The 56,084-nt window shown below is 69.9% G+C and carries 52 protein-coding genes, 1 tRNA gene, 1 pseudogene and 1 riboswitch (2 of these 55 running past the window's edge); of the genes and pseudogenes, 28 read left to right on the plus strand and 26 right to left on the minus strand.

All coding sequences use genetic code 11. The features are described from left to right. Window positions 1-1,113, minus strand: partial view of a metallophosphoesterase family protein gene (locus LHJ74_RS06135; protein WP_375546666.1) — the 5' portion only. Its footprint begins 567 nt before the window's first position; 1,113 of the gene's 1,680 nt are visible here — the first part of the coding sequence; its start codon is at window positions 1,111-1,113; its stop codon lies off the left edge, out of view. 105 nt (window positions 1,114-1,218) lie between these two features. Here LHJ74_RS06135 and LHJ74_RS06140 point away from each other — a divergent pair, with 105 nt between their 5' ends. The 5 genes from LHJ74_RS06140 (at window position 1,219) to LHJ74_RS06160 (ending at window position 5,307) form a co-directional block, all read left to right on the plus strand. After that, window positions 1,219-1,581 carry a metallopeptidase family protein gene (locus tag LHJ74_RS06140; protein WP_260216472.1) on the plus strand — a complete coding sequence of 121 codons (363 nt, stop codon included), beginning with the start codon at window positions 1,219-1,221 and terminating at the stop codon, window positions 1,579-1,581. Further along, window positions 1,578-2,093 (plus strand): fluoride efflux transporter FluC, encoded by a 516-nt coding sequence (locus LHJ74_RS06145; RefSeq protein WP_260216473.1) that lies wholly within the window; start codon window positions 1,578-1,580, stop codon window positions 2,091-2,093. Before LHJ74_RS06140 ends, LHJ74_RS06145 begins: the two co-directional genes overlap by 4 nt. Further along, a complete protein-coding gene (gene crcB / locus LHJ74_RS06150) occupies window positions 2,090-2,464 on the plus strand; it encodes a fluoride efflux transporter CrcB (protein WP_260216474.1) in 375 nt (124 codons plus the stop codon). The genes LHJ74_RS06145 and crcB overlap by 4 nt, the downstream gene beginning before the upstream one ends. 636 nt (window positions 2,465-3,100) lie before the next feature. Beyond that, window positions 3,101-5,161, plus strand: a complete 2,061-nt coding sequence (locus LHJ74_RS06155; protein WP_260216475.1) for a DEAD/DEAH box helicase — start codon at window positions 3,101-3,103, stop codon at window positions 5,159-5,161. Between the two features lie 73 nt (window positions 5,162-5,234). Further along, window positions 5,235-5,307: transfer RNA gene (locus tag LHJ74_RS06160), tRNA-Lys, on the plus strand. A 147-nt stretch (window positions 5,308-5,454) separates the two neighbouring features. Here the strand turns inward: LHJ74_RS06160 and LHJ74_RS06165 are convergent. Then, the gene (locus LHJ74_RS06165) at window positions 5,455-6,255 is read right to left on the minus strand and encodes a hypothetical protein (RefSeq protein WP_260216476.1); all 801 of its coding nucleotides are present in this window, start codon (window positions 6,253-6,255) and stop codon (window positions 5,455-5,457) included. A 487-nt stretch (window positions 6,256-6,742) separates the two neighbouring features. On the opposite strand from LHJ74_RS06165, the gene LHJ74_RS06170 reads away from it, so the two are divergent. From LHJ74_RS06170 to LHJ74_RS06190, 5 genes are read left to right on the plus strand one after another with little or no spacing between them, the layout of a single operon-like run. Beyond that, entirely contained in the window at window positions 6,743-7,444 is a 702-nt protein-coding gene (locus LHJ74_RS06170; protein ID WP_311203265.1) for an urease subunit gamma, read from the plus strand. 5 nt (window positions 7,445-7,449) lie between these two features. Then, window positions 7,450-9,462 carry an urease subunit alpha gene (locus tag LHJ74_RS06175; protein ID WP_260216569.1) on the plus strand — a complete coding sequence of 671 codons (2,013 nt, stop codon included), beginning with the start codon at window positions 7,450-7,452 and terminating at the stop codon, window positions 9,460-9,462. A gap of 33 nt (window positions 9,463-9,495) precedes the next feature. After that, the gene (locus LHJ74_RS06180) at window positions 9,496-10,170 is read left to right on the plus strand and encodes an urease accessory protein UreF (RefSeq protein ID WP_260216478.1); all 675 of its coding nucleotides are present in this window, start codon (window positions 9,496-9,498) and stop codon (window positions 10,168-10,170) included. Between the two features lie 48 nt (window positions 10,171-10,218). Further along, window positions 10,219-10,917 (plus strand): urease accessory protein UreG, encoded by a 699-nt coding sequence (gene ureG / locus LHJ74_RS06185; RefSeq protein WP_260216479.1) that lies wholly within the window; start codon window positions 10,219-10,221, stop codon window positions 10,915-10,917. Then, window positions 10,914-11,711, plus strand: a complete 798-nt coding sequence (locus LHJ74_RS06190; protein ID WP_260216480.1) for an urease accessory protein UreD — start codon at window positions 10,914-10,916, stop codon at window positions 11,709-11,711. The genes ureG and LHJ74_RS06190 overlap by 4 nt, the downstream gene beginning before the upstream one ends. A 184-nt stretch (window positions 11,712-11,895) precedes the next feature. Here the strand turns inward: LHJ74_RS06190 and LHJ74_RS06195 are convergent, their stop codons facing one another. Then, window positions 11,896-12,330 (minus strand): VOC family protein, encoded by a 435-nt coding sequence (locus LHJ74_RS06195; protein WP_260216481.1) that lies wholly within the window; start codon window positions 12,328-12,330, stop codon window positions 11,896-11,898. 92 nt (window positions 12,331-12,422) lie between these two features. On the opposite strand from LHJ74_RS06195, the gene LHJ74_RS06200 reads away from it, so the two are divergent. Next, window positions 12,423-13,412, plus strand: coding sequence for a helix-turn-helix transcriptional regulator (locus LHJ74_RS06200; protein ID WP_260216482.1), 990 nt, complete (start codon window positions 12,423-12,425; stop codon window positions 13,410-13,412). 130 nt (window positions 13,413-13,542) lie between these two features. Here LHJ74_RS06200 and LHJ74_RS06205 read toward each other — a convergent pair whose 3' ends face one another. After that, a complete protein-coding gene (locus tag LHJ74_RS06205; RefSeq protein WP_260216483.1) occupies window positions 13,543-15,792 on the minus strand; it encodes an MMPL family transporter in 2,250 nt (749 codons plus the stop codon). A 253-nt stretch (window positions 15,793-16,045) separates the two neighbouring features. Between LHJ74_RS06205 and LHJ74_RS06210 the strand changes: the two genes are divergently transcribed. The 6 genes from LHJ74_RS06210 (at window position 16,046) to LHJ74_RS06235 (ending at window position 22,846) form a co-directional block, all read left to right on the plus strand. After that, entirely contained in the window at window positions 16,046-16,804 is a 759-nt protein-coding gene (locus tag LHJ74_RS06210; RefSeq protein WP_260216484.1) for a TetR/AcrR family transcriptional regulator, read from the plus strand. 197 nt (window positions 16,805-17,001) lie between these two features. Further along, window positions 17,002-17,502 (plus strand): hypothetical protein, encoded by a 501-nt coding sequence (locus LHJ74_RS06215; protein ID WP_260216485.1) that lies wholly within the window; start codon window positions 17,002-17,004, stop codon window positions 17,500-17,502. 27 nt (window positions 17,503-17,529) lie between these two features. Beyond that, window positions 17,530-18,036 carry a peptidase inhibitor family I36 protein gene (locus LHJ74_RS06220; protein WP_260216486.1) on the plus strand — a complete coding sequence of 169 codons (507 nt, stop codon included), beginning with the start codon at window positions 17,530-17,532 and terminating at the stop codon, window positions 18,034-18,036. Between the two features lie 763 nt (window positions 18,037-18,799). After that, on the plus strand, window positions 18,800-20,881 hold the full coding sequence (locus LHJ74_RS06225) for an FAD/NAD(P)-binding protein (RefSeq protein ID WP_260216487.1): 2,082 nt from the start codon (window positions 18,800-18,802) through the stop codon (window positions 20,879-20,881). After that, the gene (locus LHJ74_RS06230; protein WP_260216488.1) at window positions 20,878-22,347 is read left to right on the plus strand and encodes a nitrosuccinate lyase; all 1,470 of its coding nucleotides are present in this window, start codon (window positions 20,878-20,880) and stop codon (window positions 22,345-22,347) included. The genes LHJ74_RS06225 and LHJ74_RS06230 overlap by 4 nt, the downstream gene beginning before the upstream one ends. 58 nt (window positions 22,348-22,405) lie before the next feature. After that, a complete protein-coding gene (locus tag LHJ74_RS06235) occupies window positions 22,406-22,846 on the plus strand; it encodes an NUDIX hydrolase (RefSeq protein ID WP_260216489.1) in 441 nt (146 codons plus the stop codon). 42 nt (window positions 22,847-22,888) lie between these two features. On the opposite strand, the gene LHJ74_RS06240 is transcribed toward LHJ74_RS06235, so the two are convergent. Continuing rightward, on the minus strand, window positions 22,889-23,479 hold the full coding sequence (locus LHJ74_RS06240) for a TetR/AcrR family transcriptional regulator (protein WP_260216490.1): 591 nt from the start codon (window positions 23,477-23,479) through the stop codon (window positions 22,889-22,891). A gap of 85 nt (window positions 23,480-23,564) precedes the next feature. Then, window positions 23,565-24,860, minus strand: coding sequence for an MFS transporter (locus LHJ74_RS06245; RefSeq protein ID WP_260216491.1), 1,296 nt, complete (start codon window positions 24,858-24,860; stop codon window positions 23,565-23,567). 279 nt (window positions 24,861-25,139) lie between these two features. On the opposite strand from LHJ74_RS06245, the gene LHJ74_RS06250 reads away from it, so the two are divergent. Then, window positions 25,140-26,510, plus strand: a complete 1,371-nt coding sequence (locus LHJ74_RS06250; protein WP_260216492.1) for an FAD-binding oxidoreductase — start codon at window positions 25,140-25,142, stop codon at window positions 26,508-26,510. Window positions 26,511-26,723: 213 nt separating this feature from the next. On the opposite strand, the pseudogene LHJ74_RS06255 reads toward LHJ74_RS06250, so the two are convergent. Further along, window positions 26,724-27,653, minus strand: a pseudogene (locus LHJ74_RS06255) (glycoside hydrolase family 16 protein); the annotation flags it as partial. A gap of 375 nt (window positions 27,654-28,028) precedes the next feature. Here LHJ74_RS06255 and LHJ74_RS06260 point away from each other — a divergent pair. The 3 genes from LHJ74_RS06260 (at window position 28,029) to LHJ74_RS06270 (ending at window position 31,504) form a co-directional block, all read left to right on the plus strand. Further along, window positions 28,029-28,463: a hypothetical protein gene (locus tag LHJ74_RS06260; protein WP_260216493.1), complete on the plus strand. Its 435-nt coding sequence runs from the start codon at window positions 28,029-28,031 to the stop codon at window positions 28,461-28,463. 151 nt (window positions 28,464-28,614) lie between these two features. Then, the gene (locus tag LHJ74_RS06265; RefSeq protein ID WP_260216570.1) at window positions 28,615-29,913 is read left to right on the plus strand and encodes a PP2C family protein-serine/threonine phosphatase; all 1,299 of its coding nucleotides are present in this window, start codon (window positions 28,615-28,617) and stop codon (window positions 29,911-29,913) included. 277 nt (window positions 29,914-30,190) lie between these two features. Next, window positions 30,191-30,338: riboswitch (cyclic di-AMP (ydaO/yuaA leader) on the plus strand. Between the two features lie 11 nt (window positions 30,339-30,349). Then, entirely contained in the window at window positions 30,350-31,504 is a 1,155-nt protein-coding gene (locus tag LHJ74_RS06270; protein WP_260216494.1) for a M23 family metallopeptidase, read from the plus strand. A gap of 274 nt (window positions 31,505-31,778) precedes the next feature. On the opposite strand, the gene LHJ74_RS06275 is transcribed toward LHJ74_RS06270, so the two are convergent. Beyond that, window positions 31,779-32,216, minus strand: a complete 438-nt coding sequence (locus tag LHJ74_RS06275; RefSeq protein WP_260216571.1) for a PPOX class F420-dependent oxidoreductase — start codon at window positions 32,214-32,216, stop codon at window positions 31,779-31,781. A gap of 161 nt (window positions 32,217-32,377) precedes the next feature. Here LHJ74_RS06275 and LHJ74_RS06280 point away from each other — a divergent pair, with 161 nt between their 5' ends. Beyond that, window positions 32,378-32,710 (plus strand): glyoxalase superfamily protein, encoded by a 333-nt coding sequence (locus LHJ74_RS06280; protein WP_260216572.1) that lies wholly within the window; start codon window positions 32,378-32,380, stop codon window positions 32,708-32,710. A gap of 7 nt (window positions 32,711-32,717) precedes the next feature. Here LHJ74_RS06280 and LHJ74_RS06285 read toward each other — a convergent pair whose 3' ends face one another. Further along, window positions 32,718-33,557 carry an MOSC domain-containing protein gene (locus LHJ74_RS06285; protein ID WP_260216495.1) on the minus strand — a complete coding sequence of 280 codons (840 nt, stop codon included), beginning with the start codon at window positions 33,555-33,557 and terminating at the stop codon, window positions 32,718-32,720. 163 nt (window positions 33,558-33,720) lie between these two features. Between LHJ74_RS06285 and LHJ74_RS06290 the strand changes: the two genes are divergently transcribed. Next, the gene (locus LHJ74_RS06290) at window positions 33,721-34,035 is read left to right on the plus strand and encodes a cupin domain-containing protein (RefSeq protein ID WP_260216496.1); all 315 of its coding nucleotides are present in this window, start codon (window positions 33,721-33,723) and stop codon (window positions 34,033-34,035) included. 102 nt (window positions 34,036-34,137) lie between these two features. Next, window positions 34,138-34,797 (plus strand): DUF4291 domain-containing protein, encoded by a 660-nt coding sequence (locus LHJ74_RS06295; protein WP_260216497.1) that lies wholly within the window; start codon window positions 34,138-34,140, stop codon window positions 34,795-34,797. Between the two features lie 17 nt (window positions 34,798-34,814). Here the strand turns inward: LHJ74_RS06295 and LHJ74_RS06300 are convergent, their stop codons facing one another. Beyond that, window positions 34,815-35,444 (minus strand): TetR/AcrR family transcriptional regulator, encoded by a 630-nt coding sequence (locus tag LHJ74_RS06300; RefSeq protein ID WP_260216498.1) that lies wholly within the window; start codon window positions 35,442-35,444, stop codon window positions 34,815-34,817. Window positions 35,445-35,479: 35 nt separating this feature from the next. Between LHJ74_RS06300 and LHJ74_RS06305 the strand changes: the two genes are divergently transcribed. Next, entirely contained in the window at window positions 35,480-36,262 is a 783-nt protein-coding gene (locus LHJ74_RS06305; RefSeq protein WP_260216499.1) for an SDR family NAD(P)-dependent oxidoreductase, read from the plus strand. A gap of 126 nt (window positions 36,263-36,388) precedes the next feature. Continuing rightward, window positions 36,389-37,081, plus strand: a complete 693-nt coding sequence (locus LHJ74_RS06310) for an NAD(P)-dependent oxidoreductase (protein WP_260216500.1) — start codon at window positions 36,389-36,391, stop codon at window positions 37,079-37,081. Between the two features lie 25 nt (window positions 37,082-37,106). Here LHJ74_RS06310 and LHJ74_RS06315 read toward each other — a convergent pair whose 3' ends face one another. From LHJ74_RS06315 to LHJ74_RS06325, 3 genes are read right to left on the minus strand one after another with little or no spacing between them, the layout of a single operon-like run. Continuing rightward, window positions 37,107-38,156: an alpha/beta hydrolase family protein gene (locus LHJ74_RS06315; protein WP_260216501.1), complete on the minus strand. Its 1,050-nt coding sequence runs from the start codon at window positions 38,154-38,156 to the stop codon at window positions 37,107-37,109. Beyond that, complete coding sequence (locus LHJ74_RS06320) at window positions 38,120-39,484, minus strand: hypothetical protein (protein ID WP_260216502.1); 1,365 nt, start codon at window positions 39,482-39,484, stop codon at window positions 38,120-38,122. The genes LHJ74_RS06315 and LHJ74_RS06320 overlap by 37 nt, the downstream gene beginning before the upstream one ends. Further along, the gene (locus tag LHJ74_RS06325; protein WP_260216503.1) at window positions 39,481-41,286 is read right to left on the minus strand and encodes a serine/threonine-protein kinase; all 1,806 of its coding nucleotides are present in this window, start codon (window positions 41,284-41,286) and stop codon (window positions 39,481-39,483) included. Before LHJ74_RS06325 ends, LHJ74_RS06320 begins: the two co-directional genes overlap by 4 nt. A 237-nt stretch (window positions 41,287-41,523) precedes the next feature. Here LHJ74_RS06325 and LHJ74_RS06330 point away from each other — a divergent pair, with 237 nt between their 5' ends. Further along, on the plus strand, window positions 41,524-43,749 hold the full coding sequence (locus LHJ74_RS06330; protein ID WP_260216504.1) for an MMPL family transporter: 2,226 nt from the start codon (window positions 41,524-41,526) through the stop codon (window positions 43,747-43,749). A gap of 39 nt (window positions 43,750-43,788) precedes the next feature. On the opposite strand, the gene LHJ74_RS06335 is transcribed toward LHJ74_RS06330, so the two are convergent. The 5 genes from LHJ74_RS06335 to LHJ74_RS06350 are packed head-to-tail and all read right to left on the minus strand — an operon-like array spanning window position 43,789 to window position 46,951. After that, a complete protein-coding gene (locus LHJ74_RS06335) occupies window positions 43,789-44,367 on the minus strand; it encodes a putative endonuclease domain-containing protein (protein WP_260216505.1) in 579 nt (192 codons plus the stop codon). A gap of 5 nt (window positions 44,368-44,372) precedes the next feature. After that, window positions 44,373-44,885 carry a type IV toxin-antitoxin system AbiEi family antitoxin domain-containing protein gene (locus LHJ74_RS34360; RefSeq protein WP_375546667.1) on the minus strand — a complete coding sequence of 171 codons (513 nt, stop codon included), beginning with the start codon at window positions 44,883-44,885 and terminating at the stop codon, window positions 44,373-44,375. Between the two features lie 37 nt (window positions 44,886-44,922). Further along, window positions 44,923-45,864, minus strand: a complete 942-nt coding sequence (locus LHJ74_RS06340) for an immunity 49 family protein (RefSeq protein ID WP_260216506.1) — start codon at window positions 45,862-45,864, stop codon at window positions 44,923-44,925. Between the two features lie 53 nt (window positions 45,865-45,917). Next, window positions 45,918-46,106 carry a DUF397 domain-containing protein gene (locus LHJ74_RS06345; RefSeq protein WP_260216507.1) on the minus strand — a complete coding sequence of 63 codons (189 nt, stop codon included), beginning with the start codon at window positions 46,104-46,106 and terminating at the stop codon, window positions 45,918-45,920. Beyond that, window positions 46,103-46,951, minus strand: coding sequence for a helix-turn-helix domain-containing protein (locus LHJ74_RS06350; protein WP_260216508.1), 849 nt, complete (start codon window positions 46,949-46,951; stop codon window positions 46,103-46,105). The genes LHJ74_RS06345 and LHJ74_RS06350 overlap by 4 nt, the downstream gene beginning before the upstream one ends. A gap of 525 nt (window positions 46,952-47,476) precedes the next feature. On the opposite strand from LHJ74_RS06350, the gene LHJ74_RS06355 reads away from it, so the two are divergent. Next, window positions 47,477-47,905, plus strand: coding sequence for a (deoxy)nucleoside triphosphate pyrophosphohydrolase (locus LHJ74_RS06355; RefSeq protein WP_260216509.1), 429 nt, complete (start codon window positions 47,477-47,479; stop codon window positions 47,903-47,905). Here LHJ74_RS06355 and LHJ74_RS06360 read toward each other — a convergent pair. The 8 genes from LHJ74_RS06360 to LHJ74_RS06395 form a co-directional block, all read right to left on the minus strand. Further along, window positions 47,885-51,016: a DEAD/DEAH box helicase gene (locus tag LHJ74_RS06360; RefSeq protein WP_260216510.1), complete on the minus strand. Its 3,132-nt coding sequence runs from the start codon at window positions 51,014-51,016 to the stop codon at window positions 47,885-47,887. The two genes, LHJ74_RS06355 and LHJ74_RS06360, sit on opposite strands and share 21 nt — an antisense overlap. A gap of 118 nt (window positions 51,017-51,134) precedes the next feature. Further along, window positions 51,135-51,986 (minus strand): GNAT family N-acetyltransferase, encoded by an 852-nt coding sequence (locus LHJ74_RS06365; protein WP_260216511.1) that lies wholly within the window; start codon window positions 51,984-51,986, stop codon window positions 51,135-51,137. 286 nt (window positions 51,987-52,272) lie between these two features. Next, window positions 52,273-52,482 carry a hypothetical protein gene (locus tag LHJ74_RS06370; RefSeq protein ID WP_260216512.1) on the minus strand — a complete coding sequence of 70 codons (210 nt, stop codon included), beginning with the start codon at window positions 52,480-52,482 and terminating at the stop codon, window positions 52,273-52,275. A 21-nt stretch (window positions 52,483-52,503) separates the two neighbouring features. Beyond that, window positions 52,504-52,641 (minus strand): hypothetical protein, encoded by a 138-nt coding sequence (locus LHJ74_RS06375; RefSeq protein WP_260216513.1) that lies wholly within the window; start codon window positions 52,639-52,641, stop codon window positions 52,504-52,506. After that, window positions 52,610-52,993, minus strand: a complete 384-nt coding sequence (locus LHJ74_RS06380; RefSeq protein ID WP_260216514.1) for a tetratricopeptide repeat protein — start codon at window positions 52,991-52,993, stop codon at window positions 52,610-52,612. The genes LHJ74_RS06375 and LHJ74_RS06380 overlap by 32 nt, the downstream gene beginning before the upstream one ends. A gap of 185 nt (window positions 52,994-53,178) precedes the next feature. Continuing rightward, window positions 53,179-55,458 (minus strand): MMPL family transporter, encoded by a 2,280-nt coding sequence (locus LHJ74_RS06385; RefSeq protein ID WP_260216515.1) that lies wholly within the window; start codon window positions 55,456-55,458, stop codon window positions 53,179-53,181. Between the two features lie 158 nt (window positions 55,459-55,616). After that, complete coding sequence (locus LHJ74_RS06390) at window positions 55,617-55,886, minus strand: flagellin family protein (RefSeq protein ID WP_260216516.1); 270 nt, start codon at window positions 55,884-55,886, stop codon at window positions 55,617-55,619. Further along, a protein-coding gene (locus LHJ74_RS06395) for an ArsR/SmtB family transcription factor (RefSeq protein WP_260216517.1) crosses the window boundary here: on the minus strand, window positions 55,883-56,084 show its 3' portion. It continues 164 nt past the right edge of the window; 202 of the gene's 366 nt are visible here — the last part of the coding sequence; its start codon lies beyond the right edge, outside the window — the gene reads right to left on this strand; the stop codon is at window positions 55,883-55,885. The genes LHJ74_RS06390 and LHJ74_RS06395 overlap by 4 nt, the downstream gene beginning before the upstream one ends.

Here is a 56,084-nt window from a genome sequence, read left to right on the forward strand (position 1 = left end):
GCCGTCATCGAGGACGTGCACGCCGTCGCCGAGGTCCGCGACCGCCTCCTGCGTGTCGTCGGAGTCGTGGTTTCCGCGCACCCAGACGTACGGGGCGCCGAGATCGGCGATCGGGTCCAGGAAGGTGTTCTCGGGGGCGGTGCCGTGGTCCATCGTGTCGCCCGCGTCGACGATCACATCGATCTTGTACTGGTCCACCAGCGATCTGATGATCCCCCACGCGGCCGGATTCAGATGGATGTCCGAGACGTGCAGGACCCGGGTGGTGCCGGGCGTCGGCTGGAAGGTGGGGAGGGACGCGGTGGTGTTGTACAGCTTGGTGAGGTTGGTCACCAGCCGCGCCAGCTCCTGCTGGTAGACGTCGAACTCGGTGACGATGCTGCGCGCGTCGCCGAACACCGAGGGCGCGCTCGCGAGCAGGCCGGAGAACTTGGGCTCCAGCACCGACTTCGGGTTCCACGTCGCGAAGGCGGTGCCCGCCGAGGCGACCAGCAGGGCCAAAGCCAGGCCGCCCGCCCCGAGGGCGGGCCGCGGGCGCCGGTAGACGGCGAGGCCGAGCGCGGTGGCACCGGAGACCACCGCGACGACCGAACGGACCGCCAGATCCAGAGCGCCCGCCTCGACATCCTGGGACACCTCGTCCCCGAGCCCCTCGAACCGTTCCGGGTGGTCGACCAGGGCGGTGGCGCGGACGGGGTCGAGCTGGTCGACGTCCACATCGAGGCGTACGGGGGCGAGGTGACTGTCCATCCGGAGCGAGCCGAGCGGCGACACGTTGATCTTGGTGCCGCCGACGAGTGACGGCCGCAGCGTCATCGTGGTGTCCATGGGCCCGATCGGAGTACGGACCGCGCCGACGATCAGCAGGCCCAGCCATGCCCCGAGCAGCGTGACCATCGCGAGCCCCAGCGCCGACCGCCAGCGTTGCCCCGGAGTGCGCCCCGTCCGGCCTCCGGGGGCCAGGACAGGCATCGGGACGGGGGCGGCGGAAGAGGCCGGGGACAGCCCGCCGGCCGCCCCCCGGCGCGCGCGGCGCCCGTGCGCCCTGCGCGTCCAGTGGCTCGCCGCGGCGCGGAGCCGCGTGAGCGGGTGCCTGGCATCGCTCTGGGCCATGCCGCCCGGTATGCCCCGTACTGGAATGGTTCATGCTGTCTGGGGTCCGAGTGGCGGATCGGCCGGCACGCGCGCGTCGGCCGCATGGTGGCGGACAATGGCCGGGTGCTGGAAATGACGCGCGAGGAGTTCGAAGAACTGGTGTCCCAGGCGCTCGACCGCATTCCCCCGGAGCTGACGCGGCTCATGGACAATGTGGCCGTCTTCGTCGAGGACGAGCCGCCCGCCACAGACCCCGACCTGCTCGGGCTGTACGAGGGGACGCCGCTGACCGAGCGCGGCGAGTGGTACGCGGGCGTACTGCCGGACCGGATCAGCATCTACATGGGCCCCACCCTGCGCATGGTCGCGGCGGAGGAGGGGGACCGTGAACTGGTCGTGGAGGAGGTCGAGGTGACGGTCGTGCACGAGATCGCCCACCACTTCGGGATGGACGACGAGAGACTGCACGCCCTGGGCTACGGATGACCGACAGGCAGCGCCGGCGACAGCCCGTGCCGGAGGCAGTCGACCCGGACGTCGATCTCCATGTCCCGCAGCAGCGCGCCGAGACCGGCCCAGGGCGTACCGGGCCGGTCCTCGGCGCGATCGCCGCCGGGGGCGCGCTCGGGGCCGCCGCCCGGCATGGGCTGTCGCTGGCGCTGCCCGCCCACGGCGCCGCCTTCCCCTGGGGGACCTTCCTGGTCAACGTGAGCGGCTGCGCGCTCATCGGCGTACTGATGGTGCTGGTGAGCGAAGGCGGCCGGACGGCGCCCCTGCTGGTGCGCCCGTTCCTCGGAGTGGGTGTGCTGGGCGGCTACACCACCTTCTCCACCTACGCGGTGGACGTCTCGCGACTGCTGGACGAGGGCGGGGGCGGCAGCGCGGTCGGCTATCTGTTCGGCACGGTGGCCGGTGCGCTCGTCGCCCTGTGGCTGGCCGTCTCCGTCACCCGTGCGGCGGTTACCCGTGTGGCGGTGCGGCGGGCGGAACGGCCATGACCTGGCTGCTCGTTGTCATCGGCGCGGCCGCGGGTGCGCCGCTGCGGTATCTGGCGGACCGCGCCGTGCAGACGCGGCACGATTCGGTGTTCCCCTGGGGGACCTTTTCCGTCAACGCGGCGGGCAGCCTCGTACTGGGCGTGCTCACGGGAGCGGCGCAGGCCGGAACCGTCGGTTCGGGAACGATGGCGCTGCTCGGCACCGGGCTGTGCGGGGCGCTGACGACGTACTCCACCTTCTCCTACGAGTCGCTGCGGCTTGCCGAGCTGGGCTGGATCTTCCTCGCTGTGGCGAATGTCACGGCCTCGCTGCTGGTGGGGCTCGGCGGGGTGTTCCTGGGCCTGTCGCTCACCCGCGATCTGCTCGGCTGAGGGGCGCGCGCGGCACGCGGCGGAAGTGCTGCCGTGCCGTCCGAGGTCCGCCGGCAGACGGCGCCGTCCGGTGCGTATCCGCCGCCGTACGCCGCCGTTCGCCTCCTGTTTCCGCCGTACGACGGGAGTTGAGGAAGGACGGCGACGCCCCGTCCGTGTGAACCGGACCCCGGCCCCGTGGTGCCCACGGAGGCCGTCGGATACGAGCCCCAGCGCCTCGCCGCACGGGCACGGTGCCGGCCCGACGCACCCCCTGACGCACCTCGGGGGGAGCCGGGTGCAGCAGGTTACCGGTGAGGGCGGTTAGGATGGGAGTGCGCAGGCGGATGTCCCGCCCGCATCCCTCGCCACGGACGGTGACGGTGGTGCGGGGAGCACCGACCATTCGGTGCCCGACTACCGCCCGCGCACTCGTATGAATCGCGCCCGTAGAACCACCTCCACTGAAGCTCGTTTGCGCCTCCGCTACCAGGTGCGTATGCTGGTAGATCGTTTGATCCCATTTGCCCGGCGCCACCACAGAGCGCGCCGTGTGGCGCGTTCTCTTCCAGCCGTGGCCTGATCGCATTGAGGCGATCGTGTGTGCAACACGGAGTTATGGGCGCGTGCCATGACTCCGGAAGGTTTGCATTTCGCATGTCCATTTTTGCCCCTGACGTCGTCCTGCCCGAGGCCGAGGACACCCTCCCCTCGACTCCCGAATCCGTAGAGATCGAAGCAGCCGTAGAGACCGAAGCGACCGAAACGGTCGTGGAGGGTGCAGCGGTCGAAGCGAACGGTGAGACCGAAGCGGCCGACGCCGACGCCGAGACCTCCGAGGAAACCGTCACGTTCGGCACCCTCGGCCTCGCGGACCAGCTCGTCCGCAAGCTCACCCAGAGCGGCGTCATCAAGCCCTTCCCGATCCAGGCCGCGACGATCCCCGACGCCCTGGCGGGCAAGGACATCCTCGGCCGTGGCCGCACCGGCTCCGGCAAGACCCTCTCCTTCGGTCTCCCGCTGCTCTCCCGGCTCATCGGCGGCCGCACCGCCAAGAGGCGCCCGCGCGGTCTGATCCTCACCCCGACCCGCGAGCTGGCGATGCAGGTCTCCGACGCGCTGCAGCCGTACGGTGACACCGTCGGCCTGAAGTTCAAGGTCGTCTGCGGCGGTACCTCGATGAGCAACCAGATGTACGCCCTCGACCGAGGCGTCGACATCCTGGTCGCCACCCCCGGCCGCCTGCGTGACCTGATCAACCGTGGCGCCTGCGCGCTGGACGACATCGAGGTCGCCGTTCTCGACGAGGCCGACCAGATGGCCGACCTGGGCTTCCTGCCCGAGGTCATCGAGCTGCTCGACCTGATCCCCAAGGGCGGCCAGCGGATGCTCTTCTCCGCGACCCTGGAGAACGAGATCGCCACGCTCGTCAAGCGCTACCTGGTCGACCCCGTGAGGCACGAGGTCGACGCGGCGCAGGGCGCGGTCACCACCATGAGCCACCACGTGATGGTCGTGAAGCCGCGCGACAAGGCCCCGGTCACCGCGGCCATCGCGGCGCGCAAGGGCCGCACGCTCATCTTTGTCCGCACCCAGCTCGGTGCCGACCGGGTCGCGGAGCAGCTGCGCGAGTCGGGTGTCCGGGCGGACGCCCTGCACGGCGGCATGACCCAGGGCGCCCGTACGCGGACGCTCGAGGACTTCAAGGGCGGCCAGGTCAACACGCTCGTCGCCACGGACGTCGCCGCGCGCGGCATCCACGTCGACAGCATCGACCTCGTCCTGAACGTCGACCCGGCCGGCGACCACAAGGACTACCTGCACCGCTCCGGGCGTACGGCCCGCGCGGGCGAGTCCGGCACGGTCGTCTCGCTGGCCCTGCCGCACCAGCGGCGGCAGATCTTCCGGCTGATGGAGGACGCGGGCGTCGACGCCTCGCGGCACATCATCGGCCGGGGTGACGTCTTCGACGACGAGGTCGCCCGTATCACCGGCGTGCGCTCGCTCACCGAGGTGCAGGCCGAGTCCACCGCCAACACCGCCCGGCAGGCCGAGCGTGAGGTCAAGGACCTCACCAAGCAGCTCGAACGGGCGCAGCGGAACGCGACCGAACTCCGCGAGGAGGCCGATCGGCTGATCGCCCGTGCCGCCCGTGAGCGCGGCGACGACCCGGACGAGGCGGTGGCCCAGGCCGCCGAGGCCCTGGTCGCCGAGATCGCCGCGGAGGAGGAGGCCGAGGCCGCCGCCGAGCGGCGCCGCGAGGAGCGTCGCGAGCGCAAGCGGGAGGACGGCTCCTTCGAACGCCGCGACAACGACCGTGGCGGGAGTGGCGGCTTCCGCCGCGACGACCGGCGCGGCGGCGGCTCCGACAGCCGTGGCGGCGACCGTGGCGGTTTCCGCCGCGACGACCGGCGCGGCAGCAGCGACGGCCGCCCGGGTGAGAGCCGCCCGTACAACAGGGACAACCGCGAGAGCCGTGACCGTCGTGACAACGACCGCGGCGGGAGCGGCGGTTTCCGCCGCGACGACCGGCGCGGCCCCGGCAGCACCGACAGCCGCCCCTTCAACCGCGACCGGCGCGAGACGGGCACCAGCGACCGCCGCCCGCAGGGCCGCCGCGACGAACACCGGGGAGCGGCCGGCACCGCCAACCGCAACGACGCGGCCCGTACCTCCGACCGCCGCACCGACAAGCCCCGCTGGAAGCGCGACGGCTGACGGATGAAGACCCCGCGCCCCGAAGGTGAATGCCTTCGAGGCGCGGCCCGCAGCCGGGCTATGCTGCGGGGGCGGGCCGTTAGCTCAATTGGCAGAGCAGCGGACTTTTAATCCGTTGGTTGTGGGTTCGAGTCCCACACGGCCTACCGACAGCAGGGCGAGGCACCCCCTCCGACCTGCTACTCAGCGCCCCGACCGGTTTCCACCGGCCGGGGCGCTTCGTCGTTCCCGACTGTCGGGGCGGTGTGCAACACGGCCAAGTCGCCGCACAATGCCCGGCTGACGGCCTGTCGTCAGGGCGCGCAGGGCAGTTGCACCGCTTCGATCCCGGTGTCGTTCAGCAGCGCCTCGATGAGAGCCGGGGGCCCTGCGACCTTGGTGGCCCACAGGTCGTAGTCGGTGCACAGAACCCAGGAGCGGTCCTCGGCCCAGAGGTTGGACGGACTGAAGTCGGCCTCGGGATTGTCGTACAGGATCTCGGCGTCACTGAGGCGGCCTGCACGCACATGGAGGTTCTCGAATTCCGTGGCCCCGAGTGTCATCGGGTTGTAGTAGGCCAGGCATAGGGTGTCCGTGCCCGCGAAGCTGTACTCGGTGAGGATGCCGGTCAGTCGGTTCCAGGTCTCGCGGTCCACGCTCCCCTCGGTGGGCGGCTCGATACCGAGCGGCCAGCTGCCTTTCCTCTTGGCCGAGGGAAAACAGCGGTAGGAGGGCAGCAGCCCGTCGGGCACCACAGGATCGCCGGTCCGCCGGGCGAGTTCCGCCCAGGGCAGCCGCCGCCAACTGGGCCCGGGATGTCCGGCGCGGCCCAGGCCGCCTCCCGTGGCAATGCCCACTGCTGCGAAATCGATGCCCCCAACGATGCGGGGCTGAATGCTTCCCTCCGCCAGACGCTCCTGGTGATACTCGTGGTGCGAGACCTCGGTCGGCCCGTGTTCGTGCTCGTACATGGCGTTGAGTACCCAGGCCGCATCAGGCATGGCAGGCGGCATGAACCCGGTCAGGCCATCGCCGCACAGCTCCAGCAACCAGTCGGTCGTACCGGATGGCGCGAGTGGCCACAGGTCCGACAGCAGGTTCGATTCTTCAGGCATGCGTTCATGATCCCAATGAAGATGCCAAACCCCTGCCAGCGGCCAGCCAAGGGCTCCCAGGGCGCAGGAGACGGGATCGCCCGAGGCGCCGCGCTGCTATCCCTGCCACGGCCTGTTCGGCCTCGGCCGGAGAGTGCCCGGCAAGCACCGACTGTGTACTGTCCCGCGTTCCCGCCCCGCCCGAACTGGCCTCCGCGTCAGCTTCCTCAGCCGGCCGGAACCCTGAGTGCCTCGGTACGCAAGGTCGCGCCGCCCGGTTGTCACTCATCTGAGTGACAACCGGGCGGCGCGCGCTTGCGGCTCGGTCAGCGTGACCATGATTGCCCCACGTCGGGTTGGGGTCGAACGGCCGAAGAGAGCTGCGCTGCGCAGACGGTACGGGCAGATGTCGTGGGGCTCGCCCAGGATGCCGATGGATGCATGGCAAAGCCTCAGCACGCGTGCCCAGAACAGAAGTTCTGGGAAGGGGCGAACGCAGGGAATGGCTGTGCACCTTACTCCGCATGAGCAGGAACGTCTCATGATTCACGTGGCGGCGGATGTCGCCGAAAAGCGGCGGGCCAGGGGGGTGTTGCTGAACTACCCCGAGGCGATGGCCTTGTTGACCGTGCATGTGTATGAGGGGGCCCGGGACGGCAGGACCGTCGCCGAGCTCATGTCGTCCGGGCGGAAGGTGCTGTCCCGGGAGGAGGTGATGGAGGGGGTCCCGGAGATGATCGAGAACGTGCAGGTGGAGGCCACGTTTCCGGACGGCACGAAGCTGGTCACCATCCACGGTCCCTTCCCGGAGGTGGGCAAGGGGGATGAGCCGCTCGTCTGTCCGGGGAAGACGGACTTCTCCCCCTTGGAGGGGGACGAGGCCGTGGTCTTCAACAAGGACCGCAAGGTCACCAAGCTGAAGGTGAAGAATCCGACTGACCGTCCTGTCCAGGTCGGTTCCCATTACCACTTCGCCGAGGCCAACGACGGGCTGGAGTTCGACCGTAAGAAGGCATGGGGCCAGCGTCTGAACGTCCCCGCCGGCAGCTCGATCCGATTCGAGCCAGGAATCGAGGAAAAGGTGGAGCTCGTGCCCATCGAGGGCGAGCGGGTGGTTCACGGTCTGCGCGAGAAGCCGAAAGGCGTGCCCCGGAAGGTCAAGGGATCGCTGGACACCACCAAGGGTTCGTTCGACAAGGAGCAGGTGTGAGTTCCATGGCTGAGTGCCCCGACTGCTCCTGCTGCCAGGAGACGCCGAAGCCTTTTGACCCGTTGCCCCGCGCCGCCTACGCGGACCGGTTCGGCCCGACTGTCCGTGACCGTGTGCGCCTCGCCGACACCGCGCTGCAGATCAGGATCGAAGACGACTGGTCAGGCGGTCCCGGGCGCAGCGGCAATGAGATGGTCTTCGGCGGCGGCAAGGTGATCCGTGAGTCGATGGGGCAGTCCATCGCGCCGCGTGACCCGGGCAGGACCGACAAGGCTGCGGGCAGCACGCCTGTCGAGCCACCCGACACCGTGATCACCGGGGCGGTCGTCCTGGACCACTGGGGCGTCGTCAAGGCCGATGTCGCCATCCGTGACGGCGCCATCGTCGCGCTCGGCAAGGCGTACAACCCCGAGACCATGGACCGTCTGCACGACAAGGCGCGCAGGCACAACGGGATCGGCCCGAAGCCCACCGACTTCGTCATCGGTCCGGACACCGAGGTCATCGCGGGCAAGGACAGGATCCTCACCGCCGGCGGGATCGACACCCACGTCCACTTCATCTGCCCCGACCAGGTCCGTGAGGCTCTGGCCGCGGGCGTCACCACCCTCATCGGCGGCGGTACGGGCCCGGCGGAGGGCAGCACCGCCACCACCGTCACGCCCGGATCCTGGCACCTCGACCGCACCTTCGAGGCGCTGGACGGCTTCCCGGTCAACATCGGGCTGCTCGGCAAGGGCGCCACCATGTCCGAGAAGTCCATGTACGACCAGGTGGACGCGGGCATCATCGGTTTCAAGATCCATGAGGACTGGGGTGCCACTCCGGCCGTCATCGACAAGTGCCTGGAGGTCTGCGAGAAGACCGGTGTCCAGCTCGCGCTGCACGCCGACTCGCTGAACGAGGCGGGCTTCGTCCAGGACACCATCGACGCCGTCAAGGGCCGTTCCATCCACGTCTTCCACGTCGAGGGCGCCGGCGGGGGACACGCCCCCGACATGATCAAAATGGTGCAGGAGGGCAACGTCCTGCCCGCCTCCACCAATCCGACCCGCCCGCTGACCGTCAACACGGTCAAGGAGCACTTCGACATGGTGATGGTCTGCCATCACCTCAACCCGAAGGTCGAGGAGGATCTGGCCTTCGCGGACTCCCGCATCCGGCCCTCCACCATGGCCGCCGAGGACATCCTGCACGACCTCGGCGCCATCTCGATCATGTCCTCGGACGCCCAGGCCATGGGCCGCATCGGCGAGATGATCATGCGCACCTGGCAGACCGCACACGTCATGAAGGTACGCCGCGGCTTCCTGGAGGAGGACCAGCCGAAGGACAAGCCGGAGATCCAGCCGAAAGGCAAGAAGGCGAAGGACAAGGCGGAGCTGGGGGACAAGACACCGGAGCCTGAGCCACCGCTGGCCGACAACAGGCGCGCCCGCCGGTACGTCGCGAAGTACACCATCAACCCGGCCCTCGCCCAGGGCATCGACCAGGTGACCGGGTCGGTGGAGACCGGCAAGCTGGCCGACCTGGTGCTGTGGGAGCCGAAGTTCTTCGGCGTCAAGCCGCACATGGTGATCAAGGGCGGGCAGATCGCGTACGCGCAGGTGGGGGACGCCAACGCTTCCATCCCGACCCCGCAGCCTGTCCTGCCGCGCCCCATGTGGGGGTCCACCGGCCTGGCGCCCGGTGTCATCTCCTACAACTTCGTCACCCAACGCGCCATCGACCACCTCGCTGCCGGGCGAGCCGCCGCCGAGAAGACCGAAGACGCTGGGCGGCCCCAACGACGCAAGCTGAACAAGCAGTTCCGGGCGATCAAGGACACGCGCAAGGTCAAGAAGGCCGACATGAAGGAGAACAACGCCACCCCGAAGGTCGAGATCGACGCCGACACCTACGAGGTCATCGTCGGCGGCGCCAAAGTGACGGACGTGACGACCTATGTCGAGGACCAGATCGTCGACCGGGCGCCCGTCACCGAACTCCCCATGGCGCAGCGTTACTTCCTCTTCTGAGAACCCGAGAGGGCGAAAGGTGACCCCTAAAAGATGAACCGCGCCGCGCTGTTCGTCCTGGCCGACGGCCGGTTCCCCGCCGGAGGGCACGCACACTCCGGCGGAGCCGAACCAGCCGTGGCCGCGGGCCGTATCAAGGATGCGGCCTCGCTGGAGGACTTCTGCCGGGGGCGGCTGCACACCGCGGGCCTGGTCGCGGCCGGGCTGGCCGCCGCATCGGCCGCGGGCCACGACCCGCTGGAGCTGGATGAGGCCGCCGACGCCCGCACCCCGGTACCCGCCTTGCGGACCACCGCCCGCAAACTCGGCCGCCAGATGATGCGGGCCGCCCGCGCCACCTGGCCGTCGGGCGAGCTGGACGCGCTCGCCGCGGCCCGGCCACGAGGCGCGCACCAGCCGGTGGTCTTGGGCCTGGCCGCCCGGTCGGCCGGGCTGGCGCCGCTGGATGCCGCGTACGCGGCGGCGTACGAAACCGTCAGCGGACCGGCCACGGCGACGGTCCGGCTGCTGAGCCTGGACCCGTTCGACGCCACCGCCGTACTCGCCCGCCTGGCTCCCGACCTCGACAAGACCGCCGCCGCAGCCGCCGCAGCCGCCCAGCGCATCCCCGAGGACGGGACCGACGCGCTGCCCGCCGCCTCCGCGCCGCTGCTGGACATCACCGCGCAGCAGCACGCCGCCTGGCCAGTACGCCTTTTCGCCTCCTGACCACACCACGAGACCACGCACACGACGACACGCTGGACAGGGGCCCCTATGCACCTTGATCACGATCTCGACGAGACGTTTCCCGAACGGCACACCTACAGCGCAGCCCCGAAGGGGCCCGACGGAACCCGGCGCGCTCTGCGCATCGGCCTGGGCGGCCCGGTCGGCTCGGGTAAGACCGCCACCGTCGCCGCCCTGTGCCGCGTCCTGCGCGACGAACTGTCCATCGCCGTGGTCACCAACGACATCTACACCCGCGAGGACGCCGAGTTCCTGCTGCGTGAGGCCGTGCTGCCCGCCGAGCGGATCACTGCCGTCGAGACCGGCGCCTGCCCGCACACCGCCATCCGCGACGACATCTCCGCCAACCTCGAAGCCGTCGAAGACCTGGAGGACGCGCTCGGTCCCCTGGACCTGGTCCTGGTGGAATCCGGCGGCGACAACCTCACCGCCACCTTCTCCAAGGGGCTCGTAGACGCCCAGATCTTCGTCATCGACGTGGCCGGCGGCGATGACATCCCGCGCAAGGGCGGCCCCGGCGTCACCACCGCCGACCTCCTCGTCGTCAACAAGACCGACCTCGCCCCGTATGTGGGCTCCGACCTGGAGGGCATGGCGCGCGACGCCAAGGCCCAGCGCGGCGAACTCCCCGTCGCCTTCACCTCCCTCAAGAACGAGGGAGGCGTCAAACCAGTGGCCGACTGGGTACGCGAGCGCCTCACCGGCTGGACTGCGGGCCCCACATGACCCTCGCCGCCCCGCCCACCGTGCCGGCCGCACCGCGGGCTGCCGTAGGCGTACGGGCTACCGCTCGCGTCTCGGCGGCCACCAGCGGCGGCACCACCACGCTGCCCGTCCTCGACGGCGACGGCCCCTTCGAACTGCGGCGCCTGCGCTCACGAGGCACCGAGGCACGGGTGTGCGTCGTCGGCGCCATGAGTGCCCCACTCGGCGGCGACCGGCTGCGCATCGAAGCCACCGCCCAGCAGGGCGCCGCCCTGCACATCACCTCCGCAGCCGCGACCCTCGCCCTGCGGGGCCCGACCACCGAGCCCGCCACCTACGACGTGCAGCTGACCGTGGAAGAGCACGCGGAGCTCCACTGGCTGCCCAAGCCGCTGATCTGCGCGGCCGGCAGCAATCTGCGGCAGACCTGGACCATCCACCTCGCTCCCACCGCACGCCTGGTGCTGCGCGAAGAGCAGATCCTCGGACGCACGGGAGAGCCGCCTGGCCATGTGGCCACGCGGCTCACCGTCCGCCGCGCCGGGCGCACCCTGCTCGACCAGGAAGCCGAGTACGGGCCTGGCGCACCCGGCTGGGACGGCCCAGCCGTCCTCGCCGGCCACCGCGCAACCGGACAACTCCTGGTCGTCGACCCAGCCTTCGAGAACCGCCCTCCTGAAGTCCAACTCCTCGGCGACTCCCCGCAGGACGGCCAGGCCGTACTGACACCACTCGCCGGACCTGCCGCGCTGGCCACCGCCACCGCCCCGGACGCCCTCCGCCTGCGCCACCTCCTTGACACAGCACACACGTGAACAGAGCCCGACCGGGGGGCCGGCGCGCGGCGGACAGCCCTTAGGGCCTGTCCGGCGGATCTTCTCGGGTCCCCGGCACCCGTCCCCTCGGCCCTGCGGGCCCGCGGGAGGCCCCATCTCGCTGCGTTGTCTTCAGTCGCAGCGTCGGCCAGTCGGCCACCCGCGAGGGACCGCTCTGTCGCCGTTATCCAGTGTGATCCGGCTGAGGGTGTAGCGCCGGTACGCGAGTGGACTTCGCGACGGCCGTCGGCGTGACCGGGGTGAAGAAGTTGACGAGGTTCCCGTCGGGGTCGCGGAACAGCAGCGACCGGTTGCCCCAGGGCATCAAGGTGGGCTCGTTGACGAAGTCGGTGACGAAGCCGGTCAGGTTCCCGTGCACGCGGTCCACGTCGTCGACCAGGAACTCGATGATCACGCTGTGGTTGTCCGCCGGGCGGGCGGCCCCGGGTGCGAACAACGGGACGGTACGCGTGCTCGCGATCGCGAGGCCGGCGCTGTGGGTCACAAGTTCGGCGAAGTCCTCGGTGGCCCAGGACGCCTGCACTCCGGTGGCCTTCTCGTAGAACTCGACGAGACGTGCGACGTCGCTGGTGATGATGCGGATCGAAACGAAGTCCATGGTGTTCTCCTCGGCTGTCGGAGTCGCTGTACGCCGCAGGCTAGGACAAATAGTGGACAGAATCGGTCCGGTATCCGCGTTAGGCTCGGAACATGTCTCGACCTGTCGGCCGTGTGCTGACTCTCCTGGAGTTGCTGCAGTCGGGCGGCACGCGGACGGTGGCCGAACTCGCCGACCGGCTGGGCGTCGACGGGCGCACCGTGCGGCGGTATGTGGACCAGCTGATCGACCTCGACGTGCCCGTGCAGTCGGTGCGCGGCCGCTACGGCGGGTACCGGCTCGCCCCCGGGTACCGCTTGCCTCCGCTCATGCTCAGCGACGACGAGGCGCTCGCCGTGCTTCTCGGATTGGTCGTCGGCCGCCGGGCGGGGTTGACGACGACGGCGGAAACGGCAAGCGAGACGGCGGCGGCCAAGATCCGGCGGGTGCTGCCCGAGCGCCTCGCCCGCCGACTCGACGCGGTATTGGAATCCCTCGCCTTCACGGAGCAGCCCGGCGAGTTCGCCACCCCGGACGTGGGGGTCCTGCTCACCCTCGCCGATGCGGTGGGCCACCACCGACCGGTCTCGATCAGGTACACCGACCGCGACGGCCGGCGCAGTGACCGCACGCTGCACGCGTACGGGCTCGTCACCCATGCGGGCCGGTGGTACGTCACGGGCACGGACCCCGAGATCGGCGAGGACCGGACCTTCCGGCTCGATCGCCTCGTGGATGCCAGGGCGCTGCCCGGCTCATTCGAGGCGCCCGCCGGACTCGATCCGGCACAGCGCGTCCTGTCCGGGTTCGCCACCGCTGAGTACCGGTATCAGGTGACCTTGTGGGTCCACGGGACGGTGGAGCAGATCCGCGCCCGCCTTCCCGCCAGCGTGGCGACCGTAAGCGAGCCCGCCCCCGCGGCAGGCGCGGACCCGGCGGCCGAGCGCTGGCTGCGCGTCGAGCTGCGGGCGGAGCAGCTCGACTGGCTGCCTCCCGTACTCGCCTCACTTGACCGGCCGTTCAGCATCGAACGCCCTGATGAACTGCGCGAGCTCGTCATCGCGCTCGCCGACCGCCTCGCGTCCTACGCCGTAGAGGGATGACGCCCCAGATCTGGACGTCAAGACCCAGCGAGGCAGCCTCGCCGGCCACCGTTTGCCGATTCGTGCGGGTGCCCGCCTCCGGTGTGGGTGGAGGCGGGCATCCGCACGGGGTGGTTCAGGTGGGGTCGGGTCAGCTGCGTGTGGCGTTCGCCGCCGCGGGCTCGGGCTCGGGCTCGGGTGTGTGCGCCGGTGTGGGGCCGCCTTCGCTGAGACCGAACCGGTTGTGGAACTTTCGCAGGCTGCGCGGCGCGTACCAGGCCGAGCGGCCCAGCAGGCGCATCGCGGCGGGGACCAGGACGCCGCGGATGGCGACCGCGTCGATGAGGATGGCCAGCCCGGTGCCCAGGCCGAACATCTGCATGAAGCTGAGCTGTGCCGTGCCGAAGGCGAAGAAGCTCACCGCCAGCAGGCAGGCCGCCGCGCTGACGATGCGTCCGGTGTGGCCGAGGCCGTCGGCCACCGCGGTCTCGGTGTCCGCGCCCTGATCGTGGAGTTCCTTGATGCGGCTGGTGACGAACACCTCGTAGTCCATGGAGAGTCCGAAGGCGATGCAGAACAGCAGCACGGTCATCGAGGTGTCCATCGGCTGGGGTGTGAAGCCGAGGAAGGAGGCGAGGTTGCCGTCCTGGAAGATCCACGTCATCACGCCGAGGGCCGCTCCCAGACTGATCATGTTCAGGACCAGGGCGCGCAGGGGCTGCACGATGCTGCCGGTGAACAGGAAGAGGAGGAAGAAGGTGCTCACCGCGACCAGGCCCGCCGCGAGGGGGAGGCGGTCGGCGATGGAGTCCTTGGTGTCGACGAGTTCGGCGTCGCTTCCGCCGACCAGGGTGGGTGACTCGGCCGGCGGTTCGGCCGCGCGCACTTCCTCGACAAGGCTCTGGGCCTCGTCCGATTTGGGCGCGAGGGTGCTGACCACGTTGATCCGCTGAGCGTCGGGGCGGCCGAGGGCGGCTCCGGCAGGACCGGCGGCCTTCGACTGTCCGTCGGTGTAGGTGCCGGTGGAGGCTTCGACGCGGACGACGCCCTCGAGCCCGGACAGCCTGTCCGCGTACGAGGCCAACGGGCCTTCGTTCACGGGCCCGTCGATGACGACGTGGATGGCCGCGGCATCGTTGCCGTCGAAGTTCTCCCGCAGCACCTCCAGGACCTGGCGGCTCTGGGCGTCCTCGGGCAGCCCTCGCTCATCCGCCGTACCGAAGGTGATGCCGAGCAGCGGGCTGGCGGCCACCAGCAGCACCGCGAGCACCGGCAGTGCGGTGAGTGCGGGCCGTCGCATGACGGTGCGGGCCAGCCGTCCCCATACGGACGTAGGGGCCTTCGTCTGTCCGGCCTTCGTCTGTCCGGCCTTGGCCCAGGGGAGGCGGCCGCTGTTGACCCGGTGGCCCAGGACGGCGAAGAGGGCGGGCATCACGAAGAGGGTGCTGACGGCGGCGACGACCACGACGCCGACTCCGGCGTAGGCGAAGGAGCGCAGGAAGTACTGGGGGAAGACCAGGAGTGCGGCGAGGGCGACGGCGACCGTGGCGGCGGAGAAGGCGACGGTGCGGCCGGCGGTGCGCACGGTGTGGCGGACGGCGTCGTCGACCTCCGCTCCGGCGGCGAGTTGTTCGCGGAAGCGGCTGATCATCAGCAGGGCGTAGTCGATGCCCAGGCCCAGGCCCAGGGCTGTGGTGAGGTTGGTGGCGAAGATGGAGACGTCGGTGGCGCCGCCGAGGAGCGCCAGTTCCGCGAAGGTGCCCGCGATCGCGATGGTCCCGATGAGCAGCGGCAGCAGGGCGGCGACGACGCTGCCGAAGACGACCAGGAGCAGGATGAGCGTCAGGGGTATGGCGATCATCTCGGCCAGGAGGAGATCCTCGGGCGTCTGTGTCGACAGGTCGTTGCCGACGGCGGTGCCGCCTCCGGCCTGGATGTCGAGCCCGCCCTCGTACGCACCGGTGTAGGTGTCGATGACGTCCTTCGCGTTCGTCCCCTGCTCGGTCTCGTCGCCCTTCACGTGGGCGAGCACCATGGCTTGGCGGCCGTCCTCGGCGCGGAGGGCTGGGCTGCTCGCGTCCCAGTACGAGATCACGTTCTCAAGGTTCTGTTCCTTCTTGAGATCGGCCACCAGAGCCTGCCCGGCCTGCTTGGTCTGGGGGGTGTCGACGCTGCCTTCGGACGCCTGGACCAGCAGAACCAGGTTGGTCTGCCCGCCGAACTTGTCCTCGATGACTTGTTCGGCTCGGGTGGAGGGTGCGTCCGGGTCGTCGAAGCCGCCGTCGACCAGCTTGCCGAACGCGCCGGCGCCGACGGCACCCATGAGAACTACGGCCAGGGTGGCGACGATGAGTACCAGCCGGGACCGGCGGATCGCCAGTTCGGCTATGCGGTCAAACACGCACGATCTCCTTCATTGCGTTTCCTGCGGTGAATCGGCGTGAAGCAGCCGAGGGAAGCCGACGCGGTGCGCCGCGGATGCCCTACGCCCCGTCAGAGGTGAGGGTGAGGACTTGAGACGGGATGCGGTGCCGCACTCCTCGTCGCCGCTGACGACGTTAGCGAGGTGGAAGAAGTTTTGGCAGTGTTAGTTTTTCTTCACAGAGCACGCCTTTCGGGTGCCGTTCCCCGCTCCGTCGTCGTACGGTCGCCGCATGCCTCCAGACGAAGCCGCAACGGCCAAGCCCTCCCTGCGCCAGCGGCGTCGGGCCGTCGCCGTCCAAGAGATCGTGACCGCCGCCGAGTCCCACATCACCGGGCACGGGGCCGCCGCCCTCTCCCTGCGAGCGGTCGCGCGGGACCTCGGCATGACCGTGCAGGCGCTCTACCACTACTTTCCGAGCCGGGACGACCTCGTCACGGCGCTCATCGCCAAGGCGTACGAGGAGCTGGCCGATGCCGTGCAGGCCGCCGTCGACGCCGGCCCGTACGACACGGCGATGCCGCGCCTGGTGGTCGCCACCGAGGGCTACCGCCGATGGGCGGTCGCCAATCCCGAGCGCTTCCAGCTCCTCTACGGAACGCCGCTGCGCAACTACCAGGCACCCGCCGACGGCCCTACCACCCAGGCAGTCCGCCGGATGAGTGCGATCTTCCAGCGGGAGATGTTCGGTGGGTTCACGGCGGCGCAACTGGACGCGGCCGAGACCCCCGTGCTCTCGCCCGCCTTCAGGGCGCACCTGGAACACCTGCCTCCGGACGGTCTCGGCGACCTGCCGCCTGCCGCGACCGCGCTGCTGCTGAGCGCATGGGGGCACATGCACGGCCTCGTCGCCCTCGAAGTGTTCGGGCACACCGGCTTCCTCGGCGCCGACCACCAGGCCGAGGTCTTCCGCCTGGCGATGCGGAACATGTGGGAGGACATCCACCGGCGGATTCCGGCCGGTATGCCGGAGCAGGATCCACCCTGCTGAGCGCCCACCGGAATGGCTGTCCTCGGCGGCGGGGACGGGCCGGGACCCGGCCCCGGACCGTGTCCCGCTTCCGCCGGCCGTGCTCCTGTGCCTCGGCACGCTGTCCGTCACGGCGCTGTCCGTCACGGCGCTCTCCGTCACGGCGGTGCATGCCACGGCGTCCGCCGCCGCCCACGGCCGGGGCCGCTCGGCGAAGCGTGCGCCGCCGGACAGGGCCGTACCAGCGGCAGTTGGAGCGCTGTCTGAAGCTGTGCGTGGACGGGCGCCAGTCGTCGGCGGACTGCGCCGCAATCCGCGGCTTCCAGCGCGAGCATCGCCTCGAACGCAAGGACGGATACGCGGGGCTGGAGGGCTATCGCCAGACGCAGATCGTGCGGGCGGGCAAGGACCCGAACGCCGACGGCTCCTGCCCGGTGAACGTCGGCACGGTGGTGTGTGTCGACATGACGCCTCAGCTCCTGTGGCTGCGGAGCTGCGAACGGCTGGACTACGGCCCCGTCGCCACACGCACCGGCAGGTGGGGCGAGCAGACCAGGCCGGGCCTGCACAGGATCTCCCGCCGCGTCCGTGAGACCGCAGTCCCCGAGGGGTACGTCCTCCCGAAGCAGCCGGTGACCGGGCCTTACGAGGTGACGTCCGAGGACGGCGTCGTGGTGAAGCTCGGCAGCAAGCGGGGTGAGCCGGGCAAGGGCCGGTAGGCCGCAGCCGTACTCGCTCTCACGACCATGGCTTGGACGCCACAGGTTCAGGCGGCCAGCTCGCCGGAGGGCGGCGCCGTCGCCCGCTACGGGCAGCAGAAGATCAACCTCCAGCAGGACGGCTGGCGCGACGCACGAACCTGCGTGGTCCACTCCGAGGCCGACGTGTGCTGCGTCAAGACCCACGCCGAGGCGGACAGGACACTGGGGTACTCGCGTGCGAGCGACCCGCTGCTGCGCAACGCGAAGGCCGACGCCAAGGCGCTGCCCGCATGTGCCAACGGCTGGCTGTGCCTGTATGAGAACGCAAACGGCGGCGGACGGCGGTTGATCTTCAGCGAGCGCCAGTGGCACAACCTCACCGAGTACGACTTCAATGACAAGACGCCGTCCTGGCGCAACAACCAGACGGATTCGGCGGGATATCTCGCCAGGGACTTGGGCGGGAATGGCGGGTCGATCGCCTTGAGTGCCAAGTCGTACAGCTCCAACCTCGGCAGTTACAACGACTGGGCAGGCTCGGTCGCTGCGTGACGGTCAGCACGTAGCGCGCGCGGTCCGTCAGGCAAATCGACACCCGCACACAGAAGTGCCTTCCGCCGGGGCCGAGGGATTCCTCGGAGAGGTTCACCACCCCCGTCCGGAAGGCACTTTCGCATGCCCGCCCCCACCGCCGTCCGCGCACCCGGCTGAGTGCCGGCCTGGACGTCACAGAACGGGTTCTCGTCGAAAAACTCAGGTGCGAGTGAGGATGGCCCCGGGTATCACATCGGATCAGTGGTCGAGGCCGGAAGCGAGGACTCGCGAGTGAGGCGTTCCAGAGTTTCTCGTATTGATTGTCAGCATTTCCTTCACCGTACAGAAACGGGAATCCGGAAAATGGGAATCCATATTTCCTGGGCTACGTTCGACCGCGGCCTTTCCGCAGTTGCACAGAAGTGGTTCAAGTGTGCAACTTGCCGCCGCTCACCCATGTTGAACAGGGAAGTGTTCAACTGCTCCCATGTTGCACACCATGTCGTCGGCTCTCGGCGGCGTGACGATTCCCTTCCGGATCCCAGGCCGGCACGGATTTCGCGGCCCTCCCGGACAGGGAAATTCCGGAGCATCGACAGAACCGCTTGACGTTCTCCATTCGATGCGCCGAGTATGGAGCGAATCCGTTGACCGGAGTTCGGGAAAACCCTTACCCGTGGCGCTCTTGTCGAGGCCAGCCGCCAGCCGTGGCAGGATTCTGCCTGCATTCCTGCGGTTTCCCGATCTCAGCCCTCGTACTTGTCGCAAGAAAGGTGTTCGCGTGATCGGCAGCAGTCTGGAAGTGTGCCTCGTCGGCGTCGGCCCCCGCGGGCTGTCCGTCCTGGAGAGGCTCTCTGCCCACGAGCGCAAGTCCCCCCAGTGGAGCCACATCACGGTGCATGTCGTCGATCCGGACCCACCGGGGGCGGGCCGCGTCTGGCGCGCCGCCCAGTCCCGTCATCTCCTGATGAACACCGTCGCCTCACAGGTCACCGTCTACACCGACGCGAGTGTGAGCATCACCGGCCCGCTGGAAGAGGGGCCCAGCCTGTACCAGTGGGCCAAGTGCCTGACGCACAGCACGCTTCCGTCCGACGCCGCCGCGGCGTATGACGAGGAGACGCTCGCGGAGGCCAGGGCCCTGGGGCCGGACACCTACCCCACCCGGGTCTTCTACGGGCACTACCTGAGCTGGGCGTTCCGGCAGGTGACCACGCACGCTGCCGAGCACATCGAGGTACGGGTCCACCGGAGCCGCGCGGTGGCTCTGGACGATGCCGGTCCGGATCATGCGGGGCCGGGTGATGGGGGCCCCGAGGGGGCCCAGACCGTGCTGCTGGAGGACGGCACGCGCCTCACCGCTCTGTCGGCAGTCGTGCTGGCCCAGGGCCACGTCGACGCCCTCCCCACCGGTACCGAGAGCGAGTTGACCCACTTCGCCGCGCAGCACCACCTCACCTACCTCCCTCCGGCCAATCCCGCGGACGTCGACCTCGGCTCCGTCGCGCCCGGCGAGACCGTGCTGTTGCGCGGCCTCGGCCTGAACTTCTTCGACTACATGGCGCTGTTGACTCTCGGCCGGGGCGGCTCCTTCGACCGCATGGCCGGCGGACGGCTCATCTACCGGCCGTCCGGGCGCGAACCGAAGATGTACGCGGGCTCGCGACGCGGGGTGCCCTACCAGGCGCGGGGGGAGAACGAAAAGGGTGCGGACGGCCGCTACTTACCCCGCCTGCTCACCGTCGAGCGCATCGCCGCGCTCCGCGAACGCGCCGCCGGAGGAGAGCCGGTCCGCTTCCGCGCCGACCTGTGGCCGCTGATAGCCAAGGAAGTGCAGGGCGTCTACTACGCCGCGCTGCTGACGGCCCGAGGCGCCCCTTTGGGCAGCACGTCCGGCAGCACCGTCGACGGCAGCGCCGTCGCGGAGTTCACCGCCCGCTATCTGGCCGCCGCCCCCGGCCCGGCCGAGGAGCGGCTGCTCGACTCCCTCGGCATCCCCGAAGACCAGCGCTGGGACTGGGAGATGATCGCACGGCCCTACGGGACGCGTGCCTTCGCGAGCCTCGCCGACTTCCGGTCCTGGCTGCGCGAGTACCTCGCCCGCGACGTGCGCGAGGCACGGGCCGGAAACGTCAGCGGGCCCGTCAAGGCGGCGTTCGACGTGCTCCGCGATCTGCGCAACGAGATACGGCTCGCCGTCGACCACGGCGGTCTCGACGGCACTTCGCACCGTGACGAACTGGAGCGCTGGTACACACCGCTCAACGCCTTCCTGTCGATCGGCCCGCCCGTCTCCCGTATAGAGGAGATGGACGCGCTCATCGAGGCGGGAGTCCTCGACGTCACCGGCCCGGGAATGCGCGTCCGTGCCGAGGCGGGGGACGCGGAGGGGGCGTGCTTCGTGGGCACCTCGGCCCAGGTGCCGGGCCTCCGGGTGCGGGCCACCGCGCTCATCGAGGCCCGCCTCCCCGAGGTCGGACTGCGGCGTACCGCCGACCCGTTGATGCGGCACCTGCTGGGTACCGGCCAGTGCCGCCCGTACGTCGTGCGCGGCGTCAACGGTGCGGACTACGAGACCGGCGGCCTCGCCGTCTCCGAGCGTCCCTACCACCTTCTGAACGCCCAAGGGGCCGCGCATCCAAGGCGCTTCGCCTACGGGGTACCCACCGAATCCGTGCACTGGGTCACCGCCGCCGGGATCCGTCCGGGGGTCGGCTCCGTCACCCTGGAGGACTCCGACGCCCTCGCGGGCGCGGTGCTGGCCCTGCCCCCGCTGCCCGCAGCGGTCGCCAGCCACGGGCACCTGCCGGGTCACGGGCACGGGCATGAGCACGCGACGAGTACGGCAGGAGGGGCGGCATGAGCGAGCGCACGCCTGACCCCGTGGGGGAAGCTCCCACGGAGACGGCCGGGGCGGACACCGGGTCGGACGTGGGGCTGCTCTCGCCCGTACGGGTCGGCACCCCGGTCGAGTCGGCGGTCGGCGACCATGCCTGGCTGCAGGCGATGCTCGACGCCGAGGCCGCACTGGCCAGGGCTCAGGCGAGCGTGGGCACCGTCCCCGGCTGGGCGGCGCAGGCGGTCACGGCAGCGGCCCGTGCGGAGCGTCTGGACGTGCGGGCCCTGGCACTTGAGGCGCGGGAGACGGCGAACCCGGTGGTGGGCCTGGTGAAGGCGTTCACCGCCGTGGTGGCCCAGGATTCGCCGAACGCCGCCGAATATGTGCACCGGGGCTCCACCAGCCAGGACATCCTGGACACCGGGGCCATGCTCGTCGCCCGGCGTGCCCTGCTCCTGATCACCGCGGATCTGCGCCGCACGGCCGCCGCCCTGGCCCGTACGGCACAGACGCACCGTGACACGCCGATGGCGGGCCGGACACTCGGCCTGCATGCCGTGCCCACCACCTTCGGCCTCAAGGCCGCGGGCTGGCGGCAGTTGGTGCTGGAGGCGGCCGAGCGCCTGGAGCGGGTGCTGCACGGGGGGCTGCCGGTCTCGCTCGGCGGCGCCGCGGGCACCATGGCGGGGTACCTCCAGTACGCCGGGGACGCACAGTCTTCCGCGCCTCTTCCGGCGCCGTCGCCCTTACCCCCGGCAGGGCCGGCCCGTCTCGTGGACGCCTTCGCCGCAGAGACCGGTCTGGCGCGCCCCGTCCTGCCCTGGCACGCCCTGCGGACTCCGGTCGCCGACCTCGGTGCGGCGCTCGCGCATGCCGCCGGGGCGCTCGGCAAGATCGCCGCGGATGTCCAGGTGCTGACCCGGACGGAGATCGCAGAGGCCGGTGAGCCTGCCGGCACGGGCCGGGGTGCGTCCTCCGCGATGCCGCACAAGCGCAATCCCGTGCTGGCGACACTCATTCGCTCCGCCGCTCTCCAGGTGCCCGCTCTTGCCGCCGTCCTCGTGCAGTGCCTGTCCGGTGAGGACGAACGCTCGGCGGGTGCCTGGCATGCCGAGTGGCAGCCCCTGCGTGAGTGCCTCCGGCTGACCGGCGGTGCCGCGCACACGGCCGTCGAACTGGCGGACGGGCTGGTGGTTCACCCGGAGCAGATGCGGGCCAACCTCGGGCTGACAGGCGGCCTGATCGTCTCCGAGCGCATCGCGGCGGTCCTGGCGCCCCGGCTCGGGAAGGTGGCAGCCAGGGAACTGCTCACCCGCGCCTCGGCGCGTGTGTACGACTCCGGCGAGACCCTGGGCGAGGTGCTGGCGGCGCTGCCCGAACTGCGCGGGGTGGTCGGTGACGAGGAGCTGGCCCGGCTGCTGGATCCCGGTGGCTACACGGGCGCGGCCGGGCCCCTGGTCGACCGGGCACTCGGCGGCGACGCGGGGTGAGGGGCCGGGCGGAGGCCGTAGGGTCCGCGGCGACGAGCCGTCTGACTCCGGAGAGCCCATGCCCCAGCACCCCTACCTCGACGTCATGATCATCCTGGAGCGGGGCGGACGAATCCTGCTCGCCGAACGCGCCAACACCGGTTACTCGGACGGCTGGTTGAACCTGCCCAGCGGCAAGGTCGAAGTGGGCGAGTGCGTCACCGAGGCGGCAGTGAGGGAGGCGCGCGAGGAGGTCGGGGTGCGCATCGCGCCGGACGAACTCCGTGCCGTGCATGTGATGCACTTTCGCAATCCGGAGGGGCAGGAGCGTGTCGGCTGGTTCTTCGCCACCGCCCAGTGGGAGGGCGAGCCCTTCAACGCCGAACCGCACAAGTGCGCGGGCCTGAGCTGGCATCCGGCCGACCGGCTCCCCGCCGGCACCATTTTGTACAACGCGCTGGGGGTCGCCCACTACCTCAAGGGCGACCCCGCCAGCGAACACGGCTGGCAGGGCCGGTAGTTCGGGCGCCGCCAGCCGCCAGCGCCAGTCACCTGCCAGCCGTCAGGTCACCGGCTCGGCGGCGCCCGGTGCCGCCTCGGTGAGCAGCGCCCGCAGCACGGCCTCGAACTGCTCGGCGGTGGGAGGCTGTTCCCGCAGCAGCCCATGCATCAGCATGCCGTCCACCGCGGCCACCACGGTCCGGACCCGGACGGGGTCGCTGGTGTGTCTGCGGGCGAACTCGGCAACCGCCTCCAGCCAGCGGTGTGTCGGCGCCCGCAGCTCCGGCTCGCGCGCGGCGAGCAGGAACAGCTCGAACTCCGCGAGCAGCCGCGTCGGGTCGACGAAGAGCCGGGCGAACTGCTCCGCGAGTGCGGGGAGGGCGTCGGTACCGCTGTCGAAGACCGCAGTGAATTCGCGCATCACCCGTGCGCTCTCGTCCATGCAGCTGGTCAGCGCGGCGGTCAGCAGGTCGTCGATGCTGTCGAAATGGTAAGCGGCGGCGGTGGGGGAGAGGCCCGCCTCGCGGGAGACCGCCCGATGGCTCACCCCCGTCACGCCCTCGCGCGCGACCACGCGCAACGTCGCCTCGATCAGCTCCTGACGGCGGCGCTCTCCCTTGAGTCGACGCCCGTCAGTGTGGGGTTCGCTCAACGTGCACCTCCGGAGACCTGCTGCGGATACAAACGGTACGTGGTGCGACGGCGTCCGGGTGCCCCCGCGCGTGCAGCCCGAGTGGTCATGCGCGCGACGCACAGGGCTGGTCGTCCTGCCCCTCCGCGTCCTGCCCCTCCGCGTCCGGCCCCTCCGTCTCCGGCCCTTCCGCCCGCGGCCGCCCGCCGGCCCGCTCGGTCTCCGCCTTGCGCAGCAGCCCGTGGGCCGGGAGTGCCACCAGGAGTGCCGCGACGCCGCCGCCGACCGCCACCGCGAACCCGCCTTCCGGGCCGAGGCGGTCGACCGCCGCGCCCGAGACGGCTGCGCCGAGTGCGATACCGATGGTCAGGCCGGTGAGTGCCCATGTCATGCCCTCGGTCAGCTTCGACTCCGGGACGGTCTTCTCGATGATGCCCATCACCACGATCATGGTCGGCGCGAAGAACAGGCCGGAGACGAACACCGCCGCCGACAGCGCCACCAGCCCCTCGACCATCAGCAGGGGCACGGTGGTCAGCGCCGTACCGGCCACGCCGGCCAGCAGCAGCCGGGACGGCGCCGCCTTCGGGGCGAGCGCGCCGAAAAGCAGTCCGGCCGCCGCGGACCCGGCGGCGTAGGAGGCGACGACGAGGCCCGCCGCGGCGGGCCGGTCCAGCTCCTCGGCGAAGGCCACGCTGACCACGTCCACGGTGCCGACGATGACGCCGCCCGCCAGCAGCACCAGTACCAGCACCAGCACCACGCCCGAGCGGATCGCCGCCCCACCGTCGGCCGCCGTGTCCACCGGGTGCGTACGCGGTTCCGTGCCGCGCTGTGCGGTGAACAGCAGCACGCCCACCGCCAGCAGTACGACCGCCAGCAGAGGTCCGGCCTCCGGGAAGAGCGCCGTACACAGGGAGACCGACAGCGCCGGGCCGACCATGAAGGTGAGCTCGTCCACTACCGATTCGAGCGAGAAGGCGGTGTGCAGCCGGGGCGAGCCACGGTAGAGCTCGGACCAGCGAGCCCGCACCATGGCCGCCATGCTGGGCATGAATCCGGCGAGCACCGCGCAGACGAAGAGCGTCCACGTCGGCGCCCCGTAGCGGGTGCACAGCAGCAGTGCGCCGAGTGCGGCCACGCTGACGCCGGTGACGGGCAGCAGCACGCGGCCTTGCCCGCGCCGGTCCACCTCGCGGGCTATCCGGGGCCCGAAGAGCGCCATGGACAGCGTGAAGGTGGCGGCCACGGCACCCGCCAGCCCGTAGTCGTCGCGGCTCTGGGACAGCATGGTGATGATGCCGATGCCGGTCATCGACATCGGCATCCGAGCGACGAACCCCGCGGCGGAGAACGCCACGGAGCCTGGGGCGGAGAAGAGTTCGCGATAGGGGCTGGCCATGCCGGGGGACCTCCGGAGCGTTGGGCTGGGTGCCTGGCTGAGCGGCTGGGCTGAGCGGCTGGGCTGCGCCCGGGTGCGTGCAACGGGCGGCAGCGAGAGAAACAAACTGAACAAGCGCTTCAATTGAAACGCTCGCTAGATTATTCCTCCTCGTCCGGCAAAGCGAGAGCCGCCCGTCCGCGTGTGGGGGCGGGCCGCAGAAACCTGACGGCAGGTGTCAGGTTCAGATGCAACGCTCTGTCCGACAGCACAGCGGAGTCGGCAAGAAGGAGCAGAGCGATGAGCGGGCAGGACAGCGAGGCACTGGCCCAGCAGGTGCGAGGTCCGGTTCTTGTACCCGGCGACGAGGAGTACGAGGCGGAGACCGCCGGATTCCAGAGCGGTCTGAGAATCCGTCCGGCCGTCGCGGTCGGCGCCCTCGACGCGGAGGACGTACGGGCTGCCGTGTCCTTCGCCGCCTCCCGCTCGCTTCCCGTCCGCGTGCACTCGACCGGTCATGGCAGGCCGGCGGAGGCCCAGGGCGGGATGCTGATCAGCACCCGCCGGATGAACGAGGTGCGGGTCGACCCTGAGCGGCGGACCGTGTGGACGGGCGCCGGGACGCGCTGGGAGCAGGTGATCGAGGCAGCCGCGCCGTACGGCCTGGCCCCGCTGAACGGCAGCGCGCCGCACAGCGGCGTCATCGGCTACGCCCTCGGCGGGGGCATCGGCCTGCTGGCCCGTACCTACGGATACACCGCCGACCACGTCCGCGCCATCGACCTCGTCACCCCCGACGGCACCCTGCGGCATGTCACCGCCGCCCAGGACGCGGACTTGTTCTGGGCGCTGCGCGGCGGGCGGGACGGCCTCGGGGTGGTGACCGGGCTGGAGACCGATCTCGTACCGGTGCCGCGCCTGTACGGTGGCGCGCTGTTCTACGACGCCGCCGCCGTCAGCGGTGAACTGCTGACCGTCTACCGGGACTGGACGGAGGGGCTGACCGAGGAACTGACCTCCTCGTTGGGCTTCATCGTCCTCCCCGACATCCCGCAGGTTCCCGAACCGCTGCGCGGGCGGCATGTCGCCCAGTTGCGGGTGGCGTTCACGGGTGACGCGGCGGCGGGCGAGCGGCTGGTGGCGCCGATGCGCGCGGTAGGCCCGCCGCTGATCGACACGCTCCGCGAGATGCCGTACACCGAGAGCCCGTCGATCCACAGCGATCCGACCGACGCGCACGCGTACACGGGTACGAATCTGATGCTGGACGGCCTGGAGGTCGACGCGGTGCGGCAATTCGTCGAGCAGGCGGGGCATGAGGCGCCGGTCATGTGTGTGGTGCAGCTGCAGCATCTCGGCGGCGCGCTCTCGCGGGCGCCCGGTGACGGCGTCGGCAACGCGGTGGGCCACCGTGAGGCCCGGTATTCGCTGAGCGTTCTGTCGGGCGGCGAGGAGCTCGACGCGCCCGCCGCCGCCGCGTACCACCACAAGTTGGGGGAGCCGCTGGAGCACCGGAAGGTGGGCCGGTTCCTCAACTTCCTCTTCGGTGAGTCGGACGCGGATGAGCTGCGGGACGCCTACGAGCCGGAGACCAGGCGGCGGCTCACCGAGATCCGGGAGCGGTACGACCCGGACGGCCGCTTCCGCACACCGATCACGTCGCTCCCCTGACGGGCGGCCGGAGCGCTCGTGGTGCGGCGGTGCCGGGGTGCGGCGGCCTGCCCGGGCGGACTTCCGGTCTGCCCCGGGCAGGGCCGCGTGGGGGGCTCCCGTCCGGGGAAAGGCGACAACCGGATCACCGGACGAGTCTGGGGCGGGGCCGCGACGAGCGCGCGCAGCGCACGCGCACGCCGGTGACCCGCGAGGTCGTTACCGCTGGTCTGCCGTGCTGACCCGGACGTAGTCCACGACGAGCTCCTGCGGGAACGTCGTGGAGCCGTCCGGATCGCCGGGCCAGTAGCCGCCGACGGCGAGGTTGAGGATCAGGAAGAACGGCTTGTCGAACACCCATTCACGGCCGCCGAGATCGGCCGGTGTACGGGTCTGGTAGACGTTCCCGTCCACCGACCAGGTGATCGAGCCGGGTGACCAGTCGACGGCGAAGGTGTGGAAACCGTCGGCGAACTTCTCGCCGTTCGGCAGCGTGTAGCTCCCGCCGATGCTGTCCGCGCCCGAGTAACCGGGACCGTGCAGGGTGCCGTGCACGGTCCCGGGCTCGAAGCCGACGTTCTCCATGACGTCGATCTCGCCGCTCTCGGGCCAGCCGACCTGGCCGATGTCCTGGCCCAGCATCCAGAAGGCGGGCCACATCCCCTGGCCCCGGGGGAGCTTCATCCGGGCCTCGGCATGGCCGTACTGCTGGGTGAACCTGCCCGAGGTGTTCAGCCGCGCCGAGGTGTACTCGCAGCGGCCGTACCAGCACTGGTAGTTCCCCGGGTTCTCCTTGCGCGCGGTGATGACGAGATTGCCCTGCCCGTCGAGAGCGGCGTTGTCGCTGCCGCCCGTATACCACTGGCGCTCGTGGTTGTTGACGTTGTCGCCCGTCTCGATCAGCCATTTGCTGCCGTCGACCGCCGATCCGGCGGGGCCGTCGAAGCCGTCCTCGAAGGTGACGGCCGCCGCCGACGCGTCCTTGGGGGCGGGGGAGGGGGCGGGGGCCGAAGCGGCCGGGCCGACCGTCGACCAGCTCAGCGTGGCGGCCAGGGCGACGGCCACCAGCGCCGTCGTACGGGGCAGCCGCAGGCGGCGCCGCTGCAAGGGGCCGTCGCCTGCCGGGCTCTGGGGTCTGGGCTGCTGCTGAAGGTTCGACGACATGGAACTCACCTCATCGGTGCGGTGGGGGACGCTGTGGGGGAAGGTGATGCGGTCGGCGCGAGCCGGTACCGTCAGTGACTTACTTCAGGTCGTGAGTTAACTCTCTTGACATGGATTGGTCAAGAGTTGCCGCATGCCGTCAACTCTTTTACGCGCACGCGGGTTGGCCGCGCACACAATCATGTACGGACAGCAGGGCTCTGGGCCGGGCGCGGCCATACGGGTGACGTCGCTGATCCGGCCGGGTGACCCGGACCGGTGAGGGTCGTTGGTTACGTCATGGCAGTGATGCTGAGGCAGTTGAAGCGCTGGACGGCAGCGCCCTGTGAGTACGAAGAAACGGTTCCGCACAGCCCGGTGCCCCCTGTGCGCCCGATGAGCCCGGCCAGCTCCTTCGGGTCGCCGATCTATGAGGAGCTGCTGCACGAGTGGTCGCTCGCCGGGCGCAGCCTGCCGGGCGAGCCCGGTACCCCGCACGGCTACGGTGCCGAGCGAGCCCGCACACGCGGGGCGTACGGCCCGTGCGGCGCGAGTGGCCCGCCCGGCGCGTACGGCGCGTACGGCCCGCCCGGCGCGTACGGCCCGGAGGCACCTCGCCCGTACGACCGTCACGCCGCCCCCGGCGACGGGCCCCCGGGCCGGGGTGCGGCGGGCCACCAGTGCGGCGAGCAGGCCGCCACGCCCCTGCCGCCGCCGGATGAGGCGGGTCAGGCGGGCCAGGCGCGGCAGGTGCGGCAGATCAGCCCCGTCGGCCCCACCGTGCCCGTCAGTCCGCAGGAACCTGCCTGGGAGCGCATCGGCACGCTCTGACCCGCACGCTCTGTTCCGCACGCTCTGACCGGCACGCGCGCCGTACGCCGGATCGCTGCCATGTCCGTGTACCCCCGAAGCCGTCGCCCAGGGCAATCATGGGTGAGTCCGAGTCGCCGTCCCGCGGGTCAGCAGGCAGATTGGGACGGTGATGGACGATACGGGCAGGGACGGCACTGACGATCCGGGTGGTGGCGTTGGCAGCGGTGTCCCCGGCGGTCACCCGGCCTCCACCCCCGGGTCCACCCACGCGGCGTTCGACGCCGTCCCGAGGCCCGTCACCCACGCGGCACCGCGCAGGCCGGCTACGGGCGACCGCGTCGTGCTGCGCCGTTACGGCCGCCTGCTGCCCCCTCTGCTGATCGCCACCGGTGCGGCCGTCGACATCTCGACGCCGCCCGCGTACACCCCCGCCGCGCTGTTCGCCGCCGCCCCGGTGGTGGCCGCGCCCCTGCTGTCCGCGCGGGCGACCGCCGCGTGCGGGGCGCTGGCCCTGCTCGTCCTCCTCGTGCTGCTCTTCACCACCGGGACGGCCTCCACCGGCGACGCCGCGATGCATACGACCACGATGGCGACGGTCGCCTTGCTCGCGCTCGGCATCAACCGCCTCCTCCGGCGCAGCGAGCAGCAGTTGGCCTCCGCCCGGGGCATTGCCGAGGCCGCCCAGCTCGCCGTACTGCCGGTGCCCCCCGCGCGGATCGGAGGGCTGGACGTGGCGGCGCGCTACAAGGCGGCGCAGTCCGACGCCCGGATCGGCGGCGATCTCTACGCCGTGCAGGAGACGCCGTACGGCACCCGGCTGATCGTGGGGGACGTACGCGGCAAGGGGCTGGGTTCGGTGGAGGCCGTGGCGGTGGTCATCGGAGCGTTCCGGGAGTCCGCCGAGGTGGAGCCGACTCTGGAGGGCGTCGCGGAGCGGCTGGAGCGCGCGCTCCAGCGGGAGGGCGCCAGACGGCACGGCCTGGACGAGGTGGAGGGCTTCACCACCGCCGCGCTCGCGGAGGTGCCCGCGGGCACTCCGGGGCGGCTGCGGATCGTGAACCGGGGCCATCCCGCCCCGCTGCTGCTGCTGGAGGACGGCAAGGCCCGCTATCTGGAACCGGTCGTCCCCGCGCTGCCGCTGGGCATGACCGAACTCGGCCGCTGGCCCGACCGTGCGGACGAGGCCCGGCTGCCGCCCGGCGCGCTTCTGCTCTTCTACACGGACGGGCTGTCGGAGTCCCGCAATCGGGCGGGTGAGTTCTACGACCCGGCCCTCCATCTCTCCGGCCGCCGCTTCGCCCATCCCGAGGCGCTGCTGGAGGCGCTCGTCGCGGATGTGGGGATGTATACGGGGGGTCAGACATCGGACGATATGGCACTGCTGGCGGTGGGCCGTTGTCCCGGGGCGACGGGTGGTTCGCGGGGGGCGGCGGAGAGCAGTTCCGGGCGGCTGACTCCGGGCGGCTGACTCCGGGCTGGCGGATGCCGGGTGCCGGGCGCGGAAACGGCCGGATCGACAGGCATGAAGTGGGTGACGGTGGTGACAAGGCCAACGTGGCGGGTAGCGGCTTGCCCCAATTGCCCAACACTGACAGCTAAGTCCAGGCCAATGGACAGTCAAAAACCACGGAACGACTTGGATTCTCGGCCGCAAGTCTATTAACGTTCGATAACGCAGCGCGGTCGTCACTGCCGTCACGAGAGGCGGCACCGTGCGCCGTCGCCTAATCCCGCAAGTGCGGCATCGGGAATGACAGCTCGATACCGCACCGAGGGAGCCGGGGAACCATCACTTGGGGTGAATCGGACACGTCCCGCCCATGGACGCGCCCGTAGGAGACCTTCCTGCTCCGAACCCGTCAGCTAACCCGGTAGGCGAGAAGGAAGGAAAGGAGAGCGCCCGAGTGGCGTCCAAGACGCATGCCCCCGAGACCTCGTACGATCCGTACTACGAGGTCGACGACCGCGGTTACCGCTCCAGCGAGAACCACGGTGTATACGGCACGCAAACGCTCTCCGCGGCATACGGCCCGGAACGTGACGACTCTTTCGACGAGTGGAACCCCACCGAGGACTCCATCCGCCCCGTGCGCGGCCGCCATCGCGTGGCCAAGCAGCGCGGCAGCATGGCGCGCAGTGGAGCGGTGCTCGGCGTCGGCGTGATCGCAGCCGTCGGCGCGGGAGGCGTGGCCTCGGCCAGCGACAAGTCCTCCGCCCCCGTCTCCATGCCGGACCTGGCCTCGATGGCGAGCAGCGTCACCGACCAACTGCCCGCCGCCAAGGACCTGCCCGGCGTCGGCAGCCTGATGTCCGACGACTCCGACGAGGAGAGCGGCGAGGACGGCACCACCAACGCCGCCGCGCAGGCCCCCCTCAGCTACGCCGCGCTCAGCACCACCGACGCCCAGGCGGGCCAGTCGGACCCGGGCGAGGCACTGCGCGCCCGAATCCTCGCCCAGGCCGAAACGCAGCAGGCCGAGGCAGACCGGACCGCCCGCGAGGACGCGGCGGCCGCAGCCGCCAAGAAGGCGGCGGACGAGGCCGAGGCCAAGGCCACCGCCGAGGCCAAGGCAGAGGCGGCGAAGAAGGCGGCGGCCAAGAAGAAGGCCGAAGCCGAGGCCGCCCGCAAGGCGGAGGCCGAGCGCCTCGCCAAGCTGGCCCGCAGCTGGGCGCTGCCGACCTCCAACTACCAGCTCACCTCCGGCTACGGCGCCGCGGGCGGCATGTGGCAGAACGACCACACCGGTCAGGACTTCGCCGCCCCGACCGGCACGCCGGTCAACGCCGTCCACAGCGGTACCGTCAAGGAGGCCGGCTGGGCCGGTTCCTACGGCTACCGGATCGTGCTGGAGCTGGATGACGGCACGGAGGTGTGGTACTGCCACCTCTCCTCCATGCAGGTGTCCGCCGGTGCCGAGGTCAGCACCAAGGACGTCATCGGCAACGTCGGCTCCACCGGCAACTCGACCGGCCCGCACCTCCACCTGGAGGTCCGTCCGGGCGGTGCCGACCCGGTCGACCCGCTGTCCTGGCTGCGTGGCAAGGGCCTCAGCATCTGATCCGATCCGACCCCCCACATCCCGTTCCGGGACCGAGCCGCCGCCCCGCTCACCGACCGTGCACTGTGCCCCCCACCTCAGTGCCGGTGAGCAGGAGGGGACGGGGCGGCGGCCACGGGGGGACCTTCAGTACGGGTACGGCGGCGGCTACCGCTCCGTGTCCGCGAACCGCGCGCTTCCGCGCTCCCTTACCCCGGCGGCCCTGGTGCTCTACCCCCCGACACCAGGGCCGTCGGCCTGCGCGTACGGCTCGGCCCCGCCGCCCGGATCACGGTCAGTCCCGCGGCTTCCCGTACGCCCGTTCGACACGGAGTCGTACGACGCACCGCCGGTCGGCGACCATCGCGGCACGGTATTCGTCCCAGTCGGAATGCTCGCCCCTGAGCGCGCGGAAGACGTCGATCAGTTCCTCGACCGTCGCGTCGTACGGGTCCGCCGCGACCGGCGACAGCTCGGCGGTCCCCTCGGCCACCGTCCACGCCCAGCCGTCCTCGCTGGTCACGTGGTAGCTCGCGCGCGGATCACGCTCCAGATTGCGGGTCTTGGCGCGGTCGGCGGTGACGGAGACCCGAAGCAGGCCGGTGCCCGGGTCGTAGGTGTGGTTGACGTTCGACAGCTGCGGGCGTCCGTCTCGCTTCAGGGTGACCAGCACCCCCCTGTCGTACGCGGTGAGCAAGGCGAGCAGCGCGTCCTGTGACTCCGTCACGGTCACTTTCGTCCTCTCCACGAAGGCGGATTCCTCTCCGGCCGTGCTTCTGCGGTCCTGCGGTTCTACGGTCCTGCGGTCCTGCGGTCCTGCGGTTCTACGTTCCCATGCCCGGGACGGGCGTCCGAGGGGACCGCAGGCGCTGCCAGAATGGCCGCATGGACGAAATGGACGAAGAGGTCATCCCCATCCTTCACGTCACGGACGCTACGGCGTCGGTCCGTTGGTACGGACGCCTCGGTTTCGGCAAGCAGTGGCAGCACCGCTTCGAACCCGGCTTCCCGGCGTTCGTCGAGATCGCCCGGGGCCAGGTCCGGCTGTTCCTGTCCGAGCACGAGGGCGACGCGCGGCCGGGCACGCTGGTGTACCTGAGAGTCCGCGATGTGGAGGCTCTCGCGGCGGAGTTCGGGCTGGAGCCCGAAACGGCGCCGTGGGCCCGGGAGATCGAGCTGACCGACCCGGACGGCAACCGCCTGCGGATCGGCACCCCGATCGGGTGAGCACCGGCTAGAACTCGGACGGACCCCACGCGGTCACCGCCGCCTCGTCGCCGACCGAGACCTTGCCGGGCCGCAGCACCGAGAACTTCGCACCGAACGCCACACCGCCCTCCGCCGCCCGCCGGTACTCCGCGAGCGTACGCAGCGGCTCCGGCCCCGCGCGGAGGCCGGACCGCTGCTCGACGGTGGTCACCGCACAGCGGATGGCGAGCTTCGCGTAGCCGAATTCGGCGCTGCCCGCCTCGATCCGACGCGCCCGGTCCTCGGCATGCGGCTCGAGTCCGTCGGCGCCCCACCCGTCCACCACGATGTTGGGACGGAAGCGCGCACTCGGCAGCGGCGCACTGCCTCGCGCGGCGAGCCGCTCGTTGAGCAGGCCCATGGTCGGCAGCGACAGCAGATGCATCGCACTGCTGTCGGCGAAGCCGGAGGTGCCCGGCGTCTGCCCGGCGGTCACCCGGCCGTGCTCCGGCGGCACCCGCACCAGCCTGCTCGGCTCCCCCAGCACAGTCGACAGCCACTCCGCGACCGCCTCGCCCTGGTCGATCGCCCGGTAGGGCACGCGGAACATCTCGACGTCGCGGCGGGGCCCTTCGCGGTCCACCTCGATCCGCAGCGGCTCCGTGTCCGGCGCACGGAGGGTGAGTGACTCGCCCGCCGGGTCGATCTCGGGCCGGACCACGGCCAGCAGGGGGCTGCGCCGCTGGCTGCGGAAGACGCCGTCCTCCGCGACGACGAGGAAGCTGCGGTCGTGCGCGAGCCCCGCCGGGGTGACGGGTGAGTCCCGCACCGAGATTCCGGCGCATCCCTTGACCGGATACGTGATCAGCTCGGTGATGGTGGCCATGCCCGCAGCCTAAGGGGTGTACCCGTGATGGCACGGCCCACCGATCCTTTGCCCAACGGTCAACCCACCGGCCACGGGCCCCGCGTAGCGTCTTCGGCATCCAGCGACCACACACGTCGGCAACGCGGCCCCTGTCCGCGTCGCCGCGCGGGAGAGGCATGTCATGACACCAGCCGACGTCACCACCACCGCCGCAGCCCTGCCACGGGCGTGGGACTCCCACGAGCTGGCGCAGGTGGGGCCCGCGCGGGTGAAGGTGCTGCGGATGAACGAACTGCCGCTGGCGCCCGAAGCGCACCATACGGACGAAACGCTGCTGGTCATGGCGGGCGAGATGCGGCTCACCCTGGACGGACGGGCGGTGACCATGCGGGCGGGCGAACTGTGCGTGATTCCGGCCGGGACCACACACGCGGTCGAGTCCGGGAGCCACGGCACCCTGCTGCTCGTGGAGATCCCGGACGAAGGGGACGGCTGACCGCTCCGCGTCGGCAACTCCGTCCCCGCAACTCCGCGCTGGCAAAGCCGCCCCGGAAAATTCGCTGGCCGGAGCGACGTCCCCACCTGCACTCTCTTCCCCATGAACTCCCCAGCCCCGGAGCCCGGATACCGCATCCGCGCGGCCCACACCGCTGACACGGTCACGGTCTACCAGGCGTACGCACCCCGGATCGGCGTCCCCGCCGCCCGTACGGGCCGCTTCCCTGCGGCCTGGAAGCGGGACCGCATGACGTGGGTCAAGCCGTCGTTCCTGTGGATGATGTACCGCTGCGGCTGGGGTGCGAAGGAGGACCAGGAGACGGTGCTCGCGGTCGAGATCACCCGTTCGGGCTTCGAGTGGGCGCTGCATCACGCCTGCCTCTCCCACTTCGACGCGGACGTCCACCCCGAACGGGCCGACTGGACTGCCGCGTTGAAGGGGGCCCCGGCGCGCGTCCAGTGGGATCCGGAACGCGATCTGCAGCTCCGTCCCCTGCCGCACCGCTCCCTGCAACTCGGTCTCTCGGGCGAGGCCGCGCGCCGTTACGCGGACGAGTGGACGGTCGGCATCACCGACGTGTCGGCGCTCGCGCACGGCATCCATGCCCTCGTACGCGACCGGAGGTACGAGGACGCGGCCCGGCTGCTGCCCGAGGAGCGCCCGTACCCGGCGCCCGCCTGCCCCTCGATCCGGCTCCCGGCGTTCCCGGCGGCCCCGCTGGATCAGCCTCCCATGGCCCCGGGCTCGTCCCTGCCCTGACGGCTGGCACGGTCGCCTCAGTCACTCCGGCCGGTGGCGGCGACATCACCGAAGGACGCGGCGAGTGCCCGTGCGATCAGTTCGGGCAGTTCCGTCTGCCCGTCCTCCTCGGCCCAGCGGGTCAGCGCCGTGTGCATCGCGGCCAGGCATGCGCTGGTCGCCGCTCGGGCGCGGAACGCGGCGTCGGGAGTGGTCGCGTCGTCTCCGAGGGCGTCGACGATGGCTTGTTGCAGCGCGTACTGGCTGTCCAGGTGCCTGGCCCGCAGGGCGGGCGTCGAGACCATGAGCCGGAGGCAGTCCAGCAGGAACCGTTCGTTCACCGCCGCTTCGTCCCCGTCTCCGCCGGTCAACGCGGTGGCCGCCTCGACGAGTGCGCCGCCGACGCGGCGTACCAGGGGATGCGTAGCGGGCGACGCGGCGACCCGCTCGGCGATGAGCCGGGCGGGCTGGTCGATGAGGACGAGGTCCTCCTTGGTCGGGAAGTGCCGGTACACGGTCATCGCCGAGACTCCGGCAGCCTCGGCGACCTCGGTCACCGTCACCGCCTCATAGCCGCGGTCGGTGAACAGCCGCACCGCGTGCGCCTGGATCATGCGCCGTGTCTCGGATCGCTGTCGCTCCCGCAGGGTCGGTTTCCGTTGAATCATGTGATAGACACTACCCCACTGTTAGTGACTAACGTATGAGTGGGGTGGACGGCGTGAGCGGTCAGGTCGGCAGGACAGCTCTGGTGACGGGTGCGTCGCGTGGCATCGGGCAGGCGATCGCAGCCCGGCTCGCGGCCGAAGGGGCCATGGTCATCGTGCACTTCGGCACGGACGAGAGCGGGGCGGCGGCGACGGTCGAGGCGATAGAACGCGCCGGTGGCACCGCCCTCGCCGTCCGGGCTGAACTGGGCGTGGGCGGCGACGTCGAGACGCTCCTCGCCGGTGTCGAGGCCGGCCTGGCCGGTCTGCCGCTCGACATCCTCGTCAACAACGCCGCGGCCGCGCCGACCGGCCCGCTCGGCGCAACGACCCGGGCGGAGTTCGACCACCTGTTCGCGGTCAACGTACGAGCGCCGTACTTCCTCATCGAGCAGGCGCTGCCCCTGCTGCGCGACGGCGGCCGGATCATCACGCTCTCGTCGGTGGCGACACGGATGGCCAACCCGGCCCAGACGGCCTTCGCCATGACGAAGGCCGCGGTCGAGACGATGAGCAGGACCCTGGCCAGCCAACTCGGGCCCCGAGGTATCACGGTGAACGCGGTCGCCCCCGGAGCGACCAGGACGGCTGCCAACGGAGCCGTTTTCGACGTGCCGGGCCTCGTCGAACAGATCGCCGGCATGACGGCGCTCGACCGGCTGGGCGGGCCCGGCGACGTCGCCGACGTGGTCGCCTTCCTGGCCTCCGACGCCGCCCGCTGGATCACCGGCCAGGTAGTCGACGCGAGTGGCGGCCTGTTCCTCGGCCCGCGCGTCTGACTGGCGAGGGTGGGGCGCCAGCACTCCATGAGGTACTCTCGGCCGTGGCTTAACTGAACGGTGTGTAGTAGTTATACATCGTGTGGACCGTGTCGGTGCACAGGGACTGCGGAGGGACAACCACTCATGGACATCGGAGTGTTCGGCGCAACGGGCGTCATCGGCAGAGCAGTCGTGGCGGAGGCGGGGCAACGGGGGCACCGTGTCACGGCGTTCACCCGCAACCCCGCCCGGATACCGGCCGCCGACGAGGGGGAGACGCGCTGGAAGGTCGTCGACCTCACCGACACCGAGAGCGCGGCACAGGCGCTGACCGGACTCGACGTGGCGGTCAACGCGATCAACTCCGGGGACGACATCCCCGGCCAGATCGCCCACGCGGACGCGCTGCCCGCCACCGCCCGCGTCCTTCTCAAGGCCCTGGAGTGCACGCCCGCCACCCGCCTGCTCGTCGTCGGAGGCGGCGGCAGCCTGGAGATCGCGCCGGGCGTACGGCTCATCGACGACGAGCAACTACTCGACACCACCATGACGGACGTGCTCGGCGTACCGCGCGAATACCGTACGGTCGTCCGCGCCCACTCCGCAGTGCTGGACCTGTGCCGCCTCTCGAACCGGTACTGGACCTACCTCAGCCCCTCCGCCGGCCGCATCGACTCCGGTGCGCGCACCGGCCGTTACCGTACGGGCGGAGACGCGATGCTGCCGCCGGGGGACGACCCCCGGGACATCTCCGCCGAGGATCTCGCCGTCGCCCTGCTCGACGAGGCCGAGATCCCCCGGCACATCCAGCGCCGCTTCACGGTGGCCCGGGCCTGAGCGACCGGCCGTCCCGCGACTCGTGTCAGCGGGCGAGGTCGGCGAGTGACAGCAGCAGGTGAGCCGACTCCGGGTAGCAGTAGTCGGAGTGGGCGCCGACCGGATTCCACAGCCGCCCGCGCCGGAAGCGCCGACCGGCGTCCACGTTCACGATCCGGTGGTCCAGCTCAGCCCGCCCGTACGGTGAGTCTGGCCGCCGCAGCGGCACCGCCCCGATGTGCCCGGGCGGCCGGTCCGCCCCCGCGTACCCGATCCCGGCGGTACCCTCCGCGAGCCGGTGCCACAGACCCGTCGCCCGGTCCGCACGTGAACGGGTCAGCACGATCGGCCCGTTGACCGGCGCGTCGTGGAGGAGGCGCGGGAAGCGGTCGGCGAAGACGCCCGGCGAGGCGGCCATCTGGAAGACGAGCAGCGAGTCGACCGCGTACGGGTAGCGGGCATCGGCGCGGCTCCAACCCAGCACCGGGGGAGGCGAGTCGGCGGCGGCCTGCACCGCCTCGGACAGGAAGCGTCCGCCGAAGGAGTGCCCGACGCAGTGCAGATACTGGCCCCCGGCGGTGCGCAGCGTCGGTGCGGCGTTCGGCAGCCTGCGCTGCTCGTTGAGGTAGCCGAGCAGCTGGGCGAGGACCTGGGAGGCACGGCCCCGCGTCGTCATCGCGTGTGCCCGGTCGCGGATGCGCCGGTAGCCCCGGAGCAGCGGATCGCTCATCGACGGCCACCGCACCACGACATAGTGCCCGCGCCAGCCCTGGAGCGCCGGGTACGCGCCGGGGCGGCGCGCGTACTCGGTCTCCACCAGGCCGAACAGACGCCGTGCCGAACCGAGCGCGCCGACAGGGGTGTTGCGCCAGCCGTGGACGAACACCACGATGTCGGTCGCGTCCTCGGGCACGCGCAGGCGGTCGGCGAGGAAGCTGCGCACGGCGGCGGGTGGCACGGGCGTACCGGAGCCCGCCCTCGGGCGGCCGGGGTCGCCGTCGTGGAGCTCTCCGTCCGAGGTGAGGTCGAGTACGGCCGGCGGCCGCAGCGGTAGTGCCGTCAGTGTGCTGCCCCCGACTCCTCGTTGGGTGACCACAGGTGCACGTCCATGCCCCGGTGCAGGGAGAAGATCAACCCGAGCGGATTGCCGTGCTCCCGGGCGAAGTCCCGTGCCAGCGCCTGCGTGATGTCCCCGATTCTGCCGCCCTTGTCCAGGAACGAGGTGAAGAACCGCGCCGTGTACTCCCGCGCGAAGGCCCTCGGCAGATCGATCTGCGGGCCGACCAGGCAGCGGGCCCCCATGTCCAGCAACTGCCTCCCGAAGGAGGGGTAGAAGTCGGACGACAGCTGTCCGCCCTGACACGCGGCGACGAACACCAGCGGGCTGGAGGCCAGTTGGTCCACCGGGCGCCAGCCCATCAGGTCGGAGACGTAGATGCGCTCGTCGTCACCCAGCACGAAGTACGGCTGCGTGGCCCCGTACCCGGCCGCCCCGGACCCGCGTCCGTATCCCGTGGAGCCCACCTCCGCGTGGCAGCCGAAGTAGCTGATGTGGTCACCGAAGTCGGGGCTGCTCAACGCCCGCGCCAACTCCCACTTCGCACCCCGCACCTCCACCCGGGACCGCCGGTCGCAGCCCTCGAAGATGCCGGGCAGCGCCCCGACGAACTCCGTACGCGGATACTCCTCGTCCACTCTGCCGTCCACGTTCAACCCCACCGCGACCCGCCCGTCGTCGGGGAGGGCGATCCGGCTGTCGAAGCCCGGCATCCGGGAGAAGTTGTGCTCCACGACATGCCGGTAGCCCCAGAAGCCGTCCAGCGACCACGCGTCGTCGGCAGGGTCGCTGGACTGGTCGCGCAGCAGGTCGTCGGAGTCGAGCGGGGGCGTGTACAGCATGCCCCAGGGCACATACAGATCGTCCGACTCCATCGTCAGCACGCAGGGCCCGGCGCGCAGCGCCTGCGTGAGCTGCGCGGTGATCTCCGCGAGTGCCGCGTCCGGCCCGTGGAAGAGCATCCGGAACAGACTGTGCCCGGAGCGCGCCAGGCTCAGCCACACCCGCCGCAGTACCGCCTGCGGGACGCTCGCACCCGTACGCCAGTCGTCCACGAAGGGCCGGACGGTGCGCCCGGTCTCCGGATCGGCCCAGCCGCGCTCGATGACCTCGCGCTGCCACTCCTCGCGCAGCTTGGCGATGCCGCCCTGGATCCTGTCGGCCTCGGCGGCCAGTCGTGCCTGATACCCGCCGCCGCCGGTCTCCGCGAAGGCCGGGCCCCACGCCTGCACGGTGTAGTACCGCTCGTCCCGGTCCCTGGTGAAGCGCAGATGCGCCGTACGCGCCCGGTTGTACGAGGGGCCCCAGGCGGTCTGCATCCGCTGGGCGGGGTCCTGGGTGACGACATGCCTCAGCTGCCCGCTCATTCGCGCGATCCCCACTGCCCGGCGGGCACCCCGACGTCACCGGTCACATCCAGTTCCGCCTGCACCTCCATCAGCAGTTCGCTGTCCACATCCCGGTAGATCCGGAAGGTCAGTCCGAGCTCCCCGGCTTCGGCGGGCACCACATCGAAGTCGACAACCTCCGTCGTACGGTCGGCCCGCAGCTCCACCAGCCGCGTCACGGGCCAAGTGACGGCCGCCCCCCGCGCATCGAGAAGCACCCGCAGCTTCACGGCCTCGGGCAAAGGCTCGGGAGCATCGCTCAACTCGCCCACGGCAGGGGCGACCAGCGCGAACGCCACGGTGGCGGGCACCCCCACTCGGGCGGGCTCGTCTCCGAGGCGCTGGATGTACGGCTCCGTGTGGAACGGCCGGTCGGGGACGGCCAGTTCGGGGGGTTGGCGGGGCAGGCCCAGCCGCCAGGAGGGGAAGGACTCGGAGTACGTGAGGGCAGGGGGAGCCCACTGGACGCTCGCTTCCCCCCATATGCTCCCCACCCCCTGCCGAAAGTTCACCGAGGGCGGAGCGGGCATGGCCACCCGGCTCGGGGTGCTGTCGAGGTCGAGGACAGCGTCGCCCAGTACGTCCATCCCCGCGTCCTCGAACGGCGCGTCACCGCGCCGGCTGGTTGTGGGGTGCTGCGGTTCCGTCGCGGCGCCGGACCGTGCTGTGGAGGTCCCCTTCACCCGGACCACACCCCGCACCGGGTCGATGATGTCCACCACATGGCGCAGCAGGCGCGGCACCGCACGGTCCTCCAGGGCGCTCGCGAGCGCCACCGCCCGGCCCCACTCCCTCGCCGCCCGCACCGGCCGCCTCGCGTCGTAGGCCGTGCTGCCCGCCTCGACGGCCTCCTCCAACGCGGCACGCGTCGGCTCCGTGTAGCTGCGCTGTTCGGACAGCAGGTGCTCAAGCGCACGGCTGAGGTGCTGGCTCATCTCCTCGGCCAGGGCATACCGCTTCACATAGCTGGCAGTTGCACGGTTGAGGACGTGGTGCAGCGCACGCAGCACGCCGTCTCCCTCGTCGCCGTGGCCTTCCCCCTCCGTGCGGCTGGCCTCGACCAGCTCGCGCAGCGTCGTACCGACGGTGTAGAGATCGGAACGTACGGTCAGCCCGTACGTGCGCATCTCGGATTCCGGCACCTGGTAGCGCGGCGTGCCGATCACGGGGGAGTCCCGGTCGTCGACGCGGCGGACGGCGCCGAGGTCGATCAGCTTGATGTGCCCGCCCTGGAGGATGACGTTGCCCGGCTTCAAGTCGCAGTAGAGAAGCCCCAGCCGGTGCAGATACCCCAGCACGTCGAGGATCTGGATGCCGAACGCGATCACCTGCTCCGCCAGCAGCGGCGGCCCACCGGCCTTCGCGGCGCGGATCACCTCGGAGAGCGTGGCACCCTCCACGTACTCCATCACCAGGTAGTCGACCGCGTCTCTTTCCCGGCGGCCGTCGGTGACGATGTCGCGGATGCCGACGATGTGCGGGTGGTCGATGAGAGTGCCGAACTCGCGCTCCGGTGATACATCGTGCCCCGCCCTCGGGATCAACTCCTTGAGCACGACCAGCCTTCCGCCCGCTCCCGGCGCGGCGCCTCCGTCTTGGCCCTCCGCCGGCGGCGCCTCATCGGCCGCCAGTTGGAGCCAGCCTCTGCCACCCCGGGCGAGCGGTCCCAGCACCCGGTAGCGGTCGCCGACCACATCGCCCTTGCTGGGGAGGCGCATCGGCCGGTGGGGGAACGCGACACCGCATTCCGTGCAACTGACCCCGACCGGAGCCCGGTTCACCGCACCGCACTCCTCGCAGAGCTGATCCGTCTCGCCGCGGGCCGGGCTCGGTGCGTCCGGACGGGCAGCATCGCGCGCCGACGGCTCCGGCCTCGCCGGTGAGCCAGTTGTCTCGCGTGGATCCGCCCCCATAGCCCGCCACGATACGGCGAACGGCGCCGCACCGGCAGAAGGCGAACCACGCCTCGTCCCGCTCGCGGAGTGTCACACCCCCAGGGGCTACGTCGTCTTCGGGGCATGAGAATCGTTGAACCGGTCCCCACGGCCGCGGCCTCCACCGACGCCACCGAAGTCACCGATCCCGCCTCCGTGACCAGCCCCGACCGGGAAGCCCGGCCACCCGGCGTCTTCGCCCGCCTCGCGGGCTTCGCCCACCGCAGGCGGCGGCTCGCGCTCAGCCTCTGGCTGGCCGTCCTGGTCGGCATCTGGACCGTCGCCTCCCTCGTAGGCAGCGACTACCGGGAGGACTTCTCCCTCCCCGGCACCGAATCCCAGCAGGCCGCCGACGTACTGGCCGAACACGGCGTGGCCCGTACCGGAGACACCCTGGACATCGTCCTGCGAAGCGGCGGCAACGACGGGCTGCGCACCCCGGACACCCGCAAGGGCGTCGAGAGCATGCTCGCCCAGGTGGCGCGGCAGCCCAAGGTGGATCAGGTGCACAGCCCGTACGACGGCGGCGCCGCGATCGCTCCGGACGGGCGCATCGGCTACGCCACCGTCGTCCTCGACGTCCCGTCCACGGAGATGACCAAGGACGACGCCCAGCGCCTCTTCGACGTCACCCAGCGCAACACCGTGGACGGCCTCCAGGTCGAACTGGGCGGCGAAGCCGCCCGGTTGCTCGGGACGGGGCAGGGCGGAGTCGCCGAGGGGGCGGGCGTCCTCGCCGCGCTGGTCATCCTCGTCTTCATGTTCGGCACCTTCATCGCCGCCGGACTCCCCATCGTGACCGCCGTGTTCGCCGTCGGCTCCACACTCGGCGTGATCGTCGTCGCCTCGCAGATGTTCACCATCGCCGACTACACGCCGTACATGATGATGGTCGTCGGCCTCGGAGTCGGCATCGACTACGCGCTGCTGATCTTCGCCCGTTACCGTATGGAACTCATCAACGGTGCCGCCCCGGAACGCGCAACCGTCAACGCCCTGGACGCGGCGGGACGGTCCGTCTTCTTCGCGGGATGCACGGTCATCCTGGCCCTGCTCGGGCTCGTCGCGCTCGGCCTCGGCTCGCTGCGCGGCATAGCCTTCTCCGTCGCACTGACCGTGCTGGCGACCATGGTCGCCTCGCTGACACTGCTCCCCGCGCTGCTCGGCGTCTTCGGGCCGCGCTTCGCCCGCCAGTTCACCGCGCGGGCCGCCGCACGCGCCGCGAGGAACAAGGCACCCGAAGGAACGATATGGCGCGACCTCGCCACCAGGGTGCAGCGCCGCCCGCTCGCCGCGCTGCTGCTGGCCGTCGTCACGCTCGGCGCGCTGTGCGTCCCGGCGGCCGGTATGCGGCTCGGTTTCGCCGACGCGGGCAGCGACGCGTCGGACACCACCAGCCGCAAGGCGTACGACCTGCTCTCCGAGGGCTTCGGGCCCGGCTTCAACGGCCCGCTCCTCGTCGTGATCGACGCGGACCGTGGCGACCTGAGCACCGCGGGAAGCACGGTGACCCGCGCCCTTGCCGACACCAGGGGCATCGAGGCGACCGCCCCGCCGGTGCCCACGGCCGACGGCCGCGCCGCGACCGTACTCGCCTTCCCGACCTCCTCACCGCAGTCGGAATCCACCTCGGACCTCGTCGCCCACCTGCGCGAACGCGTGCTGCCGCCACTTGCCGAAAAGACCGGCGCCGACTACCTCGTCGGCGGGAGCACGGCGGCCGGTGACGACTACTCCGCGAAGGTCTCGGAGCGCACGCCGCTCTTCATCTCGATCGTCGTCGGACTGTCGGTCATCGTGCTGATGATGGTCTTCCGCTCCGTGTGGATCCCGCTCAAGGCGGCGCTGCTCAACCTGCTCAGCATCGGCGCGGCGCTCGGGTCGATGACGCTGGTCTTCCAGCACGGCCTGTTCGGAGTCGAGTCCGGCCCGGTCGAGGCATGGATGCCCGTGGTCATCTTCGCCATCGTGTTCGGACTGTCCATGGACTACGAGATCTTCCTCGTCTCCCGCATCCACGAGGAGTGGAAACGGACCGGAGACGCCGCCCTGGCGGTGCGCGAGGGACTGGCACACACCGGCTCGGTGATCACGGCGGCCGGCGCCATCATGGTCGTGGTCTTCGGGGCGTTCATGCTCAGCCCGGAGCGCATGCTCCAACAGGTCGGCTTCGGCATGGCGGTGGCCATCTTCGTCGACGCAGTGATCATCCGCTGCCTCATCGTCCCGGCCGTCATGCAACTCCTGGGCCGCCACGCCTGGTGGCTCCCGCGCCCCCTCGCCCGCGTCCTCCCCCACACCCGCCTCTGACCGCCTCCAACCGGCCACTCGCCGACATCAGTCGACGCTTCACCCACCACCCGGGGCGGGAAACGTCATTTCCGTCGACCGACTCCTCAGTCGGAGCGCCTGCCCCAGCTGGTCGAGGAACCTGGCGGGACGCAGCGCGTCCTGCCAGGTGAAGCGGAGCAGTACGAGGCCGGGGTACGCGGCCAGCAGGGCGTTCTGCCGGTGCCGGTCGGCGTACACGGCCTGCGGCCTGCTGTGCACCTCTTCTCCGTCGGCCTCCACGCCGATCCCCCTGCTCGGCCAACCCGCGTCCACCCGGTACCGCGTGCCGGTGTGCGGATCCGCAAGGCGCCACTGGAGGACCTCCGGCGCCATCCCCGCGTCCGTACAGATCAGCCGGTGCCGGGTCTCGAGCGGGGATTCGGCCCGCCCGTCCCCTTCGGCCAGCCACACCCGGGCGCGCGGCGCGCCCGTACGCCCGCGCAGCAGCGTCAGCACGGCCCGCTTCCCGCCCGCCGCACCGGCCGTGGCCGAGTTGGCGGCTCCGGGCAACCTCCCCTGCCGCAGCGCCGAGTCCAGAACGCTCACACCCGTCATCCGGTCCTGCGTGAGCAGCAGGTCAGCGACGGTCTGCGGCACGGTCGTCACCGGAAGCCCGCGCAGCGAGGTGCACTGCCGGCTGCCGACCCGGTGCACCAGCAGCCCAGGCCGGGGCTTCCCAGGCGCCGGGCTCGCCAGATGTACGGTCTCGTCCGCCGCACGCGGCAGGCCCGCGAGCCCTGCAACCGAGCGGCGGTCGGCCCCACCACAACGGCGCGCGGCCCGCAGGCCAGCAGCGCGGCGCGGACCCGGGTAGCCAGTCGTGGCAGCCCATTGGGCACCACCCAGTAACTCCCACGGGCCAGGGGAACCCACGCCCCCGCCCGCACTATCCGCCGCACCAGCGCCGACGGCACCCCCAGCCTGCTCGCCTGCCTCCCCGTGAGCACGCCATCCTGCCGCGCGGCCATCCGGCGCACCCGGCCCAGCAGTTCCCCCTCAGCGACCATGCGGTCACTTTCCCAAGAGCACCCCCGCCCCGGAACCCCTGTGGAAAACCCCCAATCGATCTTCAACGGTCGACGCTCCGCCCACACCCAGCCCCTGAAACCGTCCATTCCGTCGACCGATCCCAAGAGCCGCGGCGACTCTCCGTCAGACGCCGACCTGCGGAGCGCCCTCCGGTGCACGCAGCAGACCCTCCGGCAGATAGCCGGACCTGATGCGCAACTCCCATCCGTGCACCTGGACGGCGAGCGCGGCCAGCGCGATCGCGCCGACCGGCAGCAGGCTCCGGGGAGCCGCACCGGACGCCGCGCTCTCGCTCCCACCCTCGCTCTCGCGGTGCTGGACGAGACGCCCGGCCAGGGCCTGCTCGAAGGCCGACTGGTCATCCTCCAGCAGTACGCGGAGCAGACGCTGGTCCGGCGTCAGCTCGCTGAGGGCGTCCAGCCGTCGAGCGGCCTCGAAGCGCTCTCCGGCGTCCGGCTTGCGCAGCGTGATAGAAGGCCAGTCCCGGGGAAGATGCCCGCTTGCCTGGGTCAGATAGCCGCACAACGCGTCCATCTCCGCGAGGCCCGCCGGGTCCGAACGCGACTCCAGCCGCGAATACGGCACCCCGTCGCGGATCGCGGGTGCGTAGTCCTCGCGTAGTAGCAGTCCGATCACCCGGTTCCGCTCCCAGACCAGGCCACTGATCAGGCACATCCCGAACGAGTCCAGCCAGGTACTCGTGGTGGGCGCTTGATCCACCAGGTACCCGAGGATGATCCCCTGCTCGCTGGTGAGCTCCTCGCCGATGAGCGGGAAGGGAATCTCCTGGTCGCCGTCGGGGAAGCAGCCGAGGCTCAGTACACCGAGCGTGCACTCCGCAGCCGTCCGCAGGGCCAGCCGCACGGAGGCTCCCTCAAGGGCCGGATCCTGCCCCGTGCACGCGCCCACGTGATCCAGGAGATCCGCGGAGGCATCCCGGAGTTCCTGCAGGGTCCCGTCGCCGTAGCGCAGGTCGTGCCAGTGGCCGATCGTCCGCCCGTGTATGCCCTCCAGCGCTTCTGCGATGCGCTCTTCACCGACGCGGTGGCACGCCACTTCCTGCATGTCGTCGTCTCCCTCGATCCCTCTACCGGCACCGGAAGGCTACCGACCTGCGCCTACCGCCCCTGCACGCCCACGACGAAGCGCCGCCACGCTTCCGCCGTGAACCGCAACACGGACCCTGCGGGGTCTTTGCTGTCCCGTACGGCCACCCCGCGATCCGGGGTGGCCATTTCTATGCAGTTCCCCCCGGATCCGTTGCTGTAGCTGCTCTTGCGCCAAAGGAGCTGAGCCGGTTCGGTCATGAAGGCAGTCCTCGCATCGCATCTCTGATCAGTGCAATCGACAGTTGTGGGCTGAGCGACAGCGCCCGGAGGTTGTCGAACGCCCTGGTGTAGCGGGCGATGTCGTCTTGATGCTCCAGATACGTGCCGTCTGTCAGGCCGTCCCGGTAGACGACATCGGGGTCCTCCTGCTCAGGAAACCCCAAGATCGTGTACGCCCCGGTGGCCGGGTAGCTCCCTGCGCCGAACGGCAGCACCTGGATGGTGACGTTCTTCAACTGTGCCATTTTCATTATGCGTTCCATCTGCTCGCACATCACCTCCCTGCTGCCTACCAGGTGCCTCAGGACGCCCTCGTGCACGATGGCCCAGAGGTCCGGCGGCGCAGTGGCCCTGAGTAGCGCCTGCCGTTCCATGCGCACCGCGATCATCCGCTCGATGTCATCTGGTGATGGCGGCGACGAAGCAACGTGCAGCTCCCTGGCGTACGCCTCGGTCTGGAGCAGGCCGGGTACGAACTCGCACTCGTAGGTGCGCAAACTGGAGGCCGCCTGCTCCAGGCCGACATAGACGGAGAACCAAGAGGGCACCGCATCGCCATGGGCACGCCACCAGCCGCGGGTCTTGGAGTCCTTGGCCAGACTCTTGAGCAGGTCGCGCATGTCGTCGGCCGTGTTGTAGAAGCGGCAGAGCGCCTCGACATCCGAGGGCTGCACGCGACCGCCACCGGTCTCCATCCGATTGACCTTGGAACCGCTCCAGTCCAGGGCTTCGCCCACCTGGTTGCAGGTCAGCGCGTGCTCCTCACGGAGCTTCTTCAGCTCGATGGCGAGACGGCGGCGGCGAGCAGTAGGGGATCCAGCCACGCCAAGTCCTCCTTCGGCAGCGACGATTCAGTCTGTTGGGAAGATCCCGCCCCAGACAATCACCCGTTCGTGGGATTCGCGGCGTGCATATTGCATATCGGGACGTGAGGCTGCCACGCTGCACGAGAATTAACTCACAGTCCTTGGTCGAAGCCTCACCGTCACCTTGCTCAAGGACCCAGCCCGCAGGGAGTTGACGCGAATGATCACGGGACAGGACTTGGCCGTGCGGCGCTGGGAGGAAGCGTTCCTGGCCGAACCCAGCGGTGACACCCGTCTCCCTGGCCGTCTCGGTACGAGCCGATCGGCTCCGCATCGAACTCACGGACCCGGCTTGCCGCACACTCCCGGCCCTTCTTGATGCCTTGGACGGCGAGGAGTGAGGGCGGGGACTGACCCTGCTCGGGCTCATGTCCGCCCGCTGGGGCGTGATCTTGAGCGGTAACAGCAAGACCACCTGGTGTGAGCTGTCGACAGAGTTCGACGGTGAAGTTGGCTTTCCGCAGGGCCCGTAGGGTGCCTCTTATGACAGACGGAGTGGAACGGACAGTCGTCGTGGCGGGAGCCGTGTGCCATGAAGGTCGGCTGCTCGCAGCCCGTCGCACCGCCCCCGCCGCACTCGCCGGACGCTGGGAGCTTCCGGGCGGCAAGGTCGAACCGGGCGAGTCTCCGGAACACGCCCTGACTCGCGAACTCCGTGAGGAACTCGGCATCGAGACGGAGCCCCTGGAACGCCTGCCGGGGGAGTGGCAGTTGAACGGCAGGCTTGTTCTACGGGCCTGGGAGGTACGTCTACTCAAGGGCGAGGCGCAGCCGCTTCAGGACCACGATGCGGTGCGCTGGCTCACCTCAGAGCAGGCGTTTGACGTCGACTGGCTTGAGCAGGACATCCCGTTCGTGCGTGATGTGGTCGCACGGCTGCGGAGCTACATGCTAGGAAATCGGGATCTTTGAGTATGTCCAAACATCGTCGGGAAGCTCATAATCGAGTTCCCATGTGATCCCCATCGGCTTGCTGCCCTCGTGGCTTACGTAGTTTACCGGGCCGAGAAATGTGTAAGGCTGCGTGTTGCCGACGTCGTTCGTGTTGGAGCGGCGTACGAAGAGGAACACATGGGAGCCGTCGCTTTGGTGAGTCTGGTACCGCGTTCCTGTGGCGCTGTGCTCCGGGGTTCTCCCCTGCGACTCCCAGTGGAATCGGCGAGGACTTATTGCGTAGTCCTTGTAGCGCGTGCTGGGTTTGAAGTCTTTCTCACTCTTTTCCACATTGATGAGAAGCGCGTCGATACGATGCTTGTTTGACCATCGAACGCCGCTATTGAAATGGCCTGGAAGATATCCTCCCAATTCTACTTCATCAAGCGCGGTCAAGATCTCCTCGCGGGAGTACGAGGCGTGGAGAACCAGGGGAATGGAAGCATGTGCCTCGGGAAGCTCCACAGGAAGGTGGTCGACCTGCCGCTTGGAATACTTCAGTACGTCGCGGACCTCCTTGCGAAATTTTTCTTGTGGGTGCAGTGTTTTCAGTCCTTCCTGATAGGTGCTGCCACCGGTTCCGTATGGCCAGATGGAAAAGTAGAGCATGCGGGCGAACTTTTGATCTGTGGGGCTGAGGTCATCGTAACCTGGCGCATCGTCCTCCAGGAGCTGCTCGTATGCAGTCAGCCGGGCGTAATCATCCACGCGCAGGAAGACAGAAACGCGCTTGAGGAGGCTCTTCTCGCCCGGAGGCTCGGGTGGATCTAGGAGCTTGGCGCGACGCAGGAGCGTTGTCCAGGAGTAATTATTTCGATAGATCTCATCGATGTCTCGACCGCTCTCCTTGAGATAATCCAGAAGGTTGTCGAGTCCATACCCTCTGACTTCAGCCGCGAGTCCAAGGACGTTCAACTTCAGATGCGCATGGACATTTTCAAGGATTCGCTCTTTGGAAACCTTGTCGAGTATGATTTCGTACCCGGAGGGAAGGTGCGAGAAGTCGTCCTCGATGTCCTTGGCAAGTCGCGTACGGCCGTGGTTGGTGATAGCTCGGAATCGATCCTCGAATCGGTATTCCTTGCGGTGCTGCCCCACGAAATCGAGCACCGTCAGCACAGCTTTGTTCGGTGTTCTGCGGAGCCCGCGACCGAGTTGTTGCAGGAACAACGTGACACTTGAGGTCGGACGCAGGAACAGCAGCGTGTCGATATCCGGAATGTCCAGACCTTCATTGAAGAGGTCGACGGCGAACAGGATTTGAATGTCGCCTCGTCTCAACGCGTCGAGAGCTGCCTGTCGCTCACTGTCCAAGGAGCTCCCATCAAGCGCCTTGGCCCTGATCCCCTTCTTGCAGAAAAAGTCTGCCATGAAGTGCGCATGTCGAATGCTGACACAGAATCCCAGTGCGTGCATCGATTTGGGATCTAGGATTTTGTCCCGAAGTGCATCGATGATCAGCTCAGCGCGAGTCTGGTTTTCGTCAATAACATTTTCGAGCTCTGCGCGATCGTAACCTCCACGTTTCCAGTGGACTCCGGTCATATCAGTTTCGTCAGCGATGCCGAAGTACTGGAATGGGCTGACAAGTTCGTTGGTCAGAGCTTCCCACAGACGCATTTCTGCAGCGATGTGGCCGCCAAAGTACTCGTCTTGCACTCGATAGCCATCTGCGCGCTCTGGCGTCGCCGTCAAGCCCAGCAAGTGCTTGGGCTTAAAATGCTTGATTATCTCTTTGTAGGTGTTGGCAGTGGCGTGATGAAACTCATCGATGACGATTACGTCGAAGTGATCTGCTGACAGCCCATCGGGGATCTGAGATTGCAGAGACTGTATGCTCGCGAACACATGCTGCCGCTTCTTTGGGACATGCCCACCAATATGTAGCTCTCCAAAGTTCCTCTCCTTGAGGACAGCCCGATATGTGTCCCGTGATTGAGTGAGAATTTCCCTTCGGTGTGCCACAAAGAGGAGACTCAAATCCCCGTGCTCTTTGCGGAGCTGCTGGAAATCGAGCGCGGCCATCACGGTCTTCCCGGTGCCAGTGGCAGCCACGAGCAGGTTCCGGTCCGCGCCATCCTTGCGTTCCACCCATAGCCGCTCCAGCATGCCTTGTTGATGCGGAAACGGGCGCACTTCGTGGCTAGTCAAGATGCCGTTAGGCGTGCTTGCGTTGGGCATCCATCCGGCTCGATGCAGCGCCTCGTCGAGGCGTTCCGCGTCCCGGTCTGGGTCGTACGACTCAAATGCAGGGTTGGCCCAGTAGCTCTCGAAGGTCGAATCGAACTTCACCATCGCTGCTGGCGTGGCTACGCTCGAGAGCCGGACGTTCCACTCCAGCCCATCGAGGAGAGCTGACTTGGACAGGTTGGAACTACCGACGTACGCAGTGTCGTATCCGGTGTTCCTGCGGAAGAGCCATGCTTTGGCGTGAAGGCGGGTGGTGTGGATCTCGTAATTGATCTTTACTTCCGCGCCATATTCGCGTACGAGTCGATCCAGCGCCCGTCGTTCCGTGGCACCCATGTATGTCGTCGTGATGACGCGCATGGGTACATCCCGCTTGTGTGCCGCCTCGAGTGATGCCTGCAGAGTGCGCAGACCATGCCACTTGACGAAGGCGCAGAGTAGATCCACGCGATCAGCGGAAGCGAGCTCGTAACGAAGCTCCGTGCCGAGGCTCGGATCGTCGGGCGCGTTCGTCAGGAGCGCGCTCTCGGACAGTGGAGTACTGGGACGGATCCCAAAGGTTTCGTCAGTGTCCGGGTTGGAGAGAGCCAGGACCTGCCGGGGCTCTCTCCCGGCGACGAGGTCGATCCACTGTTTGGCGCCCTCAGCGCTCGCCAGTGACTCGAGGATCAGGTTGGCGGCGAGCACCTGCTCAACCTTTGTCATGGTGGCGAGGTGTTGTCTGATGATCTCACTGATGTGGCCCGCGAGCAGGGTAGTGGAATCAGCTTCGCTGACATCCTCCTCAGAGACTTTCCACCCCTGTTGCTTCAGCTCGTTGATGCGTTCCTGTAAACGCTGGGTGATCAACTGCTCGTAGAGGCCCGTAGCGGGATTGTCTGCATAGAGTGCGTCGGTCAAGACCCCTCCCAAGGGCGTGAGCTCAGATCCCTGTTGTAACAGAGCGCGCTGACAGCGGAGATGGAGAGGTGTTTCCGCGAAGCCCGGCGGTTGGCCGCGATCGAGGGAAGGGCGCTGGTCAGCCCAGTTCCAGGCTGGTGATGCCGTAGAGGGAGGGGTGGTCGGTGGTGGGGGTGGGGCCCGTGTACATGCGGGCGGTTTCGAAGGTGGGGGTGAGGCCGAGGCGGGACATCAGGTGGGCGGCGTGGGGGTTGAGGTGGGGGACGTCGATGGCCATCGGGGTGGACGGGGCGGTGGCGGCGAGGGTGTGGATGAGGGTGGCGGCGATTTCCGGGGTGGCGGCGTAGAGCGGGCCGAGGCGGGAAGAGGTGCGGGCCTCGCGGAGGACGGCGAGGCCGCAGAGTTCGCCGTCCTGGAGGGCGGCCAGCGCGGTGCGTTGGGGTGCGGTGATCCAGGAGGCCAGGAAGCTGTCGCGCGCCGTGGGGAAGAATCGGCGATCGTAGGCGGCGAGTTGGGTGAAGGGGAGGGCACGGGCGTCGGTGAGGGTGAGGCCCGGCGGGGGCGGGACGGGATGGCCGGTGGGGTTGCCCTCATAGCGGACGTTGGTCCAGACGGAACGGAAGCCGCAGGTACGGTAGTTGGCCTGCTGGGCGACAACTCCGTCCAGGCCGATGTTGCGCCCCGCCAGACGGCTCATGCCCGCGCGCCACAGCTGCCTGCCGTAGCCCTTGCCGCGTAGTGGGGGACGGGTGAGGTAGAAGCCGAGGAAGCCGAAGTCGTTTCCGTAGCGTACGACCGAGACGCAGGCGGCGGGTTCGCCGTTGAGCCGTCCGATCAGGAAGCCTTGCGGGTCGGTGGCGAAGAAGGCGTGCCTGTCGGTGTCGCCCGGGTTCCAGCCTTCGGCGGCGGCCCAGTCCGCGAGCAGGCGGAGGTCGTCGGCGCTCGCGACGGTGATGTCCAGCGCGGTCACCTGGACCTCCGAAGGATGCCCCGGCGAGGCCGAGAAGGTACGTGCACGAGGTTCGCTGGCAGGCCGGTTGAGGACTCACCCATGGCCGCACCCTCCTGGAAGATGATCTCTGTTTGTGCGGCGGCTTCCGCATCCACTCCACCGCATCATGCGCACGGCGGGGATGCGGGTTGCCCACTCGGCGCGCCACAGTGAACCCGGTAATAACGGGATCGGACGCGAAGGGCGATGGCCGCCGGGCGGTACGCGGGGACCGGGGGTGGGTGGGCCGGTCCCCGTGGGTCGGTCAGCGCTTGATCAGTGGACGGAACGCGTCTCCAACATCGGACTTGGAGTTGTCGACGTACCGGTCCGAGGGCGGACCGTCGCCGTGGTCGATGGAGAACAGCTTGCTCGGGCAGCTGGTGCCGCTGATCTGCACCGTGCCGGTCGTCAGCAGTTCCCCGGTCCGCGGCTCGTAGACCTTCACGGGGATCTTGATGCGGTGGAAGGTCACGTTCTTGCTGCCGCCCGCTTGTTAGTCGTACGGGCAGGTCCGGACCGCGTCTCCCATCTTGCTGTCACCCGCGCAGACCACCAGCACCGCCTTGGCCGCATCCGTGGTCCCCCAGTCGCCGGGGAGGTCATCCGTGTAGGTGCTGTTGCCGTAGAACATCGCACGGTTGGTGCCCTTGCCGTACGGCTTGGCGCCGCTGTATCCGGCCGGGCTGGAGCAGTACTCGGGAGTCGAGGTGCCGTCTCCCCCCGAGGAAGCGGCGCACGTGCTCCAGCTCGATGGTCTGCGTCGCCTTCGTGAGGCCCTTCTTCGCCTGGGCCACTCGCTCGCTGTCGGGGAACTGGTCGATCAGCTGCTGGTAGTGCGCCTGTGCCTGCTCCCAGTCCTCCTCGTCCATGTGCTCCTCGGCGCAGCGGGCGAGCGCCTCGGGTGCGGTCTTGTCGGCAGCGCTCCCGGACCGGTCGAGGAGGTCGTGGGTCTTCTCCCGGTTGCGGAGCCAGTCGGTGACCATCGCTGCCTTCCCTGCCCCAGCGGGCTCCGGCAGGGGCGCATGCCTCTCCGTCACGAGTGGTGACGCATCCGGGAGGGGGCGGTTCTCCATGGGCCGGAGATCCGGAGGTGTCAGGGTGGCGCCCCGCGCGGCGAGGCCGGGTGGGCTCGCGTGCTGGGCGGCGGGGCGGCAGGGGTTGGACGCGGTCAGCCGCGGCCCGGGAGGGTCCAGGCGCGGTGGCCCAGCAGGGAGAGGGCCGCCGGGAGCAGGACGCCCCGCACCAGCGTGGCGTCGATCAGGATGGCGAAGCCCATGCCGACGCCCATCATCTTGTACTCGATCGCTGACAGCGTCATGAAGACGGAGAAGGCCGCCGTCATGATGACCGCCGCGCTGGTGACGACCCCCGCGCTGCTGGAGATCCCGCCGATTATCGAGTCGCGCACCCCCGCGCCCTCGCCCCAGCGTTCGCGGATCCGGCTGAGGATGAAGATGTGGTAATCCATGCTCAGCCCGAAGAGGATCACGAACATGAACAGCGGCAGCCAGCTGACCACCCCGCCGTACGACGTGAACCCGAGCGCGCCCTCGAGGTTCCCGTCCTGGAACACCCAGGCCAGCACACCGTAAGCCGCGCCCACCGACAGGAGGTTGAGCGCGATGGAGACGAGCGGGATGGCCAGCGAGCGGAAGGTGATCAGCAGGAGGAGGAAGGCGAGGATCAGGATGAAGGCGAAGACGTACGGCGTCCGGTCGTTCACCTGTTCCGCGAAGTCGTGCGGCAGGGCGGTGCGGCCGGAAACCGCGTAGTCGACGCCGTGGAGCTTGCCCAGGGTGGCGGGCAGCGCCTCCTCGCGCAGGTGCTTCAGCGCACGGACGGAGGTGGGGTCGGTGCCCGGCCCCGCCAGCGGTACGCGCACCTCGAGCAGATCGCCGGTGATCGGCGTGACGGTGATCGGCTCAAGCAGCAGCCCGTCGGCGGCTGGGGCGGCGGCGTGGGAGTGCAACGCGTCCACGGCCTGGCGCAGTTCCGCCGCGTCCGTCTCGCCGCGCACCACGACCCGCGCCGGGGTGGGTGAGCCGGGGAACTCCTCCTGGATGCGGACGGCCGCGTCCACCGTGACGGAGGCGTCGCGGGGGAGGCTCTCGGTCACGGCCGCGTCCTGCAGCCGGATGTCCAGCGCCGGCGTCGCCATGATCAGCAGTGCCAGCACGGAGAGCCCGCCGGTCAGCAGGGGGCGGCGTACGGCCGTGCCCGCGATTCCCTCCCAGAGCCGGGAGCCGGTGGCCGCCGTGCGCCGCCTGCCGAGCCAGGGGATACGGCTCCGGTGGATCCGGTCGCCGAGGGTGGCCAGCAGTGCGGGCAGCGCCGTCACCGAGCCGAGCAGCGCCAGGCCGACGACCAGGATGGTGCCGACGGTGAGCCCTTGGAGCTGGTCGACGCCCGTGAACCAGAGCCCGCAGACGCACACGATCACGGTGAGCCCGGAAACCAGTACGGCGTGCCCGGAGGTACGTGCGGTGATGCGCAGCGCCTCGTGCAACTCGCGTCCGGCGGCGCGTTCCTCGCGGACCCGGCGCAGCGAGAAGAGTGAGTAGTCGACCCCGACCGCCACCCCGATCAGCAGCACCATCGAGGAGGCCGCACTGTTGAAAGCGACCACCGGGGCGAGGAGTTGGAGCAGGCCGAACGCTCCGGCCACCGAGGTTCCGGCCAGCAGCAGCGGGATTCCGGCGGCCAGCAGTGAGCCGAAGACGACGAGCAGGATGAGCAGGGTGAGCGGCAGCGAGAGATACTCGGCGCGCTTGAAGTCGTCCTGGATTCCCTCTTCGACGACGCCGGAGAGGCTCGCGTCGCCAGCCCGCACCATTCGCGTACCGGGGTGCCGCTCCCGTACCTCGGACAGGGCCTTGGTGGCGGCCTCGTCATGCGCCTCGAACTGTGCGTCGGCGCCGGTGATCTCGAAGGTGACGAGCGCGGAGCGGCGGTCCTCGGAGAGCCAGCGCTCGCCGTGCTCGCCCAGCGGGGAGCCGACGCGGGCCACAGCCTTCGCGGCGTCGCCCTCGCGCAGCGCCGACACCAGGTCGGCGGTGGCGTCCCGTACGGCGGGGCTGTCGGCGAACTGCGGGCCGTCGCCCCCGCCGTCGCTCTCGCCCGCCTGGTCGCCCGCCTTGTCGCGGGCCTGGATCAGCACGTTCTCGCGGGTGCTGTTCTCGGCGCCCGCCTCTCGCATCAGCGTGGTCGCCCGGCCCGCCTCGCCCGGGTCGGTGGTGTCGGCGGGGGCTCCGGCGAGGGAGCTGCCGAGGAGGGTCAGCGCGATGAGCGCGAACCAGCCGGTGAGTGCGAGGGCCCGGTGCCGTGCGGACCAGGCGGCGACGGCTTCGAAGAACCCGCCGCGTGCCGTTCGGGCGGGCGGGGAGGGGGCTGACGGCGGGACCGGCGGTGGGTCGGCCGAGGGGGCGGACGGCTTGCTTTCGCGCAGCATGAGCTGCTCTCCTTCGTGTGGAGGAGCGTTCCTGTGGATACTCGCCGCGGCGAGGTGGTGCGCCTTCTGTTGCCTGGGCCGCCGAGTTGCCGCTCGGCGGTCCAGGGCCGTTCAGTCGCTCTGCCGGGTGACTGCGGCAGCTCTGGTAGCTGCGGTGGTCACTCCACTTCCTTGAGGATCCGCTCCAGCGTGCCCATGCGGTCCCGCATCTCGGTCAGCTGTGTGCCGAGCTCGGCGAGCTGGAGTTCCGTCGCCTGCTGGCTGCTGACCGCGGCCTCGGCGAGCTTCTTGTACGAGTCCTCGCGCGCCAGGACGGCTTTGGCGCGCAGGCTCTTTGCCACCTGCCAGATGGTCATCGTGACGACGCAGATGAGCAGCACGAACATGCCGATGACGCCGATGACCTCCGCCCACTCGTGCTCGTTCATTTCTCGGGTCCCTTCTCGTCGGTCGGCGTGGCGGATTCCGGCGGGTGCAGCGTCTCGACGGCGCTCCGGATGGCGTCCGGCGTCAGGTGGACCGCGAACGGATGCACCTCGTAGAACTTCATTGCCTTCCCGTCCTCCGACAGCTCCAGCTGTGACGACACCAGGCCCACGGCCTCCAGGCGCTTCAGGTGCACCTGA

It is taken from the genome of Streptomyces gossypii (assembly GCF_025165795.1).
GTDB classification, from domain to species: Bacteria; Actinomycetota; Actinomycetes; order Streptomycetales; family Streptomycetaceae; genus Streptomyces; species Streptomyces gossypii.

Excerpts from the sequence above, each read along its gene's own strand:
- LHJ74_RS06320 (WP_260216502.1), bottom strand. The coding sequence starts at position 39,484 with ATGAGCGGGCAGCTGAGGCATGTCGTCACCCAGGACCCCGCCCAGCGG.
- LHJ74_RS06260 (WP_260216493.1), top strand. The coding sequence starts at position 28,029 with ATGAGCCCGGCCAGCTCCTTCGGGTCGCCGATCTATGAGGAGCTGCTG.
- LHJ74_RS06355 (WP_260216509.1), top strand. The coding sequence starts at position 47,477 with ATGACAGACGGAGTGGAACGGACAGTCGTCGTGGCGGGAGCCGTGTGC.
- LHJ74_RS06210 (WP_260216484.1), top strand. The coding sequence starts at position 16,046 with ATGCCTCCAGACGAAGCCGCAACGGCCAAGCCCTCCCTGCGCCAGCGG.
- LHJ74_RS06155 (WP_260216475.1), top strand. The coding sequence starts at position 3,101 with ATGTCCATTTTTGCCCCTGACGTCGTCCTGCCCGAGGCCGAGGACACC.
- LHJ74_RS06265 (WP_260216570.1), top strand. The coding sequence starts at position 28,615 with ATGGACGATACGGGCAGGGACGGCACTGACGATCCGGGTGGTGGCGTT.
- LHJ74_RS34360 (WP_375546667.1), bottom strand. The coding sequence starts at position 44,885 with ATGGACGGTTTCAGGGGCTGGGTGTGGGCGGAGCGTCGACCGTTGAAG.
- LHJ74_RS06190 (WP_260216480.1), top strand. The coding sequence starts at position 10,914 with ATGACCCTCGCCGCCCCGCCCACCGTGCCGGCCGCACCGCGGGCTGCC.
- LHJ74_RS06390 (WP_260216516.1), bottom strand. The coding sequence starts at position 55,886 with ATGAACGAGCACGAGTGGGCGGAGGTCATCGGCGTCATCGGCATGTTC.
- LHJ74_RS06285 (WP_260216495.1), bottom strand. The coding sequence starts at position 33,557 with ATGGCCACCATCACCGAGCTGATCACGTATCCGGTCAAGGGATGCGCC.
- LHJ74_RS06180 (WP_260216478.1), top strand. The coding sequence starts at position 9,496 with ATGAACCGCGCCGCGCTGTTCGTCCTGGCCGACGGCCGGTTCCCCGCC.
- LHJ74_RS06290 (WP_260216496.1), top strand. The coding sequence starts at position 33,721 with ATGACACCAGCCGACGTCACCACCACCGCCGCAGCCCTGCCACGGGCG.
- LHJ74_RS06245 (WP_260216491.1), bottom strand. The coding sequence starts at position 24,860 with ATGGCCAGCCCCTATCGCGAACTCTTCTCCGCCCCAGGCTCCGTGGCG.
- crcB (WP_260216474.1), top strand. The coding sequence starts at position 2,090 with ATGACCTGGCTGCTCGTTGTCATCGGCGCGGCCGCGGGTGCGCCGCTG.
- LHJ74_RS06175 (WP_260216569.1), top strand. The coding sequence starts at position 7,450 with ATGGCTGAGTGCCCCGACTGCTCCTGCTGCCAGGAGACGCCGAAGCCT.
- LHJ74_RS06375 (WP_260216513.1), bottom strand. The coding sequence starts at position 52,641 with ATGTTCTACGGCAACAGCACCTACACGGATGACCTCCCCGGCGACTGG.
- LHJ74_RS06295 (WP_260216497.1), top strand. The coding sequence starts at position 34,138 with ATGAACTCCCCAGCCCCGGAGCCCGGATACCGCATCCGCGCGGCCCAC.
- ureG (WP_260216479.1), top strand. The coding sequence starts at position 10,219 with ATGCACCTTGATCACGATCTCGACGAGACGTTTCCCGAACGGCACACC.
- LHJ74_RS06385 (WP_260216515.1), bottom strand. The coding sequence starts at position 55,458 with ATGCTGCGCGAAAGCAAGCCGTCCGCCCCCTCGGCCGACCCACCGCCG.
- LHJ74_RS06195 (WP_260216481.1), bottom strand. The coding sequence starts at position 12,330 with ATGGACTTCGTTTCGATCCGCATCATCACCAGCGACGTCGCACGTCTC.
- LHJ74_RS06200 (WP_260216482.1), top strand. The coding sequence starts at position 12,423 with ATGTCTCGACCTGTCGGCCGTGTGCTGACTCTCCTGGAGTTGCTGCAG.
- LHJ74_RS06330 (WP_260216504.1), top strand. The coding sequence starts at position 41,524 with ATGAGAATCGTTGAACCGGTCCCCACGGCCGCGGCCTCCACCGACGCC.
- LHJ74_RS06300 (WP_260216498.1), bottom strand. The coding sequence starts at position 35,444 with ATGATTCAACGGAAACCGACCCTGCGGGAGCGACAGCGATCCGAGACA.
- LHJ74_RS06340 (WP_260216506.1), bottom strand. The coding sequence starts at position 45,864 with ATGCAGGAAGTGGCGTGCCACCGCGTCGGTGAAGAGCGCATCGCAGAA.
- LHJ74_RS06230 (WP_260216488.1), top strand. The coding sequence starts at position 20,878 with ATGAGCGAGCGCACGCCTGACCCCGTGGGGGAAGCTCCCACGGAGACG.
- LHJ74_RS06345 (WP_260216507.1), bottom strand. The coding sequence starts at position 46,106 with ATGACCGAACCGGCTCAGCTCCTTTGGCGCAAGAGCAGCTACAGCAAC.
- LHJ74_RS06310 (WP_260216500.1), top strand. The coding sequence starts at position 36,389 with ATGGACATCGGAGTGTTCGGCGCAACGGGCGTCATCGGCAGAGCAGTC.
- LHJ74_RS06250 (WP_260216492.1), top strand. The coding sequence starts at position 25,140 with ATGAGCGGGCAGGACAGCGAGGCACTGGCCCAGCAGGTGCGAGGTCCG.
- LHJ74_RS06165 (WP_260216476.1), bottom strand. The coding sequence starts at position 6,255 with ATGCCTGAAGAATCGAACCTGCTGTCGGACCTGTGGCCACTCGCGCCA.
- LHJ74_RS06220 (WP_260216486.1), top strand. The coding sequence starts at position 17,530 with ATGGCTTGGACGCCACAGGTTCAGGCGGCCAGCTCGCCGGAGGGCGGC.
- LHJ74_RS06305 (WP_260216499.1), top strand. The coding sequence starts at position 35,480 with ATGAGTGGGGTGGACGGCGTGAGCGGTCAGGTCGGCAGGACAGCTCTG.
- LHJ74_RS06145 (WP_260216473.1), top strand. The coding sequence starts at position 1,578 with ATGACCGACAGGCAGCGCCGGCGACAGCCCGTGCCGGAGGCAGTCGAC.
- LHJ74_RS06380 (WP_260216514.1), bottom strand. The coding sequence starts at position 52,993 with ATGGTCACCGACTGGCTCCGCAACCGGGAGAAGACCCACGACCTCCTC.
- LHJ74_RS06235 (WP_260216489.1), top strand. The coding sequence starts at position 22,406 with ATGCCCCAGCACCCCTACCTCGACGTCATGATCATCCTGGAGCGGGGC.
- LHJ74_RS06280 (WP_260216572.1), top strand. The coding sequence starts at position 32,378 with ATGGACGAAGAGGTCATCCCCATCCTTCACGTCACGGACGCTACGGCG.